45 protein-coding genes (2 of these 45 running past the window's edge) are annotated in these 57,671 nt (G+C 44.1%); 12 read left to right on the top strand and 33 right to left on the bottom strand.

What is annotated here, in order from left to right:
* Positions 1 to 103 carry the end of a hypothetical protein gene (locus PQG45_RS06630; RefSeq protein ID WP_316070527.1) on the top strand. The gene continues 260 nt to the left of window position 1, outside the view, so the window shows 103 of its 363 coding nt (coding positions 261-363); its start codon lies beyond the left edge, outside the window; its stop codon occupies positions 101 to 103.
* On the opposite strand, the gene thrC is transcribed toward PQG45_RS06630, so the two are convergent.
* Genes thrC through PQG45_RS06610 form a run of 4 tightly spaced genes read right to left on the bottom strand, consistent with a single transcriptional unit; the run spans position 98 to position 4,182 of the window.
* Entirely contained in the window at positions 98 to 1,402 is a 1,305-nt protein-coding gene (gene thrC / locus PQG45_RS06625) for a threonine synthase (RefSeq protein ID WP_316070526.1), read from the bottom strand. The two genes, PQG45_RS06630 and thrC, sit on opposite strands and share 6 nt — an antisense overlap.
* A complete protein-coding gene (locus PQG45_RS06620) occupies positions 1,399 to 2,100 on the bottom strand; it encodes a 2-phosphosulfolactate phosphatase (RefSeq protein ID WP_315574738.1) in 702 nt (233 codons plus the stop codon). Before PQG45_RS06620 ends, thrC begins: the two co-directional genes overlap by 4 nt.
* Before the next feature lies 1 nt (position 2,101).
* Positions 2,102 to 3,181 carry a glycine cleavage system aminomethyltransferase GcvT gene (gcvT, locus tag PQG45_RS06615; protein WP_315574737.1) on the bottom strand — a complete coding sequence of 360 codons (1,080 nt, stop codon included), beginning with the start codon at positions 3,179 to 3,181 and terminating at the stop codon, positions 2,102 to 2,104.
* Complete coding sequence (locus tag PQG45_RS06610; protein ID WP_316070525.1) at positions 3,181 to 4,182, bottom strand: M28 family peptidase; 1,002 nt, start codon at positions 4,180 to 4,182, stop codon at positions 3,181 to 3,183. The genes gcvT and PQG45_RS06610 overlap by 1 nt, the downstream gene beginning before the upstream one ends.
* A gap of 79 nt (positions 4,183 to 4,261) precedes the next feature.
* Between PQG45_RS06610 and rnr the strand changes: the two genes are divergently transcribed.
* Entirely contained in the window at positions 4,262 to 6,508 is a 2,247-nt protein-coding gene (rnr, locus tag PQG45_RS06605) for a ribonuclease R (RefSeq protein WP_316070524.1), read from the top strand.
* Between the two features lie 34 nt (positions 6,509 to 6,542).
* Here rnr and PQG45_RS06600 read toward each other — a convergent pair whose 3' ends face one another.
* Complete coding sequence (locus PQG45_RS06600; RefSeq protein ID WP_316070523.1) at positions 6,543 to 6,917, bottom strand: hypothetical protein; 375 nt, start codon at positions 6,915 to 6,917, stop codon at positions 6,543 to 6,545.
* A 49-nt stretch (positions 6,918 to 6,966) separates the two neighbouring features.
* Here PQG45_RS06600 and PQG45_RS06595 point away from each other — a divergent pair, with 49 nt between their 5' ends.
* A complete protein-coding gene (locus PQG45_RS06595; protein WP_315574730.1) occupies positions 6,967 to 8,061 on the top strand; it encodes a glycerate kinase in 1,095 nt (364 codons plus the stop codon).
* Here the strand turns inward: PQG45_RS06595 and PQG45_RS06590 are convergent.
* The 10 genes from PQG45_RS06590 to rpsA all read right to left on the bottom strand — a co-directional run bounded on the left by PQG45_RS06590 (position 8,056) and on the right by rpsA (position 22,802).
* Entirely contained in the window at positions 8,056 to 9,201 is a 1,146-nt protein-coding gene (locus PQG45_RS06590; protein ID WP_315574727.1) for a methionine aminotransferase, read from the bottom strand. The two genes, PQG45_RS06595 and PQG45_RS06590, sit on opposite strands and share 6 nt — an antisense overlap.
* Positions 9,202 to 9,204: 3 nt before the next feature.
* On the bottom strand, positions 9,205 to 10,278 hold the full coding sequence (gene nagA, locus PQG45_RS06585; RefSeq protein WP_315574725.1) for an N-acetylglucosamine-6-phosphate deacetylase: 1,074 nt from the start codon (positions 10,276 to 10,278) through the stop codon (positions 9,205 to 9,207).
* A 63-nt stretch (positions 10,279 to 10,341) separates the two neighbouring features.
* The gene (ggt, locus tag PQG45_RS06580; protein WP_316070522.1) at positions 10,342 to 12,030 is read right to left on the bottom strand and encodes a gamma-glutamyltransferase; all 1,689 of its coding nucleotides are present in this window, start codon (positions 12,028 to 12,030) and stop codon (positions 10,342 to 10,344) included.
* Between the two features lie 127 nt (positions 12,031 to 12,157).
* Positions 12,158 to 15,529 (bottom strand): efflux RND transporter permease subunit, encoded by a 3,372-nt coding sequence (locus PQG45_RS06575; protein WP_316070597.1) that lies wholly within the window; start codon positions 15,527 to 15,529, stop codon positions 12,158 to 12,160.
* Positions 15,530 to 15,593: 64 nt separating this feature from the next.
* Positions 15,594 to 16,706 (bottom strand): efflux RND transporter periplasmic adaptor subunit, encoded by a 1,113-nt coding sequence (locus PQG45_RS06570; RefSeq protein ID WP_316070521.1) that lies wholly within the window; start codon positions 16,704 to 16,706, stop codon positions 15,594 to 15,596.
* A gap of 7 nt (positions 16,707 to 16,713) precedes the next feature.
* The gene (locus PQG45_RS06565; RefSeq protein WP_315574720.1) at positions 16,714 to 18,057 is read right to left on the bottom strand and encodes a TolC family protein; all 1,344 of its coding nucleotides are present in this window, start codon (positions 18,055 to 18,057) and stop codon (positions 16,714 to 16,716) included.
* Positions 18,054 to 18,659, bottom strand: a complete 606-nt coding sequence (locus tag PQG45_RS06560; protein WP_315574719.1) for a TetR/AcrR family transcriptional regulator — start codon at positions 18,657 to 18,659, stop codon at positions 18,054 to 18,056. The genes PQG45_RS06565 and PQG45_RS06560 overlap by 4 nt, the downstream gene beginning before the upstream one ends.
* Before the next feature lie 92 nt (positions 18,660 to 18,751).
* Positions 18,752 to 19,276, bottom strand: coding sequence for a phosphoheptose isomerase (locus PQG45_RS06555; protein WP_315574718.1), 525 nt, complete (start codon positions 19,274 to 19,276; stop codon positions 18,752 to 18,754).
* Between the two features lie 75 nt (positions 19,277 to 19,351).
* The gene (locus PQG45_RS06550) at positions 19,352 to 20,785 is read right to left on the bottom strand and encodes a Gfo/Idh/MocA family protein (protein ID WP_315574716.1); all 1,434 of its coding nucleotides are present in this window, start codon (positions 20,783 to 20,785) and stop codon (positions 19,352 to 19,354) included.
* A 196-nt stretch (positions 20,786 to 20,981) separates the two neighbouring features.
* The gene (gene rpsA, locus PQG45_RS06545; RefSeq protein WP_315574715.1) at positions 20,982 to 22,802 is read right to left on the bottom strand and encodes a 30S ribosomal protein S1; all 1,821 of its coding nucleotides are present in this window, start codon (positions 22,800 to 22,802) and stop codon (positions 20,982 to 20,984) included.
* Positions 22,803 to 22,949: 147 nt separating this feature from the next.
* Between rpsA and PQG45_RS06540 the strand changes: the two genes are divergently transcribed.
* Complete coding sequence (locus tag PQG45_RS06540) at positions 22,950 to 24,089, top strand: aldose epimerase family protein (protein WP_315574713.1); 1,140 nt, start codon at positions 22,950 to 22,952, stop codon at positions 24,087 to 24,089.
* 39 nt (positions 24,090 to 24,128) lie between these two features.
* On the opposite strand, the gene mazG is transcribed toward PQG45_RS06540, so the two are convergent.
* Together mazG and PQG45_RS06530 are read right to left on the bottom strand one after the other, a co-directional pair.
* A complete protein-coding gene (mazG, locus tag PQG45_RS06535; RefSeq protein WP_316070520.1) occupies positions 24,129 to 24,926 on the bottom strand; it encodes a nucleoside triphosphate pyrophosphohydrolase in 798 nt (265 codons plus the stop codon).
* A gap of 2 nt (positions 24,927 to 24,928) precedes the next feature.
* Positions 24,929 to 25,780 (bottom strand): glycoside hydrolase family 16 protein, encoded by an 852-nt coding sequence (locus tag PQG45_RS06530; protein WP_316070519.1) that lies wholly within the window; start codon positions 25,778 to 25,780, stop codon positions 24,929 to 24,931.
* Positions 25,781 to 25,863: 83 nt separating this feature from the next.
* Here PQG45_RS06530 and uvrB point away from each other — a divergent pair, with 83 nt between their 5' ends.
* On the top strand, positions 25,864 to 27,882 hold the full coding sequence (gene uvrB, locus PQG45_RS06525) for an excinuclease ABC subunit UvrB (protein ID WP_315574708.1): 2,019 nt from the start codon (positions 25,864 to 25,866) through the stop codon (positions 27,880 to 27,882).
* 51 nt (positions 27,883 to 27,933) lie between these two features.
* Here uvrB and pdhA read toward each other — a convergent pair whose 3' ends face one another.
* Complete coding sequence (gene pdhA / locus PQG45_RS06520) at positions 27,934 to 28,944, bottom strand: pyruvate dehydrogenase (acetyl-transferring) E1 component subunit alpha (protein ID WP_315574706.1); 1,011 nt, start codon at positions 28,942 to 28,944, stop codon at positions 27,934 to 27,936.
* 140 nt (positions 28,945 to 29,084) lie between these two features.
* On the opposite strand from pdhA, the gene recF reads away from it, so the two are divergent.
* The gene (gene recF / locus PQG45_RS06515; RefSeq protein WP_316070518.1) at positions 29,085 to 30,185 is read left to right on the top strand and encodes a DNA replication/repair protein RecF; all 1,101 of its coding nucleotides are present in this window, start codon (positions 29,085 to 29,087) and stop codon (positions 30,183 to 30,185) included.
* Here the strand turns inward: recF and PQG45_RS06510 are convergent.
* The 9 genes from PQG45_RS06510 to PQG45_RS06470 all read right to left on the bottom strand — a co-directional run bounded on the left by PQG45_RS06510 (position 30,151) and on the right by PQG45_RS06470 (position 41,782).
* The gene (locus PQG45_RS06510; RefSeq protein ID WP_316070517.1) at positions 30,151 to 31,299 is read right to left on the bottom strand and encodes a glycosyltransferase; all 1,149 of its coding nucleotides are present in this window, start codon (positions 31,297 to 31,299) and stop codon (positions 30,151 to 30,153) included. The two genes, recF and PQG45_RS06510, sit on opposite strands and share 35 nt — an antisense overlap.
* A 75-nt stretch (positions 31,300 to 31,374) precedes the next feature.
* A complete protein-coding gene (locus PQG45_RS06505) occupies positions 31,375 to 32,667 on the bottom strand; it encodes an amidohydrolase family protein (protein WP_315574701.1) in 1,293 nt (430 codons plus the stop codon).
* Between the two features lie 4 nt (positions 32,668 to 32,671).
* Positions 32,672 to 35,689, bottom strand: a complete 3,018-nt coding sequence (locus tag PQG45_RS06500) for an amidohydrolase family protein (RefSeq protein WP_316070516.1) — start codon at positions 35,687 to 35,689, stop codon at positions 32,672 to 32,674.
* Between the two features lie 56 nt (positions 35,690 to 35,745).
* Positions 35,746 to 37,107, bottom strand: a complete 1,362-nt coding sequence (locus tag PQG45_RS06495) for a DUF6056 family protein (RefSeq protein ID WP_315574697.1) — start codon at positions 37,105 to 37,107, stop codon at positions 35,746 to 35,748.
* Positions 37,108 to 37,112: 5 nt separating this feature from the next.
* Positions 37,113 to 37,841 (bottom strand): glycosyltransferase family 2 protein, encoded by a 729-nt coding sequence (locus PQG45_RS06490; RefSeq protein ID WP_316070515.1) that lies wholly within the window; start codon positions 37,839 to 37,841, stop codon positions 37,113 to 37,115.
* A complete protein-coding gene (locus PQG45_RS06485; protein WP_316070514.1) occupies positions 37,825 to 38,727 on the bottom strand; it encodes an NAD-dependent epimerase/dehydratase family protein in 903 nt (300 codons plus the stop codon). The genes PQG45_RS06490 and PQG45_RS06485 overlap by 17 nt, the downstream gene beginning before the upstream one ends.
* A gap of 1 nt (position 38,728) precedes the next feature.
* Positions 38,729 to 39,481, bottom strand: coding sequence for an NTP transferase domain-containing protein (locus PQG45_RS06480; RefSeq protein WP_316070513.1), 753 nt, complete (start codon positions 39,479 to 39,481; stop codon positions 38,729 to 38,731).
* The gene (locus PQG45_RS06475) at positions 39,478 to 40,089 is read right to left on the bottom strand and encodes an HAD family hydrolase (protein WP_316070512.1); all 612 of its coding nucleotides are present in this window, start codon (positions 40,087 to 40,089) and stop codon (positions 39,478 to 39,480) included. Before PQG45_RS06475 ends, PQG45_RS06480 begins: the two co-directional genes overlap by 4 nt.
* Positions 40,082 to 41,782: a 2-phospho-L-lactate transferase CofD family protein gene (locus PQG45_RS06470; protein ID WP_316070511.1), complete on the bottom strand. Its 1,701-nt coding sequence runs from the start codon at positions 41,780 to 41,782 to the stop codon at positions 40,082 to 40,084. The genes PQG45_RS06475 and PQG45_RS06470 overlap by 8 nt, the downstream gene beginning before the upstream one ends.
* A gap of 144 nt (positions 41,783 to 41,926) precedes the next feature.
* Between PQG45_RS06470 and PQG45_RS06465 the strand changes: the two genes are divergently transcribed.
* Entirely contained in the window at positions 41,927 to 43,690 is a 1,764-nt protein-coding gene (locus PQG45_RS06465) for a sialate O-acetylesterase (RefSeq protein WP_316070510.1), read from the top strand.
* Here the strand turns inward: PQG45_RS06465 and PQG45_RS06460 are convergent.
* The gene (locus PQG45_RS06460; protein WP_316070509.1) at positions 43,682 to 44,092 is read right to left on the bottom strand and encodes a GNAT family N-acetyltransferase; all 411 of its coding nucleotides are present in this window, start codon (positions 44,090 to 44,092) and stop codon (positions 43,682 to 43,684) included. The genes PQG45_RS06465 and PQG45_RS06460 overlap by 9 nt on opposite strands.
* A gap of 88 nt (positions 44,093 to 44,180) precedes the next feature.
* On the opposite strand from PQG45_RS06460, the gene PQG45_RS06455 reads away from it, so the two are divergent.
* Positions 44,181 to 44,801, top strand: coding sequence for a hypothetical protein (locus tag PQG45_RS06455; RefSeq protein WP_316070508.1), 621 nt, complete (start codon positions 44,181 to 44,183; stop codon positions 44,799 to 44,801).
* Positions 44,802 to 44,807: 6 nt separating this feature from the next.
* Complete coding sequence (locus tag PQG45_RS06450) at positions 44,808 to 45,872, top strand: lactonase family protein (RefSeq protein ID WP_316070507.1); 1,065 nt, start codon at positions 44,808 to 44,810, stop codon at positions 45,870 to 45,872.
* A gap of 406 nt (positions 45,873 to 46,278) precedes the next feature.
* On the opposite strand, the gene PQG45_RS06445 is transcribed toward PQG45_RS06450, so the two are convergent.
* The 3 genes from PQG45_RS06445 to PQG45_RS06435 form a co-directional block, all read right to left on the bottom strand.
* Positions 46,279 to 47,205, bottom strand: coding sequence for a PorP/SprF family type IX secretion system membrane protein (locus PQG45_RS06445; RefSeq protein ID WP_315574679.1), 927 nt, complete (start codon positions 47,203 to 47,205; stop codon positions 46,279 to 46,281).
* Between the two features lie 32 nt (positions 47,206 to 47,237).
* Positions 47,238 to 51,260, bottom strand: coding sequence for a T9SS type B sorting domain-containing protein (locus PQG45_RS06440; protein ID WP_316070506.1), 4,023 nt, complete (start codon positions 51,258 to 51,260; stop codon positions 47,238 to 47,240).
* 265 nt (positions 51,261 to 51,525) lie between these two features.
* Complete coding sequence (locus PQG45_RS06435) at positions 51,526 to 52,335, bottom strand: sterol desaturase family protein (protein ID WP_316070505.1); 810 nt, start codon at positions 52,333 to 52,335, stop codon at positions 51,526 to 51,528.
* 229 nt (positions 52,336 to 52,564) lie between these two features.
* On the opposite strand from PQG45_RS06435, the gene PQG45_RS06430 reads away from it, so the two are divergent.
* Together PQG45_RS06430 and PQG45_RS06425 are read left to right on the top strand one after the other, a co-directional pair.
* Positions 52,565 to 54,628: a glycoside hydrolase family 97 protein gene (locus PQG45_RS06430; RefSeq protein ID WP_315574675.1), complete on the top strand. Its 2,064-nt coding sequence runs from the start codon at positions 52,565 to 52,567 to the stop codon at positions 54,626 to 54,628.
* Positions 54,629 to 54,705: 77 nt separating this feature from the next.
* Positions 54,706 to 55,191: a GNAT family N-acetyltransferase gene (locus PQG45_RS06425; RefSeq protein ID WP_316070504.1), complete on the top strand. Its 486-nt coding sequence runs from the start codon at positions 54,706 to 54,708 to the stop codon at positions 55,189 to 55,191.
* A gap of 167 nt (positions 55,192 to 55,358) precedes the next feature.
* Here PQG45_RS06425 and PQG45_RS06420 read toward each other — a convergent pair whose 3' ends face one another.
* Together PQG45_RS06420 and PQG45_RS06415 are read right to left on the bottom strand one after the other, a co-directional pair.
* A complete protein-coding gene (locus tag PQG45_RS06420) occupies positions 55,359 to 56,189 on the bottom strand; it encodes a DUF1684 domain-containing protein (protein WP_316070503.1) in 831 nt (276 codons plus the stop codon).
* Positions 56,179 to 57,504 (bottom strand): hypothetical protein, encoded by a 1,326-nt coding sequence (locus PQG45_RS06415; protein ID WP_316070502.1) that lies wholly within the window; start codon positions 57,502 to 57,504, stop codon positions 56,179 to 56,181. Before PQG45_RS06415 ends, PQG45_RS06420 begins: the two co-directional genes overlap by 11 nt.
* 86 nt (positions 57,505 to 57,590) lie before the next feature.
* On the opposite strand from PQG45_RS06415, the gene PQG45_RS06410 reads away from it, so the two are divergent.
* Positions 57,591 to 57,671, top strand: the 5' portion of a protein-coding gene (locus PQG45_RS06410; RefSeq protein WP_315574667.1) for a heme-binding domain-containing protein. Its footprint extends 417 nt past the window's final position; the window shows 81 of its 498 coding nt (coding positions 1-81); its start codon is at positions 57,591 to 57,593; its stop codon lies off the right edge, out of view.

Genomic DNA, 57,671 nt, shown 5'->3' with positions numbered 1-57,671 from the left:
CGATATTTACATTGCTGGTTCTATGGGCGTTGGAATTCCAGTTGTAGTACTCGTATTGATTCAGGCTTACCTTGATCAAGATAAATTCAAGGCGCTTTTATAACAACAAATACTTTTTGAATCCTTCAAAGTCGGTTCCCATGGGGATCGACTTTTTTTGTTTGTCTAATAGCGCTGCCAAACGCGCCGGAACCACTACTTTCGTTCCTAACGTTGACTCCACCGTAGGCAAGAATTTCGCATAATGCGCCGTCGACAACAATACACCATAATATTCCCCTGGATTATCCAAGGCATATTGAGTCAAGCCATCATAAGCTACTGCTGTATGCGGACACATCACATAGCCGGTCCGTTGGTAAACGTCCAACATAATTTCCTTGGTCTTTTCGTCGCTTGTATCGTAACCCTTGACAATTTTACGCACCTGCTCAATCGCATCGCCGGCCAGTAAACGCATCCGAATAAAATTGGATGGAGCGCCTACATCCATGGCATTGGAAATGGTTTCAACAGATGGCTTGGGATTGTAATTTCCACTTGCCAAATAATCGGGTACCGGATGATTTGCATTGCAAGCCGCAACGAAAGCCTGAATAGGTAAGCCCATTTGGTAAGCCATTAATCCTGCACTTAAATTCCCAAAGTTCCCAGACGGAACACTGAATACCACAGGCTTTGTAACACCTTGCCTGCGCAATACCGCATAGGCTGCGAAATAATAAAAGGATTGCGGGATCAGACGCGCGATATTGATGGAATTCGCAGAGGCTAAATTAAACGCTGCACGTAATTCTTCATCCAAAAAGGCTTGCTTCACTAATCGTTGGCAATCATCAAAGGTCCCATCAATCTCCAAAGCCGTCACATTACCACCTAAGGTCGTCAATTGCTTCTCCTGGATATCGGAAACCTTGCCCGTCGGGTATAAAATCGTCACTGAAATCCCAGGGGTATTGTAAAACCCTTGCGCAACCGCACCACCCGTATCGCCTGAAGTGGCAACTAAAATACGGATTTCACGTTTGGCCTTTACCAAATAATGCGACATGATGGCCGCCATAAAACGCGCACCAAAATCTTTAAATGCCATGGATGGACCATGGAACAATTCCAACACACCTACATTTTCCTCCAAGGAAACCACGGGTGCCTCAAAGGTCATCGAAGAATCAATGATGCCATCAATTTCTGAATCCGTCAAATCATCTCCCAAGAGATTTTTGCACACGGCCTTCGCAATTTCAGGCAAAGAAAGTGTGTGGATGGATTCGAAAAAAGATGCCGGCATGGATGGGATTTCATAGGGCATGTACAGACCGTTATCCGGTGGCAAACCTCTAAAAATCGCCTCCTGCAAATCTACATCGGCACTTTCGTGTTGGGTGCTATATAATTTCATAATACTAATTTATCTCCTTGCAGGTGCGGCAACACGTCATAACGATCGCGCTCTAAGCAAAAAGTAATATCTTTTTCGATCCCTAAACCCAATAAACGATTGACGTGGGATGAATGCTTCACAGCGGTAATCAAATCACTTGAAGCTAAATTGTATTGTTTCCAAGCCATCAAAGCCGCGTCATCTGCGACTGTATATTGGCCTACCAATTCATCAATAACCGCACCAGCGAATAAGGTATCTTCTAAGTTGGGCTTCCCTTTCCAACCCGCGCAAACGACGATGGCATCTCCCGACCAAGCTTTTAGTGCTCGAACAACGGAAGAAATATTTAAAAATGCCCCCACATATACCTGAGCTGCCTGAACCGACCGGCGCAAGGCAACCGTCCCATTCGTGGTGGTGACACATATTTTAGCACCTTTTACGCGATCTACCTGATAGGAAAAAGGCGAATTATCAAAATCAAAACCCGCTGGAGTCACGCCATTGCGTTCTGCTGAAATCAAATAGCCTTGTTCCCGATGACTCGCGCAAACGTCCACATCTTCCACGGGAATAATTTCGACAGCACCGTGTGCGAAAGCAGTAACCATACACGATGTGGCACGAAAAATATCCACAACCACGACCGCTTTCCCAGCTAAGTCATAGAGGTGAATTAAATCAGGCGATAAACAAACGTCTATTTTCTGCATGTTATAGAAATGGCATTTTTACGATTTCCGCTTTTACTGCCTTCTCGCGAATGGAAATAAAAATCTCAGAACCTACATGTGCTGTAGACACATAACCCATCCCAATACCTTTTGAAAGTGTCGGCGATTGGGTACCCGAAGTAACCTCTCCGATCACCTCACCCGCAGCATTTAAAATGGGATAATGTTGGCGTGGAATCCCACGATCAATCATCTCAAAGCCTACTAATTTTTTCGAAGGACCTGCAGCTTTGATTGCGGCATGGTGGTCTTTCATAATGAAATCTTTATTGAAGGATGTGATCCAACCTAAACCTGCCTCAATGGGCGAAGTCGTATCATCGATGTCATGGCCATATAAACAATACCCTTTTTCGGTACGTAATGTATCGCGCGCTCCCAAACCGATCGGCTGAATGCCTTCCGAAGCTCCCGCCGCAAAAATGGCATTCCACATGGCCAATGCATTTTCATTCTTCACGTAAATCTCAAATCCACCAGCTCCCGTATAACCTGTATTGGAAATAATTACATCGTCAAAGCCTGCCATAGAGCCTATTTTGAAGGTATAATAGGGCATCGCCGACAAATCAACTGCCGTTAATGTTTGTAAAACACCCGCTGCCTTAGGACCTTGAACGGCAAACAACGAATACGCTGAACTTGCATTCGTCATCTCAACCCCGAAGGTATTGTGTGAAGAAATCCAGTTCCAGTCTTTGTCGATGTTGGACGCATTCACAACCAATAAATATTCGTTATCGCGAATTTTGTAGACCAATAAATCATCCACAATACCGCCCGTTGCGTTTGGTAAACACGAATATTGAACTTTGCCATCCACTAATTTAGCGGCATCATTCGATGTAACATATTGAATCAAATCCAAAGCCTTCTCCCCTTTTAAGAAGAATTCACCCATGTGACTTACATCGAAAACACCCACACCGTTCCGCACACAATTGTGCTCTTCGATCAGGTTTGTGTAAAGCACAGGCATGTTATATCCCGCGAAAGGAACCATTTTCGCACCTAAAGCTACGTGCGTATCATTCAAATGTACTTGCAATAATTCTTCCATTATTCTCGGTATAAAACTTGTAAAAGGGTTTGGCCCACGGCTTTCAACGTGGATTTGTCGATGTTCGATAAATTATCTTGATGGGTGTGGTGGTAGGATCCAAAATCAAATCCGCCATTCACAGGACGCAAATCGATGATGTCGATCATCTGAATTTTAGCAATTTCATTCACAGCCGTATGGTCATCTGAAATTCCGAATGCATCCGCATCCATGAACTGAGCCCCATAACCTAAATCGGCGGCTGTTGCCCAGATGGAACGCACTAAACCTGGCGCATATTGCATCGAAGAACCTTCGTGCGGGAATACGGCACCTTTGGCACCGACCATATCCAATAAAATTCCGTAGTACGGGCGATAATTCTCTGGCATCAAATGTCCGGCCCAATATTGCGAGCCTAGAGCCCAACTTAACGGATTTCCCGCCTCCATGTCATGCGGTTCGCCGTGATCTTCTAAATCAAAAAATACAAAATCAACACCTACGGCAGGCTTGTCCTTGGTTTCCGATAATACACGGGCCAATTCGATCATGACCCCTACACCCGATGCACCGTCATTCGCAGCGTCAATCGGCTCATTTTTACGGACCGAATCTTTATCCGCTATCGAGCGAGCATCCCAGTGCGCGGCAATCAATATACGTTTTGTTGCAGCTGGGTTAAAGGATGCAATAATATTGAGGCCTTGTAGCTTTTTCCCATCGTAGCGATTGGCTTCAAATGGCTGCGTAGAAACTTGTAAACCGTAGGATTTCATCTTCGCTACGATCCAATCCCCACAGGCTTTTTGAGCGGGCGAATTTGGCACACGCGGGCCAAAAGCAACTTGTTTGGCAATAAATGCATAGGCAGAATCCGCCGCAAAGTCCGGGCTTGGAACTAAATTAGGAGCCGATGTGGTTTCTTCCGTACCTGTTTGGAAAGATTGGTATCCATAATACACTCCCGAAAGAATTAGGAGTACCAATAATAATAGCGCAATGCGGGAGCGATTCATCCCGCAAAGATACAAATAAGGTTTTAAGATTTGAAACGCTGTGAAGGTTATGTACCTTGCAGGCTAATAGAAAATAATTATGGGAAGGAACCCAAAAGAGGAGAAGTTTTTTCAAGGACTCCTACAAGAAGTAATAGATTTTTTCGAATTAAACGACTACCGTTCTTATTCGTTAAATCAAATTCATAAAGCGTTCGCCATCCGCGATCGCAAAACCAAAGAAATTTACGGCGATGTATTAAATCGTTTAGCTTCGGAAGGCCGATTAATCCGCCAAGAAGATGGTAATTTTCGCTTTGACAATGAGTCATTTGTGGTGGAAGGCCGCGTGGATCATGTCAATTCGCGTTTTGCATTTATCGTTGTAGAAGGAGAAGGCAAGGATATTTGGGTGGCGACTGCCGACTTAAATAATGCCAAAGATGGTGACCGAGTTCGCGTTCAAGCGCGTAAACCTTCTGAGAAGAAGAAGAACGACCGCCCGGAAGGAGAGGTCATTGAGGTCATCGAACGTGGTTCGAGCGATGTGGTAGGGGTGATTCAAGTGACACCACACTACGCCTTTTTGATTCCCGATTCAAAGAAAATTTACGAAGATATTTACGTTCCTCGCACAGAGGTGATGGGGGCAAATCACTTGGATAAAGTGATTGTCGAAGTAACCCGTTGGGGTAGTCCCGGTAAAAAAGCTGAAGGTCGGGTGATTAAAGTTTTAGGAAAAGCAGGCGAAAACGAGACAGAAATGCACTCGATTTTAGCGGAGTTTGGCTTACCATATGAATTCCCTGCGGAAGTGGAAAACATGGCTGCTTCGATCAATCCCACAATTCCCAAAGAAGAAATTAAGAAACGCCGCGACATGCGGAAGGTCTTGAGTTTCACGATTGACCCCATTGATGCCAAAGATTTTGATGATGCCTTAAGCTATGAAGTCTTGAAAAATGGCAACCTAGAGATTGGTGTTCATATCGCCGACGTTTCCCATTATGTGAAAACCGGCAGTTTATTGGATCAAGAGGCGTATAAGCGCGCAACATCTGTCTATTTAGTAGACCGCGTGGTGCCGATGTTGCCGGAAAAACTTTCCAATGGATTGTGTTCACTACGACCAAATGAAGATAAATTAACGTTTTCAGCCGTGTTTGAATTTGACCCGAATGGTGTCATTGTCAAAGAATGGTTTGGTAGAACGGTCATCCATTCTGATCGTCGATTTGCCTATGAACAAGCGCAAGAGTTAATCGAACATACTGGAGAGGTAACAGATTCATTGGAGCCTGTAATTAAGTCATTAAATCAACTGGCACATAAATTACGTGATGCGCGTTTTGCCCATGGTTCTGTCAATTTTGAAACGGCCGAGGTGCGTTTTGAATTAGATGAGGATGGCAAGCCGATCGCCGTTCATCCACGCGTGCGAAAAGATGCGCACAAGCTGATTGAAGAATATATGTTATTGGCCAACAAACGTGTGGCCACCTATGTGCATGAACTGAAGAAAACGGATCCGCGCAACACGATGGTTTACCGGGTGCACGAAGCACCGGATCCAGAGAAATTGCAGGTATTCTCAACATTTGCGAAGAAATTTGGCTACCAAGTAACGACAGAACCGAAGCACGTAAGTAAATCGTTCAATGCCCTGATGGAATCCATCGAAGGCAAAGGCGAGGAACATGTATTGCAGAGTTTAGCCGTGCGGACCATGTCCAAAGCACGTTACAGTACGGATGCCATTGGCCACTTTGGTTTGGCATTCCCATTCTATTCGCACTTCACGAGCCCGATTCGTCGGTACCCGGATGTAATGACACACCGTTTATTGCAACATTATTTAGATGGAGGTGTTTCTCCGGAACGCGCGCCCTTGGAAATCCAATGTAAGCATTCATCGGATCGCGAGAAATTAGCTTCGGACGCGGAACGTGCATCGATCAAGTACAAGCAAGTGGAATACATGAGTTTACATGAGCCACAAATCTTTGATGGCATCATTACCGGTGTAACGGAATTCGGCCTATTTGTGGAAATCGGCGATACCTCATGCGAAGGATTAGTTCGCATGGTGGACTTGAATGATGATTTCTACGATTTAGATAAAGACAATTACCGGATTGTGGGTAAATCCAACGGACGTGTATTTACGTTTGGAGATGCGGTGAAAGTCAAAGTGCGCGATACCAATTTGGCCAAAAGAACCATCGATTTAGAAATGGTGGGGATGCGTGGTGCAGGTGCGTATGCAAATAACCGCTCACGCAAACGCGATATGCCGCGTGGCGCAAGAAGTTCGAAAGTCATTCCGAGAGGAAAACGAAGAAGATAATGAAGAAGCCCTTGATGAAAATTGAGGGCTTTTTTTATAGGGGTATGCCGTCTTGAAAGGTGATTTCGGTGGCGATGCCCATGGCACTGAAACGAAAAGCAATGGATTTCGCTTGAGAGGCTTTTTGATTGCAATGTGGCCCTGGCTCCAGGAAATAAATGTAGTATTCTTGATTACGATCTGCCAACTGCTGGATATCGGGTTTGCCGAGTATATCCTCCATGTTATTCGAAGTTGTCCCGCGCAATTCCATCTTGTGAGCTTTGAGCCATGCGATTTGCTTAGCACGCTGCCCGTTGCAGCCACCATGATCCTGCTTAAACGCTTCCGCGTCAAAACCTGTTAAATCAGGCTGATGCGTACAAGCCGTTATTAAAAAGACGCTGAGGACAAAAAGAAGGTATTTCATGGCTGGGGGTTAGCAATACAAATTAAAGAAATGTCCCTAACTTGCACAAGTGAACATATTAATCTGCCCCGACAAATTCAAAGGATCGTTAAGTGCCCATGAAGCAGCCGAAGCGCTTGCCAAAGGTATCCTTAATAAACGAAAAAAATCAAGTATTCAATGTATTCCTTTAGCCGATGGCGGGGAGGGAACCTTGGAAGTGATCCAACAAATGCATGGGGGGCAATGGGTTTCCGTTCAGGTGAATGACCCTTTATTTCGCCCCATCGAAGCGTCATATTTATGGTTGGCCGACCAAAAAACAGCCTATATCGAAATGGCACGTGCATCGGGTTTAGGATTGCTATTGAAAAAAGAGCAGAATCCATTAAAGACAAGTACATACGGGACAGGAGAATTAATTCGTCATGCGGCAGAAGCAGGTGCGACAAGTATTGTATTGACGATAGGCGGTTCTGCAACGAATGATGCGGGAATTGGGATGGCGGCAGCTTTAGGTTATACTTTTTTAGACGCCTCGGGTGTGGCACTTGAACCCATTGGGCAGAGTCTATCACTTATCACGGAAATCAAGGGCACAAACCTCTATCCCCAAATACAGTTCATCGTATTGAGCGATGTGGTCAATCCCTTACATGGACCTCTTGGAGCTGCACAAGTTTATGCCAAACAAAAGGGAGCAAACGCTACATCAATTAAACAATTAGACAAAGGTCTAATCAATTTAAGCAAATGGCTCCCAGCTGATATGCCCGGTGCGGGTGCGGCCGGAGGTTTAGGGGCTGGTGCTGTCTATTTTTTAGGCGCGAAACTGGAACCCGGCGCCGAATGGTTATTAAATAAGATTCATATTGATCGGGCAATACGCAAAGCGGACTTTATTGTGACGGGCGAGGGGAAAATAGACCAGCAAAGTTGGTCGGGGAAATTGATTTCCAACATCATAGCTCGGACCGACAAGCAATTAAAGCAATCCATCTTAGTTTGCGGGGTGTTTGAAGACCCGGAAAAAATACCCTTGTTTCTTGACCCACGAGATGTTTATAGCATTACGGATGTCGCGATGAATTCAAAAGATGCGATGGAAAATGCGGCTCAATACCTGACTCAAATTGGGGAGGCCATCGCCTTGAAACACTTATAGTTGGGCGAGCCTGTGGGCGGCTTCCTGAAGCATATCGTCATTTTTAGCAAAGCAAAACCGTAAAATGCGATCCGTTGGAGGTGTTTCATAAAACACCGAAACCGGAATAGATGCTACTTTCAATTCCTTGGTCAATCGGACCGCCAAATCTACATCCGCCTCATCAGTGATACCGGAATAATCAAGGCATTGGAAGAAACTCCCTGCACTTGGCAAGACTTTCCAGCGGCTACCCGCGAATTGAGCGGCGAAGAGGTCGCGCTTCTTTTGGTAAAAATCAGATAAACCCAAGTAATGCGCGGGCTCTTTTAAATAATCTGCCAAGGCATATTGCAGCGGTGTCGCACTCGAAAAAGTGACCCATTGATGAAGCTTACGAAACTCGCTTGTCAAATATTCCGGGGCGAGGCAATAGCCCATTTTCCAACCGGTAATGTGATACGTTTTCCCAAAAGACCCACAGACAAAACTGCGTTTACGCAATTCCGGATGCAATAATACGGAGGCATGTTGGGCGCCGTCAAAGACGATATGTTCATACACCTCATCGGATACAATCAAAATATTTGTACCCTTAACGATTTCCGCGAAAGCATCTAAATCCTCCATCGCCCAAACAGAACCCGTCGGATTATGCGGTGTATTAACCATGATTGCACGCGTTTTGGGGCTAATCTTTCGAGCCAATTCTGCCCAATCGATTCGAAAACCTTCGCTCGCCTTTAACTGAATGTGCACCGGAACGCCACCCGCCAAACGCACGATGGGATCATAGGCGTCATAGGCAGGGTCAAACATGATGACTTCGTCACCAGGAAAAACGCAACAATGAATCGCGGCAAAAAGGGCTTCTGTAGCTCCAGAAACAACGGTTACCTCGCTATTTGCATCCAGGTCAATGCCATAAAAAGCACGTGTTTTAGCCGCAATACTATTTCTTAGGGCTGGAACACCGGCCATCGGCGCATATTGATTATGGCCTTTGGAATAAAACTTGAGCAGTTCTTGTAGTTCCTCCGAACAATCGAAACCCGGAAAACCCTGTGAAAGATTTAATGCACCTTCGTCCAAAGCGAGTTGGGACATTTTCGTAAAAATGGTCGTTTGGACATGGGCTTGTTTGGAAGGAAAATGAATCATGTACTAATTTATCAAAGCTTCCCCATCATACCAAACTTGCTTTACTTGTAAATCATCAGATAAATGCACGAAGCATGCCCGTTTACCAGTTTCTATGCTACCTAAATCGCTTAAATTCGCTACTTCCGCGGGATAAACCGTTGCCATACGAATAGCCTCTTCTTTAGAAATACCCGCACGGACAACACAATTTCGAATCGCTTCATCCATCGTTAAAGCAGACCCCGAAAGCACACCCGTTTCATTGGTAAACCTCGCGCCGTTCTTCGCAAAAACATAGGGTCCAGATTCATCGTGGGTCACGGCATCTGTGATTAAAAAGAGCTTCTCCCCTTTTAGCTGTTTGGCTAAACGCAAAGATTCAAAATCGCAATGCAATCCATCCGCAATGATGCTCGTCCAGGCATCAGAACGAAAACTTGCTCCTACCAAACCTAAAGCCCGACTTTGCCATTGCGACATGGCATTAAATAAATGCGTGATGCGTGAAATGCCGGCCTGTTGGGCTTGCTCATACGTCGCATCCGAATGCCCCATCGAGCACATGATATGACTGTTTTTTAAAATATTTAAAACCGCGGGGGCAAACATCTCAGGCGCAATGGTCATGTAGGTTGGAAGGCCATTTGTCCGTTCAATGATTTCTTGCACAAAATCAATTGTGGGTTGCTGAACAAACGCCTCATGATGAGCGCCACGTTTTACCGGATTAAAAAAGGGGCCTTCGAGATGCAAGCCAACTAAACCTTTACCCGCGTAAGATTTGCAGGCATCGATGGCAGCCCACATGCTGGTTTGGGGAGAGCAATTCAAAGTAATTTGAAAAGCGGTAGTACCCGTTTTGGCATGTTCATCAAAGGTCGCTTGAATCGCAGCCTCCGTCTGATGATTCGAAAAAAGAATTCCTCCACCCCCATAGACTTGTAGGTCGATGAAGCCCGGTACCAAGAAACCATCCGCTATTCCGTCGGTCGCTTGTTCGAGGGATTTGATCCGCCCATCTTCGATGGAAATGGCTTGATTCTCCAACCAAGCATGCCCCGTAAATACCTTTTTGAATATCAGTTTACTTGTCATTTTTGTCGTTTTTCTCCTGTACCTTTGGCAAACCTTCGAGGATTGCCAAAGGTAAGGGGGAGGTTAGTATCCAGCGGCCTGTCCGTCTTTGCGTGATTCGGTCGCGCCGAAGTACACCTTGCGAACCGGATCCCACTTGATACACTGATACCCGCCATAAATACCATTCAAATAACCCACTTGGTGGCCCTTTTGCAATAACTCACGAATCACTTCATATGGATAACCATATTCCAATGTGATCATTCCACCCGTTGGCTCCATCTTCTCGCCCGTTGGCTCTGAGGATCCTTCATGGTTAATCCGAGGGAAATCACCGGCTTCCTGCACATTCATACCAAAATCGACCACGTTCATTACAATTTGTGCATGCCCCATCGGTTGGAAAGCACCACCCATCACACCAAAGCTCATAATCGGCTGGCCATCTTTCGTCATAAACGCTGGAATAATCGTATGAAACGGACGTTTTCCTGGCGCATAGGTATTGTTCTCCCCTTCCGTCAGACTGTACATCTCCCCGCGATCTTGGAACATAAAACCCAATCCATCTGGCATCATCCCCGAACCAAATCCGCGGTAATTACTTTGAATCAATGAAACCATGTTACCGTCTTTGTCGGCAACCGTCAAATAAATCGTATCCCCATCCTTCAACGCAGGGTTCCCGGCATCAAAATGCTTGGATGCGCGATTCGGGTTGATTAATTTCCGACGTTCCGCTGCATACTCCTCAGAAATAAGACTTGCTACGGGAATTTTGGCAAATTCAGGATCCGCATAATATTTCGCACGATCTTCGAAAACCAGTTTTTTGGCCTCTGTAAATAAATGGACATGCTCCGCGGAACCAACCTTGATTTTTGAAAAATCATAGCCTTCTAAGATGTTCAACATCTGTAAGGCTGCAATACCTTGGCCATTCGGTGGTAATTCCCATACGTCGTAGCCGCGGTAATTCACAGAAACCGGATCAATCCACGTAGACGTATGCGTGGCTAAGTCATCATAGCTTAAAAAACCGCCATTTTTCTTCATAAATGCATCCATCGTCCGCGCCATATCGCCTTTGTAAAAGGCATCGCGGCCTTCCCGACCAATCTTCTCGAGTGTATTCGCAAGGTTCGGATTCTTGAAAACATCTCCCTCTGCAGGTACTTTCCCGCTAGGATAATAGTGTTGGGCTACGTTCGGGAATTTACCGTAATTCGCTTCGACGCGTCCTAAGGCAGCGGCAAATTCACCGTGAACTGGGAAACCATTTCGAGCATAGTAAACCGCCGTATTTAATATCTTGTTCATCGGCATGGAACCGAATTTTTTATGTAATTCAAACCAAGCATCTACTGCGCCGGGTACTGAAACCGGAAGCGGCCCTGTAGACGGAATATGCGTCAATCCCCGCTTTTTAAATTCGGCCAATGTCAGTGATTTAGGCGAACGACCCGAACCATTTAAGCCGTATAGTTTTTTTGTTTTCGCATCCCAAACGATTGCAAACAAATCACCCCCGATTCCATTCACGTGAGGTTCAACGACGCCTTCCATCGCATTCGCCGCGATCGCTGCATCAATGGCGTTACCGCCTGCTTTCAAGACATCTAAGGCAGCTTGCGTCGACAATGGGTGTGAGGTTGCCGCCATGCCATTTTGGGCGATAACTTGCGAGCGGGTTGCCCATAACTTGCCGTAGGTGCGGTCTTGTGCTTGCGCTAAAAAGGGCAAAACGAGTAGGAGTAATAATTTTTTCATAGTTGATAAATATTCGTGTAAGATAAGTTGATTTTTTCCTTTTGGCAAAATTGACTGTCCCGATTACCCAAACAAAAAACCCCCGAACATTGTTCGAGGGTTTTTACATTTTGAACCACCAAATTACTTAAACGCGATTTGGAAAAAACTTCTGTTTGATTCGCTCCGAGATGTAATACATACACGGCACAATCACCAAGGTCAAGACCGTTGAGAACGTCAATCCGAAAATGATCGTCCATGCCAAAATACCCCAGAAATCTGCCGACTCCGAACCAAAGAAAATATGCGGATTTAACTCCGTAAACATCGCTACGAAATCAATGCTCAAACCTACTGCCAATGGAATCAATCCCAATACCGCAGCAGAAGCTGTCAACAATACCGGCGTCAAACGAATTCCACCCCCTTCAATAATGGCTTCTTTTAACTCATAACCACGTTTGAAACGTAGTTCCTCGATGAATTCGATCAACAAAATACCGTTTTTCACCACGATACCCGCCAAGGCAATGATACCCACACCGGACATAATCACCGAGAAGGTCATGCCAAAAGCCATAAAGCCTAAGAACACCCCGATTAGTGATAACAAAATCGTTGCGAAAATGATGAATGGCTTCACCGCTGAATTAAACTGCGTCGCCAAGATCAAGTAGATCAAAACCAATGCTGCTAAGAAAGCGACTCCTAAGAACTCACCTGATTCCTTTTGCTGCTCCTGCTCACCACCCATACGGATTTTGTAGCCCTGTGGCATATCAATGGTCTCAAACAATTGCTCCAATTCCCCCACAATCTCATTCGCATTGTAGCCCTGAACCACATCGGATCCCAAGGTAACTACACGCTCCTGATTCTTGCGGTTAATTTGACTGAATGAAGTCGCATAACGAATATCTGCAATCGCATTCAATGGTACTTGACGCAAGGCTCCTCCCAAGTTCATGTCACGGTACGTAATATTCATCGACAATAATTTCTCGATTTGATTACGAGAATCTCCTTTCAATCGCAATTGGATTGGGTATTCGTCCTTGATATCACGGAACTTCGAAATCTCTGCGCCGAATAATCCCGTACGAACGGCCATCGCAACTTGTGCGGATGAAATACCTTCCCGACTCGCCTTCTCACGATTTACATCGATGATGATTTCAGGTTTATTCGTCACCAAATCAGATTTCAATTCTTGAATTCCTTCAATGCCCGACTTCTGAATAATCTTACGTACTTTTTGCTCCAAGGATTGAAGTGTGGCAAAATCATCCCCAGCAATCTCAATCGAAATCGGCTTACCTGTTGGCGGCCCTTTCGCCTCACGCTCAATCGCCATTTCCACACTTGGAATAGGTTTTTCAAAGAACTCTTTTTGAATCTTTTCCAACATCTCGCCTGAAGAGATTTCTCCACGCTCCTGTTTAGGCGCAAATGCAATCGTCACCTTACTCTTATGAGGTGTCGCACCGCGATCAGGTTGCATCGGATCTCCCGCATTTTTACCCACGTTTGAAATCACCGAGTTCACAGCCTTGCCCGCATTTTCCTTTTTGATAAAGGCAAATACACGTTGCTCAACAACCTTCGTTACTGAATCTGTTACTTTCGAATCTGTCCCAATCGGTAGTTTCGAATAGATGTAAATGTAATCCGGATCCGAAGCTGGGAAGAAAATAACTTTTGGCTTCACGATACCCATTAATACAATGGTTGCGACCAATAAAGCGAAGGCTCCTAGCGTTGCATAGATAGAACGTTTACCCTCCAATACCCACGAAATAACTCGGCGGTACGCATTTTTAAATGCAGGTAATGTCTCTTCTTGGAAAGGGACAACCCATTTCGGAGTCACAATAAAGTGGTTGAAAACATACAATACCAAAGCCAATAGACCAAAGTTTCCAAAACCAAAATGTCCTAAACCAAAGCCGATCACATATCCGAAGATGGTTAAGCTTAAAAGAATAAACACCGTCCGACGAATATCCGCGAACTTCGGCTCTTTCACATCGTTCACCTCTTCATCATGGCGCTTCATAAATGAAACCGCAAAAACAGGGTTCATCACATAAGCAACAAACAAGGAAGCAAACAAGGTAATGATTAAGGTAATCGGTAAGAACTTCATGAACTCACCCACAATACCTGGCCAGAATAACAAAGGCAAGAAAGGTGAAATCGTCGTTAATGTACCCGTTAATACTGGCACAAATACCTCAGATGCTGCTAATTTAACCGCTTCCGTGATTGATAATTTTTTGAAATTATTGAACAAACGGTGGGCATTCTCAATCACCACAATCGCATCATCCACCACAATTCCCAAGCCCAATAAGAAGGCGAACAATACGATGGTATTCAACGTAAAGTCTAAGCCTGGCATAAAAAGGAATGTCAACAATGCAGACAAAGGCACCGAAAGACCCACAAAGGCCGCATCACGCACACCCATGAAGAACATCAATACCACAACCACAAAGATAAATCCTAAGATTACCGTGTTGATCAAATCGGCAAGGTCGCCACGCGTACGCTCCGACTGATCCGCCGTCACAGAGACAACCAAACCTGCAGGGAAACGACTCTCACGATATTCTTCAATCGTCTTTTCAATGCGGTCAGCCGCGTTAATTAGATTCGCGCCACTACGCTTAATCACATTCAAGGTGATAACTGATTTATTATCCAAACGCGCAAAATCTTGCTTCTCTTCAAATCCATCACGCACATCCGCAACATCTTTCAAGCGAACGCGTGCACCCGTCGAAGAACCGACCATCAAGTTGGCCAATTGATCCACCGACTTAAATTCTCCTACTACACGTAACGAACGGCGAACGCCATTCACGTCTAAATCACCACCCGAAATGTTCACGTTTTCCCCTTGAACAGCTTGTTGGATGTCATAAAAAGTCAATCCATAACTCTGCATCTTGTACAGATCCAAGTTCACTTGAATTTCACGTTTCAAAGCTCCAACAATATCTACACGCGTGATTTCGGGCATACCCTCAATCTCATCCTGTAAATCTTCTGCGTATTTCTTCAACTTATCCAAGGGATAATCACCGGCTATGTTGATGTTCATAATCGGGAACTCTGAGAAGTTCACCTCAGCCACGGCTGGGTCACGCGTTAAATCTTTTGGTAAGTCATTGCTGGCTTTATCCACCGCATCTTGAACACGTTGTTTGGCAACGGGAACAGAAACATCCGTGTTGAATTCAACAATGATAACCGAGATATCCTGCAATGCATTCGATTTGACACTTTTAATGCCGGTAATCGACTTCAATTGCTTTTCAATCGGCTTATTGATCGTATTCTCAATATCCGCTGGAGTTGTTCCTGCATAAACCGTTTGAATAACCATTTGCGGCACAACGATATCTGGGAACTGCTCTTTCGGTAGGCGAGAGTAAATACCCAATCCCGCTACGAAAATGATAAACGTAAAAATGTAAACTGTGGTACGGTTTTGGCCTAACCAGCCGACCATGTTATAAATCAAGCCTTTCCCCTCGGGCAGTTGCTCGTTCTTTAAATTCTTTTCCATGCTTGATTTAGAATGAAATTGCTTGTCCGTCTACTAAATCTTGGTAGCCTTGTGTAATGATTAAATCACCTGCTTGTAAACCTGTCGCGATTTCCGCCTGTCCATTATAAGTCAATCCGATGGTGATGATACGCGCCTTCGCTACTTTCTTGCCATTTTCTTCGACCGCAACATAAACCAAATTGCCTTTTTCTGTTTTTTGAATGATGTTTTCATCCACAACCAAGGCATTCGCTTTTGATAAATCGTTGATGTTGATCACAGCCAATTGGTTTGGTTTCAAATCGCCACCTGCATTTGGAATGCGTGCCTCGATATCAAACGTACGCGTTAATGGATTCACCATTTTCGAAACCAATGAAATACGTGCTGTAATTTCTTTGTTGATATCTGGAAATTTGATGTTGATTGGATCACCTTGCTTCACAGAACCTACATAGGCATCTGCAATTTTTGCCGAGATCTTCAAGTTACCCAAGTTCACAATTTGAACGATTGGCATCCCTGGAGCACCCATTTCGCCGGCTTTTTGACGAACGATTTCAACGGTTCCTGAGATAGGTGCCACAACACGTGACAAACCTAATTGTGCACGCAAAGTAACCAAACGCTTCTCCAAAGATTCTTTATTCGATTTCGCGCTTAAGTACTGAACTTCCGTACCGATTTGTTGGTCCCAAAGTGTCTTTTGCTTTTCAAACAAAGTCTTCGAAAGTTCCAATTGGTGTTTCACCTCTTCCATGGATTCCTTTAAGATGCTGTTATCCAAGGTTGCAATCAATTGACCTTTAGAAACTTGTTGGCCCGCGACCACCGGCAACGAAACAATCATTCCACCTGTTTGTGGGCTAACTAATACGGTATTTTCCGCCACTACATTCCCTTGCGCTTCTACAAAATGCTTGAAAGCAACAGGAGCAATCGGTGTAACCGTTACTGCGATGACCTTCGTTGAGCTTGACTCTTTACCAGCGCCAAGTTCTTTTTCTAAAGCAGCAATTTTCGCATTGATTTCTTTGGCATCTGCTTTTAGCGTAGCCAATTCCGTTTTCTTATCTACCGACTTATTGCATGCCGCAAATAAGATAATGGAGCTTAGGAGGATCGTTATTTTTTTCATGTTCGTATTATTCTGAGTATAGAGTTCCGTTTGATTTTGCAAGCTCTACTTTCGCGATTAGGGCGTTGTAAAGTGCAGTAAAGTAATTTCCTTGCGATTCCTTGATGGAAGTTTCTGCGTTTAGCACTTCCAGATTCGAACCAACACCTTGCGTATATTTCACACGCGTGACACGTGAAATTTCATTGGCCAAGTCAAGATTCGCTTGTTGTTCTTTCAAAGATTCCAAGGCATTTTTCAAGGAGATGATCGATTGGCCACGTTGTAAATCGATAGACGATTTCAACAAATCATAGCTTTGGCGAACTTTTTGAAGGTTATTTGCCGACTGCATTGCTTTGTATTTCTTCGAAAAGCCATCGAAAATTGGGATTTGAAGCGAGAAGCCGATGGTTGCATTGTCAAACCAAGACTTCGAAAATAAATCACCAAAACTATTAGCACCCGCATTGTATCCGTAATTCGCAGAGGCAACAAGACGAGGCAAATAGCCTGCTTTGATGCTTTTCAAATCTAATTCCGCTAAGTTTTCTTGCGTTTTCAAGATCGAATATTCGATGCGGTTACCATAATTGAAAGGTAAATCTTGGTCTTCCAATAAACGGTGGCTCAACTCGATTTGCTCAAGCGTTTCCGCTAAGCGAATCGGTGTTTCCATCGGATATCCCATTTGAAACTTCAACAAGGAATAGCTTAATTCTTGTAAGCGGTATACGTTTTCTAATTCGGTACGCAAGTTGTTCGCTTGAACTTCTAAGCGTTGAACATCGATTTTCTCAACGAATCCCTGAGCGTTAAGTGCCTTCGTTTCTTTCAATAAAGTATCCAAACGACCTACATTGGCTTGCAAAATCGACAAGCGCTTCTCGTTAACTAAGATCCCGTAATAGGCCTTCGTTACGTTTTCTGCAACTTGCTGCTTCGACTGGGTTAGCGTCTTCATCGACAAATCCTTGTAAACTTCCGAAGCTTTTAAGCCAAGAAGGTACGTTCCGTCAAAAAGCAATTGGCTTACACCCACATTCGTGTTTCCTGAATTCGTTACACCAAATTTGGCCGCGATTAACTCACCCGGTTTAGCTGCAGGATTGAAAATATTGGCAGGGATAAACACACGTTGAAGAATCAAACTGTTTCCATAAGATATACCCGCATTGACTTGCGGCAATCCAATGGCCCGAATTTCATTAATTTTTGCGCTTGCGTTCTGCAAGTCGATCTGGCTATTTTTCACCTGCACATGGTGTACAATGGCATAATCCACAGCATCTTTTAAGCTGAAAGATTGTGCATTGACTGCCACCGAGCAAAGTAAAAATAGACCGGCGTAGATTTTTCTTAGGCGGATCATGATTTTAAATTGTTTTGATAAGAGTTATAAAGCGTTAGACCTTTTTCGGTCAAAATGCCTCGCATGAAAATGTCCATCAAGGTGAGCTGGGTTTCATACAAGGATAATTTATTATTGGGGTAAAAGTCGGGGTTAAATACTAAATCAACCTCTGCCATACGCAGACGAGCTAATAATTCGAAATCAACGTCATTTCTAAAATATCCGAATTGAGCACCCTTCTTGAAGTCGGCAATCAAATTCTTGTGTATGTAGTTTTCCCCATGATTTTTGAACAATTTAAATGCCGTTGGGAAATACTTTTGAATTTCAAAAAGCAAACGAGGGTTCATGGTGATCAGCATGTCTTTGACCATTTCAAAGGACTTAAACATCTTCTCAATTACATTTGAATATCGCTTATCGAGTTCCTCCCACTTTACTGCATCCTGCTCTGTGAACGATTTTACCACTTCACAAACCATGGATTCTTTATCCGGAAAATGTTGATAAATCGTTTTTTTAGAAATCCCTAATTCGGCCGCAATCGCATCCATCGTCACCGACTTGACGCCGTAACGAAAGAATAATTGAGTTCCTTTTTCTAGAATGCGTGATTTCATTTGCTAAACCCGTTGATTTATCGGGAAGCAAAACTATGGAAACTTTTATGGACTACAAAGTTTTCTTGCATTATTTTTAGATGAACGGAATATTAAATCGACGAACGGCCGAAGTCATCCTGTAAACGAACGATGTCAGATTCATCGGACGGGTTTAATAGATCTGTATGCTGCCAAATCTCCGCAACGACTCCCCATTGCGCTAAGCCAACCAGGCGATGACGCGTTCCGATGGGCAAGGTGATGATATCGTCAACCTGATATGTATCGGGAACAGTTTGTTCATCGGTCGCCGAAATGGCAACACCCACGGGACCGGAAGTCACCGACCATAATTCAGCACGGCGGAAATGATATTGCCAAGACAAACGCTTATTGGGAGCTACAACTAAGAATTTCGGACTAAGCTTTTGGGTAATTTGGATGGAATCGAAAGCAACCGATGGGAAAAACTGTTTGGCGAATTTAGCCGCATCACTTTCTTGCAAGACGAAAAACCCTCCCCAAGGACGTTCGAAATCATGTGCGACTATTTCGTATCCTTCCTGCTCGATAAAAGATGCTACTTGCGCGAATACCTCGGCTGGCTGAATGGTTGACTGAAAAGTTGGAAGCATGATTTATATTTTCACAAAAATAAAAAAAAGACGGGAGAGAACCCCCGTCTTTTCTAATTATCAGGTTTTAACAGATTACATCGTCCAACCCGCGCGGTATTCACGCTTCACGAATTGATTCGCTGCTTCGAAATTGGTGATGCGCATATTCGCTGCATCCCACTCGAGCTGTTGGCGACCAATGTACTTCGCATTCCGGCCTTCGCCTTCACGTAACATGTACGAACGAATCGCTAAGTTACCCATCAATACCGACTCCGTAAATGGACCTGCATAATCGAAAGGTGAACTTACTTCCATATTGCCATATCCAGCTTTACAAGCCTCAACCCATTGCGTGTTGTGTCCTGAATCTCCACCAATGACACGTGGCAACGATGCTTTTGGCAATTCAGATTCATCTACACGCTTTCCGTTTTTATATACTTTAGGATTGATACCATAGGTACCGCAAGTCATAATTCCTTTTGATCCAATTAAGATAACGCCATTCGAGCCATCCGCATCGCCGATAACCTCCGTCGCTGGAATACCCGCTGGATGAGGTGCACGAAGACCGCCATCAAACCAAGTCAACTTGACATTGGATTTGTTTTTCGCTGATGGGCCATAATTTAAGGTCACCATCGATGATGGAGGACATCCTTCTGGAATCCACTCAGGAACCCAATCCGTAAGGAATACAGAGCCAACCGAACATTCGACGTTCAAGGCATCACGAATACCTAATACTTTAAATGGAGGATCTAATAAGTGACATCCCATGTCGCCTAAGGCTCCTGTACCATAATCCCACCATCCACGCCATTTGAATGGCACAAATGCTGGATTAAATTCACGATATTTTGATGGCCCTAACCACAAATCCCAATCCAATTCCGCTGGCACCGGATGCCCTGCAGCAGGATAAGAGATACCTTGTGGCCAAACTGGACGATTCGTCCAAACCAATACTTCAGATACTTTTCCAATCACACCCCCATCAAACCACTCCATCATTTTACGCACGCCGTCACCGGAAGAACCTTGGTTACCCATTTGTGTAACCACTTTCATTTCGCGGGCTTTTTCAGTCATCATACGCGCTTCATATATGTCGTGCGTCAATGGCTTTTGTACATAAACGTGTTTTTTACGACGCATGGCTTCCATGGCAATCGTTGTATGCGTATGATCTGGGGTTGACACGATAACCGCATCAACATTATCTCCTTCGGCTTCTAATGCCTTACGGAAATCGCGGTAATAATTCGCTTTGGGGAAATCCTTACGCGACTGAACCGCACGGCGATCATCTACATCAACCAAAGCAACAATGTTCTCCTTGCCTTTGTTGAATGAACTCATGATATCACTCTGGCCTTTTCCGCCAGCTCCGATACCCATAATGTTTAACTTGTCGGAAGGAGCCGTAAAGCCCTTGCCTAATACGTGCCGCGGAACAATGTAAAAGCTTCCTGCAGCTAAGCCAGCTTTTTTAAGAAAGTCTCTCCGTGAATTATTTCCCATAGTTTAATTGATTTAGATTGCTAAGACGCGAATGAGCATTCCGCCCGTTCTCAGTCAAGCCCCTAAGTTGTCAAAATACCTCGAAATAAGCAATCATTTTCTTGATATTTTGCAAATCTGTAGGCCTGCATCAGGATAGCACAAAAAAAGGGGATTCGTTTCCGAATCCCCTTTTGATCAAAACTTAAAACAACTATTATTCTGCTTTCTTAGATTTCTTCTCTAATTTTTTGATCGCTTGCTCACGCTCAGCACCTTCCATTTGCTCTTTCAAAGCAGATAAAGCTCCGATATCACCCATTGTCGACTTCTCAGCTGTAACTGTTGCAGTCTTCTCTGTAGTTTTTGTTGCTTTTTTCTTCTCTACTTTAACTTCTTCAACTGGCGCACCTGAGAATGTACGTGTGTGTGAAAGAATAATCTTGCGATCTTCTTTGTGGAATTCCGTTACAACGAAATCCAATGCCTCACCCGCTTCAGCTACTGACTCATCTGCTTTCGTCAATTGTTTCAAAGCAGCTAAACCTTCAATACCGTAAGGTAATTCCAACGTAGCCATTTTGTCATTTTTCGAAATAACAGTTGCTTTATGTACTGAACCTACTGTGAATACACTTTCAAATGTATCCCAAGGATTCTCTTCTAATTGCTTGTGACCTAATGCCAAACGACGGTTATCCGCGTCTAACTCAATCACGATAACATCTAATGAATCGCCAACTTTAACGAATTCAGATGGATGCTTGATTTTCTTTGTCCAAGACAAGTCAGAAACGTGTACCAAACCATCGATACCTTCTTCTAACTCAAGGAATAAACCAAAGTTAGTCAAGTTACGAACAGTTCCTTTGTGCTTCGTTCCTACTGCATATTTAGACAACAAATCTGTTTTGTTCCAAGGATCTTCAGTCAATTGCTTGATACCTAAAGACATCTTGCGCTCAGAACGATCTAATGTCAACACAACTGCTTCCATTTCATCGCCTACTTTCAAGAAATCTTGTGGGTTACGCAAGTGCTGAGACCATGACATCTCAGAAACGTGGATCAAACCTTCAACGCCTGGCAATACTTCTAAGAAAGCACCGTAATCCGCAACGTTAACGATTTTACCTTTTACTTTAGATCCAACCTCAACCTCAGTAGCTAATGCTTCCCAAGGATGTGCTTGCAATTGCTTCATACCTAATGAGATACGTTTCTTGTTCTCATCAAAGTCTAATACAACTACTTGGATTTTTTGATCTAATTTCAACACCTCTTGTGGGTGGTTGATACGTCCCCACGAGATATCTGTAATGTGCAATAAACCATCCACACCACCTAAGTCGATGAACACACCGAAATTAGTCATGTTTTTGATCACACCTTCTAATACTTGACCCTTATCTAAGTTGTTCAAGATTAATTGACGTTGCGCCTCAAGATCTTTCTCGATCAATACTTTGTGAGATACAACGACGTTGTCATTTGTATGGTTGATCTTAACCACCTTAACTTCCATATTTTTGCCAACAAAAATATCGAAATCACGGATTGGCTTCACATCAATTTGAGATCCTGGCAAGAACGCCTCGATTCCAAAAATATCCACGATCAAACCACCTTTTGTACGACGTTTTACGAAACCATTGATGATTGTATCTTCTTCCAAAGCTTTCTCAATGTTCGTCCAAGCGCCCATTACCTTCGCTAACTTGCGAGATAAAATCAATTGGCCGTTTGCATCTTCTTGATTCTCAATGTAAACTTCTACTTCATCTCCAGCTTTCAAATCCGGCATATCGCGGAATTCAGATGCAGATACTAAACCATCAGATTTGAATCCAATGTTTACGATTACTTCACGGTCTGTTTTGCTTACAACAACCCCCTTCACAACTTCCTTTTCAGTTACCGAGTTTAGAGTAGCCTCGATAGCTGCCTCCATTTGTGCTTTTTGATCCTCAGTATAGTTACCGCCGAATCCTTTTCCTTCAACTAAATCCCAGTCGAAATCTTTTTTAACTTTTGACATATTTGATCGCCCTAGATACATCAACACGCTGGGCTAACGTGCTGAATTTAAGTGTAAAACAATTTTTAAATTGGGGTGCAAAGATAGGAAGAATAATTTTATTTTCAAGCAAATTCTCTAAATTGGATGTTCAATAACCTATTTGCCATGAAAAAAACCGTTTTCCGACTCGCGACAGCCTTTTTTGCTTGTTCCTTTTTTATGGGCATGGCGCAAACTAAATCCCTCAAAACCAACATGTTAATTTCAGAAAAGCCTTTTGGCCAAACGACTTCCAACGAACCTGTTATCCTCTATACCTTGAAAAATACCCAAGGCATGGAGGTCCAAATCATGAATTACGGTGCCATCATTACCAAAATCATCGTGCCAGATAAAAATGAGGTCATGGAGGATGTGGTCTTAGGTTTCGATCAAGTAGCCGACTACATCAACGACTCCCCCTACTTCGGTGCAGTCGTAGGCCGCTATGGCAACCGCATCGCCGCGGGTAAATTCAGCCTGGATGGGAAAAGCTACACCTTAGCCGCACAAAACAATGGCCAGCACTTACATGGTGGACTGAAGGGCTTCGACAAGCAAGTATGGAGAACCGTTTCCAAAAATGGCGCAAGCCTAACACTTGCCTACCTCTCCAAAGATGGCGAAGAAGGTTTTCCCGGTAACCTCGAAGTTCAAGTAACGTATACCTTAGGCGATGACAATGCCTTGTCGATGGATTATGTGGCAAAAACGGACCAAGCAACGGTTCTGAATATCTGCAATCACTCCTATTTCAACCTTTCGGGCAATGTGAAGCGCGATGTGCTTGACCATAAAATCCAGTTGAACGCTCCTTTCTTCATCCCGGTCGATAAGGTGTTAATCCCAACGGGCGAGGTTAAATCCGTGAAAGGTGGGCCTTTCGATTTTACTTCCGCTAAAAAAATCGGCTTAGATATTAACGCCCAAGATGAGCAAATTACCTTAGGTGGCGGATACGACCACTGTTATGCTTTTGATAAAGCCCCTGGTGCTTATGGAAAAATAGCGCGCGTCGAAGACCCTACATCGGGACGAGTAATGGAAGTTTTCACGACTGAACCCGGTGTTCAATTCTATACGGGAAATAATTTAGATGGGCACTTGATTGGGAAATATGGTGCCGTGTACAACAAACGTACAGGCTTTTGCTTGGAAACGCAGCATTACCCAGATTCACCTAATAAACCGAATTTCCCTTCGACCGTATTGCGTCCAGGAGAAACCTATACTTCGAAAACAGTTTATCAGTTTTCTGTGCAATAATCCACTTTTATTTGCGTTCGGCGGTAGACGCTGCCAGGGTCATGACCCTGGCAGCGTCACCTTCGCTTCGTTCCAAAGTATATCCATCTCCGTCAGTGTCATATCCTGCAAATTCTTGCCCATTTCGGCCGCACGACGCTCTAAATGCTGAAAACGATAAATAAATTTCCGATTTGTCCGTTCAACTGCCTGATCCGGATTAATGTCTATAAAGCGCGCAAAATTCACCAAGCTGAAAATCAAATCACCCAGTTCCCCTTCCGCCTCCTCTTTTTGCGTAGCCGACAAGTCTTTCCCCACAAAAGTCTCTTTGAATTCCCCTAGCTCCTCTTCTACCTTCTCCCAAACTTGCTCCTTCTCCTCCCAATCAAACCCCGCACCTCGCGCCTTTTCCTGAATCCGCATCGCCTTCACCAGCGAGGGTAAAGAACCTGGCACACCGGACAACACAGACTTATTCCCTTCTTTTAATTTCAAAGCTTCCCAGTTGGCCTTCACCTCTTCCTCCGTCTCCGCCACCACGTCACCATAAATATGCGGATGCCGTGAAATCAACTTCTCGCAAATACCATGCAACATCGATGTCGCATCGAAATCACCCGTTTCTAAACCAATCTTACTGTAAAAAACCAAATGCAACATCACATCACCGACCTCTTTACGAATTTCAGCCATGTCTTTGGACAAAATCGCATCCGATAATTCATAGGTCTCCTCAATCGTCAAGTGACGCAAGGTATCCAAGGTTTGCTTTTTGTCCCACGGGCATTTCTCCCGCAAATCATCCATGATGCACAATAATCGATCAAAGGCCTCCGCCGCTGCTGGGTATCTCATTTCTATGGGTTTAATCCGTACACTCGAACATAATCAATCAAAAACTTATTTGGGAATATCGTGTCGTCTACTCCTTTTTGGCCACCCCAGTTTCCACCGATCGCCAGATTCAATAAGATGTGTTGTTTCTTATCAAAGGGCCACTCTTCCCATCCCCGACCGGAATTCTCAAAAGTAAAATATAACTTTCCATCGATATAAGACTTGATACTTTGAGGCGTCCACTCCATCGTATAGACATGGAACTCCTTATCAAAATCATCCAACCGCGTTGTTGCTGTTTTTTGCGTTCCAATGGAATGATAGAAGGATTTGGTATGAACCGAAAAATGCATCACGCCCGGATCATAACCCACATGTTCCAAAATGTCGATTTCACCGTTATCCGGCCAATACACAGAACCGTAATCCGATTGACTTGCCAACATCCAGATGGCAGGCCAATTTCCACGTCCCGCTGGAATCTTCGCGCGCACCTCAACCTTTCCATATAAGAAATCTTGTTTTCCCTTTGTGACAATACGTGCTGAGGAATAATTATTCGCACCTGTTTTTTCCTTTATAGCCTCAATCGTCAAAATGCCATTTTCAATGTGCGCGTTGTCTAAATCCGCCTTCGTATAATATTGTAACTCATTATTGCCCCAACCCGAGCCCCCGACATCGTAAGACCAAAATTTATCATTGGGTAATCCTGGCGTTTCAAACTCGTCCACCCAAATCGGATCCTTGGTGAAGGTGTATACCTTAGGGACAACAGGTGTCATCGGTTCTGTCGGTAAAAATGGTTTTGGAGCTTCTTTGGATGCACATCCTAAAAAGGCTATTCCTAAAAGTGCAATGTTCTTGATCATCTGTTGAATTTTTACCCTCAAAAATAACCCGATTCTACGCACATTTCCTATTCTCTGCAAGCGAATATTATGTACTTTTGAACATGGAATTTAAAATCGCGTCATCTTACCAACCCACAGGGGATCAACCCAATGCCATCAAGGAATTGGTGGAAGGCCTCCATAAGGAAGAAAGATCTCAAACGCTCCTAGGTGTTACAGGTTCCGGAAAAACCTTCACCATCGCGAATGTCATCAAAGAGGTCAATCGGCCAACCTTGATTTTATCCCATAACAAAACACTTGCTGCACAATTATACGGCGAATTCAAATCCTTCTTTCCTGAAAACGCCGTCGAATATTTTATATCCTATTACGATTACTACCAACCGGAAGCTTTCATCGCCTCGACAGGTACTTACATCGAAAAGGACCTTTCCATCAACCAAGAGATTGAGAAATTAAGGCTCGCCACCACGGCAGCACTAATGTCGGGTAGGCGAGATATCATCGTTATCGCTTCCGTTTCTTGTATTTATGGTATGGGAAACCCCGAAGAATACAAGAACTCCATCATGCGTATCGGCGTAGGAGAAACGATTTCTCGAAATCAATTCCTCTTCCGACTCGTCGAGATTCTCTATTCAAGAACGGAAGGCGAATTCTTACGCGGGACATTTCGCGTCAAAGGCGACACGGTGGATATCTTTTTGGCTTATGCTGATTTCGGATATCGGGTCATTTTCTTTGGTGACGAAATTGAGGAAATTCACCGCATCGACCCTTGGACAGGAAAGAAAATTTCCAAAGAAACGATGGTTGCCATTTTCCCAGCGAATTTATTTGTGACAGGACGCGAAACCTTGAACAATGCGATATCGGATATTCAAGCGGATCTCGTGAATCAAATCTCCTATTTCGGAAAGGACGGCCGACTGCAAGAAGCGGAACGCATCAAGCAACGCACGGAATTTGATTTGGAAATGATGCGCGAACTGGGCTATTGCTCAGGCATCGAGAACTACTCTCGTTATTTTGACCAACGGAAACCAGGTCAGCGCCCCTTCTGCTTATTAGACTTTTTTCCTGATGATTTTCTGATGGTCGTGGACGAAAGCCACGTGACGATGCCACAGATACGTGCGATGTACGGCGGGGACCGTTCCCGGAAAGAATCGTTGGTGGAATATGGTTTCCGTTTGCCATCCGCGATGGATAACCGACCGCTAACTTTTCAGGAATTTGAAGACATTGTAGGCCAAACGATTTACGTGTCAGCGACACCTTCCGACTATGAATTAAAACAATCCGAAGGGGTTGTCGTGGAGCAAATTATTCGCCCTACGGGACTTTTGGATCCATTAATCGAAGTTCGACCTACGAAGAACCAGATTGACGATTTACTCGACGAGGTCTATGACCGCATCAAGAAAAAAGAGCGTGTATTAATCACGACCTTGACCAAACGGATGGCCGAGGAAATGTCGAAATACCTAGACCGCGTGGGCGTTAAATGCCGTTATATCCACTCGGAAATCAAAACCTTGGAACGCGTTGAGATATTAAGAGAATTACGTTTAGGTGTTATTGATGTATTGGTGGGTGTGAATTTGCTGCGAGAGGGACTGGACTTACCTGAAGTTTCTTTGGTAGCCATTATGGATGCGGATAAAGAAGGCTTCTTGCGCGATATTCGTTCGTTGATTCAAACAATCGGTCGGGCAGCGCGAAACGAAAACGGCCGCGTGATTATGTACGGGGACAAAATGACCGGCTCCATGGAGCGGGCTATTTCGGAAACGAATCGTCGGCGCGAAAGACAAACGGCCTATAACACGGAACATGGCATCACACCAAAAACCATTTGGCGAAGTCATGATGAAATTATGGAGCAGACGTCCATTGCGGATCGCATGGCGAAACCGATGAAATCGTACGGAATCACGCCGAAAGAATCCTTGCAGGCGGCTGATCCATTATTGGCCTACATGAGCAAACCTGAACTGAAGAAGCAGAAAGAAGCTGTTCAAAAAGAGATGGAGCGTGCAGCCCGTGATTTGGACTTCCCATTGGCAGCGAAATTCCGGGATGAGATTTTGGCCATCGATAAATTACTCGTGTAATAAAAAAGGCGCGGAATGAATTCCGCGCCTCTCACTTATTTGCTTAACAGATTACTCCGTGATGAACGGATAATCTTCTTGCACATATACATCTTTGTAAGCCTCATCCGCCGTAGGGAATGGAGACACCTCAGCGAAATCCACGGATTCTTGTACTTGAACCTTGATTTTTGCATCGATTGCATCTAAATCCGCTTGTGTCGCGATACCATATTCGAAAATACGTTGCTTCACTTGCTCAATTGGATCACGCTCTTTGTAGGCCTCAACCTCTTCTTTAGAACGGTATTTTTGCGGATCTGACATGGAGTGCCCACGGTAACGATACGTTCTGAATTCCAAAAACGTAGGACCTTCACCCGCACGAGCACGCGCCGCAGCACGTGAAACTGCTTCGTGAACAGCCTCTACATCCATCGCGTCAACCGCTTCAGATGGCATATCATACGCCTCACCTAATTGGTATAATTCCGTTACGTTCGATGTGCGAGCCACCGAAGTACCCATCGCATACCCATTATTTTCTACTACGAAGATCGCAGGTAATTTCCATGTCATCGCCATGTTGAACGCTTCGTGTAAAGCTCCTTGACGAGACGCGCCATCACCGAAATAAGTGATCGATACGTTACCTGTTTTCTTATATTTTTCAGCAAATGCCAAACCTGCTCCCAATGGGATTTGTGCGCCTACGATTCCGTGTCCTCCTACAAAGCCCACTTCTTTATCGAAGATGTGCATCGAGCCCCCTTTTCCTTTGGAAGCACCGGTAATTTTACCGTATAATTCCGCCATAATCGCATTAGGAGATGTTCCTAAAGCTAAAGGGATACCATGGTCACGGTAAGCGGTAATGTATTTATCGCCTTCGCGTAAGGCTGATTTAGAACCCGAAGAGCAAGCCTCCTGGCCAATGTATAAGTGACAAAAACCTTTGATTTTTTGCATTCCGTACAATTGACCGCACTTCTCTTCGAATTTGCGTTGTAATTGCATGGATTCGTACCAGTACATGTATGTCTCTTTGGAATACTTAGGTGCTTGTGTTTCTTTCTTTGCCATCTGTCGATCGGAAATTTTTTGTTGCCAGGGGAAAATGCCCCAGTCAAAACCAAGGCGAAATTAAAACAAAACACGCAAGCAGCCAAAAAATCGCGTATTATTCTTTATTTTTACGGCGTTGTGCCCATACGCTCGTCCCTATGTACCTAAAATCCTTACAGGTCAAACAGTTTAAATCCTACGAGGAGGCGCAATTTGAATTTATTCCCAACATCAATTGCATCGTGGGCGAAAACGGAATCGGTAAAACGAATCTCCTGGATGCCATTCATTTTCTTTCTTTGACCAAAAGCGCGCGCGGTGTCGCGGATCCTTTGTGCATCCGACACGGCGACAACTTTTTTATGGTGCAAGGCAGCTTTATCTTTCAAAAGGATGAGCATGTTCCCGAAACCGAAACGCAAATTACCTGCGCCGTTCAGAAAGGGCAGAAAAAAGCGTTGTTACGCGACCAAAAACCCTACACGCGTTTGGCGGATCACATTGGCAATTTCCCCATAGTGCTCATGGATCCGCATGATACGGACCTGGTACGCGACAGCAGCGATACACGGAGAAGATTCTTCGATGGGGTGATGGCCCAACTGGATCGTAGTTTTTTAGAGAATTTAATGCGCTATAACCGCATCGTCCAACAGCGGAACAGCTTGCTGAAAATGTTTGCGGAAAGCGGGACGCATGACTCCTTGATGCTGGCTAGCTACCATGAGCCCCTGGTTATATTGGGCGAATCCATCAATAATGCGCGGATTGAATTCTTGAAGGACTTTTTGCCGCGTTTTCAAACGCATTATGCGGCATTATCGGATGATCGTGAACAAGTTATGATTCGTATGGAATCTACCTTTGAAGCGGGGAAATTGGATGAAGCATTAAAGCAAGCGGAGCGGCAAGATTTTGCAGCCCAGCGAACAACCGTGGGTATTCACCGGGATGATTTCGAATTTGAAATCAATGAATATCCCTTGAAAAAATACGGCTCGCAAGGCCAGACTAAAAGCTTTGTGGTTGCGCTTAAACTCGCACAATTCGATGCATTAACGGCTGTTAAACCTCGGAAACCGCTATTATTACTGGATGATATTTTTGATAAATTGGACGACCGACGCATCCAACGCTTAATTGAAATGATGGCCGAGGACCATTTTGGGCAGGTATTTATTACGGATGCCCGCCCCGAAAGAACGAAGAATTTACTGAAGGATCTTAGCTCAAAGATTCAATACCTTGCGCTATCGTAAGTGTAAACGCCTCCACAGAATTTTGACGAACGAATTCGCTTTGTAAAGCAGCATTTGTTTTCAGCTTGCCCGTTAAGGCCTGCGCGAATTCAAAAGCATTCGAAGGATCAATCGAAAGACCTAATTGATACGCATCGATCGTCGCGCCTATCGTTCCCATCGAAGTTCCAATCACGGGTTTGCCTGCCAAGGCCGCACGAATCAACACCGAACTCATGCCCATATGCCCTTGGTACGTCACCAATACGACATCCGCAACTTCGAAACATAATTCAATCGTCGGGTAATGCAGGTGATCAAAAAGTTTAATGACCTCTAAATCTGGCAACTCCCCTAAGAGCGATTCAATATGCGCTTGATAAGCGGGTTCAATAGGGCCTGCTAAAAGCAAGCAAATTTGATTTAATTCCGCTGGGCTTTTTTGCTTACAGGCCAACAAAAATCCCTCGATTCCCTTGCGCTGATCAAGCTGCCCGAAATTTAAATAGACTTTTTTATCGTTCGGAATCGCATGTTTTAAACGAAAATCGGCGATTTGTGATGCACTCAGGGGCAATTGAATCACGGGATCTGCCAAAGGCAATGCCCGGCGCTCTCCAGCTAATGCATTTAACACGGGTACCGCGGAATGTACCAAGGAAAAAACGCGGGTTATTTGGCCGGAGGCCAACATCGACTGCCACATTTTATGCTTCACGAAATCAAAGGGTCCTTGAATTTCTCGAGGAGGACGGAAGCTAATGCCAGCCACCGGAACTGCTGCCTTATTTCCCATAATAGCTCCCAAAGGGAAATAATCCATGTACATGAGCACAGCCTGATTTGCCTGGGTCTCTTTGGCAATGGCCAACATCAAGTTCCATTCACGCAGTGAACGTAGTAAGATATTCCCCTTGACAATCAAGTGCTCAGGAATCGAATAAAATTGGATATTATCGCCCCAGACCAATTGCTCTGCTTTTTGGCGTTTGGTAAATTCTTCTTGAAAAGACGCACCTGTTGCGACAATGACATCCACTTCTGGCCGACTGCTGTAATAGCCGATCAGGTGAATGAGGTATTCCGGATGATGACCATCAAGAATCGTGTCAAAAAGAAGCAAACGCTGTTTCACAAAACAAAAATAGGCTAAATAAATGAAAAGGTCGGCAAATGACTTTGCCGACCCTCTCAAGAATACGCACAATGTCTACAAGTTATATTTGTACTTGTAGCGGTTATACAATTGCGTGTGCTTGTTGTCCAAGTTAATCGCACGGCCTTGAATAAAGGCATGCGTTACGACACTCGATTTCATGTCTAACAAATCCCCTTGACAAATAACAATATTCGCATCCTTCCCATTTTCCAAACTTCCTGTACGATCTGCGATGCCTAAGATTTTGGCTGGGTTCAAGGTAATTGCCGACAAGGCTTCTTCGCGCGTTAAGCCATAAGCCGCCATCGTTCCCGCCAAGAAAGGCAAGTTACGAATCTGCGTATAGCCATCGCCTGAATCTTGGCAAATGCTAAACAACACACCTGCTTTTTGCAATTGGGCACCCGTTTTATACGGTTGGTCTACCGCATCATCTTCTGCAGCAGGAAGCGCATGTGGTTCGTGCAAAATAACAGCCACTTGGTTTGCGGCTAAAATATCTGCAATCATCCAACTATCTGTACCGCCCGCAATGACTAATTTGAAGTTAAACTCTTTGGCAAAATCAATCGCCGTAAGCATTTCCTTCACTAAATCACAATGTACATACAAGGATTTAGACCGATCAAAAAGACCTTTGGTTGCTTCAAATTTTAAATTAATCGCAGCATGGGACTTCTCGTTCAAATAAGCTTTTGCCTCACGGAAAAATACACGCGCGGATTCGATACGCTCTAATCCAGCTTTCACGGCATCCGATTCGCCTCCGCGACGACCACCACCATTTGGACGATTGATCAATGCAGGGAAAGTCATATGTACGCTATTATCCAAGGCATAAGCTGCATCTTCCCAGTTCCAAGCATCCAGCTGAACGATGGTAGATGAACCCGAAATCAAGCCCCCTTGTGGAACGATTTGAGCCAATAAAACACCATTTGTGCGCAGGGTATTGATCACCTTACTATCCGTATTGTAAGCAACAATCGAACGAATATTCGGGTTCATTTCACCTAACTCGTCGAAGTCAACCGTTGATTTGGTTGAGCTAACTTCCACCAAACCTAAGTTGGTATTCGGTGCAATCACACCCGGATAAATATGTTTCCCCGAAGCATCGATGTGCTCGACATCGGCAGATAAAGCAGGAGCCGATGTTAGAATCGTCAACTTGCCTTTATCGATGGCAACGGTTCCATTGGAAATGACTTGGCCATTGCCAATGTGCAATGTCGCACCTGTAATCACGATTTTCTTCGTTTGTGCAGGGGACGGATGCATGGTTTCTTGAGCCATCAATGATAGGCCCAAAAAGCAAAAAATAGGTATTAATAGCTTTTTCATGTTCTTATTCATTAATATGGTCTTCATCTATAAAACGACTTGCGATACGCTCCCAAAGGCTCTTATCATGGTTGTGATCTTCTTCACACATGTTTTGCTTTTTCACAGATGGAGCAGATGGACGCGTAGAAGCCCCCCCTTTTTTCGACGCAATCATCTTTTGAATCAAGCGTTGCTTTTCCGTTTGTAAGGCCACTTGTAGTTTCGCATCTTCCGCGCGATCAAACACAACGGTACCGTCTACGATGGTCTTCTCCGACTTCGCATAAATACTTAACGGATGATCTGACCAAATAACTAAATCGGCATCTTTTCCTGGTGCAATGCTACCCACGCGATCTGCGACGTGCAACATTTTGGCAGGATTCAAAGTCACCATTTTCAAAGCATCTTCTTCCGACATGCCTGCATATTTGATTGACTTAGCTGCTTCTTGGTTCAAACGACGCGCCATTTCCGCATCATCAGAGTTGATCGCTACATTCACGCCTACCGCCTGCATGATTGCCGCGTTTTGTGGGATAGCATCCAACACTTCCATTTTGTAATTCCACCAATCCGCGAACGTAGAAGCATTCGCTCCGTGCGCTTTCATTTTATCCGCTACTTTATAGCCTTCCAAAATGTGTGTCAAGGTATTCACCGTGAAGCCGAATTTATCAGCCACTTTTAAGATCGAATTAATCTCACTTTGCACATACGAGTGGCACGTAATGAAACGCTTCTTGTTCAAGATTTCCAATAAGGTTTCTAATTCCAAATCAATACGTTTTCCTGGACCTTGCTTTTCGTAATCACGTGCACGTGTAAACGCATCCGTTAATACTTGCTCAACACCCATACGTGTATCTGGGAAACGAGGATTCGATGTGTTCCATGAACGCTTCACGTTTTCTCCTAAAGCGAACTTGATGAATGGATCCCAGTTGGCAAATTTCAATGCCTCCGCATTTTGTCCCCAACGGAACTTCAACAATTGGGTTTGACCACCGATCACGTTACAACTTCCGTGAAGAATATGACTTGCCGTTACACCCCCACTTAATTGACGGTAGATATCCACATCATCTGGATCGATAACATCTGCGATACGCGCTTCCGCCGTAACCGATTGTGTACATTCGTTGATGCCACCCGTAGCACCTACGTGCGAGTGTTCATCGATGATACCCGCTGTTACGTGTTTGCCCGTTCCGTCTACTATGCGAGCAGAAGGATCTTTTAATCCTTTGCCCACTTGGACAATTTTACCTGCTTTAACGAGTACGTCGGCATCTTTCAACACCCCTTGTTTTTCATTTGTCCAAACCGTTGCGTGCTGAATTAATAAATTCTCTTGCTTAGCAATCGTCTTTTGACCAAAACCATTGAAAGGGAAAACAACATCCCCTACTGCTTCTGGCTTTGTAACTTTAGCCATCGAAGAATCTGATTTCGCAGCTTCGGAGCGAATGGCTTTCCAAGAAATCCAACTGCCCGAGGCTAATTGGCCTGTGCCTGAAATACTAGAACCATCATAAGATCCCGTCAAGCGAACGCGTTGTGATTTATCCGCTTTGCTTGTGTAACCTAGATTCACTAATTGGTCTTTTTGGGTCACATCCACTTGCGTTGTATCGCTAGCCATTAGAGATGCTTTATAAGAACCTGGTTCTCCTTGAATAACTAATTTAGCCGCATTGGCTCCTAACGTTACCTGATATGTACCCGCTAAATTCGTCCACAAATCCGTCTGAACGGCATAGCCACTTCCTTGTACCCAGTTTTCAATGATCGCTGATTTCTCAGCAAAAACCGGACCATTGGAGATAAAGAAATTGGCTACTTTACCTTGATCTAAACTACCTACTAAATCCGCAACACCTAATAATTGTGCGGGGGTAGTAGTTAGCGCTTCTAACGCTTTTTGCTCTGATAAACCATATTGAATGGCTTTACGAAGGTTTGGGAAAAACGTCGTAACGTCTTTCAATCCATTCGCGGTTAAGGCAAAAGAAATGTTTGCCTTTTCAAAAGCTGCTGGATTCGTAGGGGCTAATTCCCAATGTTTCAATTCCGCAACATTCACAAAACGCATATCCGTCGGGTCTTCGACATCAATCGTCTGCGGGAAGGCAAGCGGTAAAATGAAGGCCGCTTTGGTCGCTTTCATTTCATCGATGCGCTGGTATTCATCACCTGAACCTTTGATGATGTATTGAACGCCAAATTCGTCTCCGATTTTGTCGGCGCGCAACACGTTCCACTTTTCAGTAACAGCAAAAATCTGAGGTAAGCCTGCATTTTGATTGAAACGATCTAAGCTCAAGTTCAAACCCTCTTGTGCGGGTTTCGACTTATACCATTGGGCATCTAAGAAGTTCTGACGAAGCAATGCCACGCTACCCATTAGAGAGCCTGGGTAATCCTGTGTCGAAGATCCTTTTTCGAACGAGAAATGTGCCGCCGTTTTTTCTTTCAAAACGACCATGTTTTCGCGGTCTTTCGCTAAAGAAACCAAGGCACTTGTTCCGCGGGAAATTCCATCCGGTTGTGAGGTAGAAACCGCACCGAAACCTAGTTTACGAAGATCTTTCGCTTTGGATTCATTGACAGCGAAATGTTTCACATGCTCAACTTCCGATTTCAATGCTTGGTTCCATGAGAATGGGCCCTTGGTATTACTAATCATTTGGGAAGGAGCGCGGTAGCTATAATTGCTCGCGGTAACCGCTTCCATACCATAATCGCTAAAGGCATCTACGAAACTTGGATAGATAAATTTGCCTTTGCATTCGATAACAACGGCGTCTTTGGGAATGGCTACGGATGTTCCAACAGCCTCAATGCGTCCTTGTTTGATAAGAAGCGTCGCATTTTGTAGGGTTGTTTTCGCATCTTTGACAACGGTCGCATGGACGAAGGCATAATAGCCCGCGCGTGGGTTTGCGACATCATTGATGGGGAAAGTTACTTGGGCTTGAAGTCCCTGAGCGAGGAAAAAAAGAATTACCCCGAGACTCCGGTAGGAGAATATTTTCATAGGTATGCTTTATTGATGAACAAACAAGTTACCAAAAAAAATCTTTCTGCCTATCCCTACTTTCGATTTACTGCTTTTTTACCGTAATAATTTGCGACGCATTTACACCATAGGTGTTTAGGGTCCGTCGAGAGGTCCTCCGTAAAGAAAAGCGCTGAGTGATTTTTCAACGGAGCTACTTCCACGCTATCCGTTTTGGATAAGCGGATTTGCTCAAATCGAGCCCGATACTCTTGGCTATATGCCTGGGCATTTCCTGAGCTAATCTCGTGACTAAGTAGGTCGAAGTTTTTGCTTTTATAGATTCCCAAACCGATAAATACCAACACCAAAACGGAAATCCTATTGAGGTGAAGGCCTCCCCAAACCGACTTGAGTTGTAAGACAATAAAACAGACAAACATCAGCATGTATAATAAAAACAAGCTAATGATTCGCTCGGGTATATGCACCTCCCCTAACGCAAAAGACAGGGGAATAAAGCTAACAATAATCGAAATAAAGAATAAGGCGGTCAAGGCAAGCATGTCCAGGATCGACATGCGCACATAGCTTTTGGGAAGTTCTAACACAAACAGCACCCATAGGAAGCTTGCCCACATAAATGGCGAAGAAAAGAACTGACGAATTAATTCTTTGATATTGGATAACAAAATATGAATTCCATCCGCGAGCGGTACATTTGTGACTGCCCGCACCTGATTTCCGGGGGATAACATCACAAGCAAAAAGCCAACAAGCCAAATACCTAATAACAAATAAAGTTCCGCGTTTATAGGTCCTTTAAATCGCCATTTCCACAATTGGTACCCCCAAAATACCCCCGTTAATAGCAACATGCTGATTTCACTACTCCCCATGATACAAAACAGTAATCCGGCGAGTATTCCGGTGCGAAGCCGCGAGGGCTTTTCGAAAAAATAAACCACGAAAAACAAGATCACCAGTTGCAGGGAAGCATAGTAGTAGATGCCTGAAAACCAGTAAAACCACTGATACATGCCCGATATGGAATAGAGCGCAGCTGCCTGAATCAAAAAGACGCTCGCCCAAAGTCGGGTAGATCGAAAAGGCAAGTCCGTCATGCGACGAACGAGGTAGAGGTTGGTTACAAAACCCAATACTAACAATAGGTATGTATTTATCCCTGAAAACGTAAAACTTGTGCTAAAAAACAAGGGCGTCAAATGCATCAAAATGTTGCCAAAATAGCGACCACTCCAACCCATGTAATAATAATAGGCGCCCGCTAATACTCCATATTCTTTGGAGACCCAGGCAAAACAGAAATCATCAACGAGGTTAGGTGTATTGAATTGGGCAAGGTAGAGCATCATGAATACCATAGTAGCCCAGCAGCCAAAACAAGCAAGGAACATTACGCGACCAATAATTCGACTAATCGTAGGGTTTTTCATCTTATTTAAAATATCACGCGTTTTTTGCGTAGGTAAACGCTGAAAAATAAATAAGTGATGTAAAAGAAACGGTTTCGAGCCCGCAAATATTCAGCTTTTAAAGGTCTCTTTCGTGCGGGAGCCGGTGTACACGTCACCTCAAATTCTTGGTATTCAAGCCCCGTTTCAAGCAATTTGCCAGAATGGTCAAGCGAGTAATTCATGTAGCGCGCATCAAATTGCAAAGCCTGTAAAAGCGCGGTATCGACTAATTTAAAAGCACATGAAAAGTCGTTCAAGCGAGAGCCATAAATGGAGTTGCACAAGCGGTTTGAAGCTTTTTGGCCAAAACGATTAACCCAGTTATCAAACTTTCGTGTACGGTAAGTAAAGGCAATTCGGGATGCTGTGGACCACAGTCCCGGCAGCATGGCATCCAAATTTTCAATGGGGAATTGCCCATCGGAATCGGTAATTAATGTCCAAGAATGTTTGGCTTGCGAGATAGCCCGAGCAAAAGAAAATCCGGGACCTTCATTCTGCTCGTTCCGTAAAATCGTGACTTGAGGATTGCCAACAAAAGCATCTCTTAATTGCTCGTATTGTTCGATGGCACTAAAGTCATCACAGACGATCACTTCGATAGCCTCGATGGACGGATGATTTTCCCCATAGGCAAGCCATTTCTTGACCAAGGAAATAATCCCCGGGCATTCATTAAATGCCGCCGTTACGATACTAATTGAGTTCTTCATCAATTGCTTGAATCATCGATTTAATTCCGTCCTCCAAGGTAATTTGCGGAGCCCAGCTTAACATTTCTGTAATCTTTTTCACATCCGCGAGGGTTGTATTTGCATCCCCTGCACGCGAAGCGGTGTGATTTTTTTCTAATGGGAAAAAGTCGGCCAACTCATTTACTGAGTAATTAATACCTGATCCCACATTGAATATTTCCCCTACATGCGACGTTACCATGGCTTTGATGTTGGCCTGCACCACATCCAAAACATGGATAAAATCACGGCGTTGCTCGCCGCTGCCATGTATTTCGAGGCTTTGTTTGTTGCGGTATTTGTCTAGGAAAATACCCACGACTAGCGCATAAGCTCCGGTCGTCGGTTGGCCAGGACCATACACATTAAAATAGCGCAAGATGTTTGCCTCTAAACCAAAATTTCGAACATATTGCTGAACGTATAATTCACCAATATGCTTTGTTAACCCATAAAAATTAAGGAAATCGCCTTTGTCTTGTTCGTTTTGAACGCCCGGGTGATTCCCGTAAAAAGTGGATGAACCTGAATAAACCACGCGTTTCACCCCCTGTTTTCTTGCCGCAGCTAATAGGTTTAACGTACCGAGCACATTGCTATCGTGGCATTCGAATGGCATGTCAAAAGAAGGGCCGCTGCGCGAAAAGGCAGCCATGTGGAAAATTCCATCAACTCCTTCGACTGCTATTTCACAGGTAGAAAGATCTTGAATGGAACCTTTGATAAGTTGTACTTGGGGATGCAACTTTTCGGCATCTCCGAATGACATATCATCCAATACACGCACTTGATGTCCTGCATCAATCAGGGTATTCGACAAATGTGTTCCAATAAATCCAGCACCTCCGGTTACTAAATAAAGCATACTATTTTGTTAGTTGTTCGCGTTGTTCTACATACAATTTTGCCTCCGCTAATTCGGCTGGGGTATTGATCCCGAGCGACTTATAAAAAGGCTGATCAAGACGCCAAAACACCTTAAATTGCGGGTGCAAGGTACCAATATATTTAACAAAGTTCTTTTCCCCCGTCACATTTCCTGGCTGGGCTTGCTCCGCATAAGCCGCCCAGGTTTGCTCCAAGATGCTTTTGCTTAAACCAAAAATTCCCATGTCTTTAAATCCATGTGTGTCCACGGCTTCCTCCTCTCGGCGTTCAGCCACCTGAAGGCCTTGCTCAGAAAAGCGATATTGAACATAGGGGTTTTCGACCCAAACCAAGGGAACCGTCGCATCATGGTTTGCCAAATCCTTCCACATCGCATCGTGAAGTGCTTGGTCGCAAAATGGCTGATCGCCCCATTGAAGAATCAAACGGAAGTCTTCCGACAGCGATAGCACATGGGACACGAGCTGGTTAACCGCATCAAACATGCCCGTCGCTTCGCTTTGAATTAACACCTGAACCTGCGCGGGCGCTTGAGCAGCCACATGCGTATCAAAATAGACTTTGCCTTCGGGACTTAATAACAGGAGCACGAGATCAATCTCAGGATTTAGGGATTCCAGGATAAAATCAAACACGGTTTTTGTCCCTGAAACGGTCGTAAAAAGCTTAGGAACGTTGCTATGTAGGCGACTTCCTTTCCCCGCTGCTGGTATCGCTAATATCTGTTTCATTGCGCTTGAATTAGTTCCGTTAAATAGGTGTTAATCGAGGGATAAAAAACATCTGAAAGACTTTCAATGGCTGGGTTATGCACCCCAACGGCCCGAATATGCGCGGCTTTTAAACTCTGTATCCCTTGAATCGAATCTTCGATTCCTTGTACCTCACCCTGGATGTCAAAATTTCGTATACAATGTAAAAAGGGTTCTGGATCGGGTTTAGATGCGCCATAATCTTCTGCTGTCACAACACCATTAAACAAATGATGTGCTTGATGTAAATCGAGTAGCGCATCAATGGACTTTCGGCTTCCTCCCGTGACGATGTACAATGAAAAACCCCTATCCGATAATTGTTGCAAAAGGGTCAAATCCACTAAGGTTTTTACCTCAGCTAAATTTGCCTGATAGGTCTGTGATTTGTATTGGGCGAGCGTTGGCGTATCCGAAAAAACACCTTGATAGCGGGCAAAAACATCGATGGTTTTAATGCCTTTGAGTGTTTCGTAGGAAGGACATTCGCCCAAATTAAATGCATTAAATGTTTTCAAATAGGCTGCTTCATGCCCCGCATCAGTTTCAAATAACGTACCATCAAAATCAAACAATAGGCTACACATAAAGACCTACTAAATTCTTTAAAACGGTTCCAACTTTTGCAAACAGATTAAACTCTTTAAAGGTGCGGTAGCCAATCGGTAACGAGGCCAATTTAACCATCGGAATGCGGTTAACTTCCTTTAAAAAATGGGAGATATTCCGATATGAAATCGCATATTTTCCTTTGACCAAATATATCCCACTCAATGGGTCTGGCTTTATGCGTCCAAAACGCAAGAAGTAAACAAAGCTGACAAAATACGAAGTTGCCAAGGCAACGGCAAAGTTGCGATTGGATTCAACAAAATTATGTTTAAGCGATCGAATCAGCTGCCTTCTCGATTCAAAACGTGAACCAATCACGCCATCTAGCTGCGTCATTTGAACAATATCAATCCAGGAGTCTATCTCAAACAAGGCAATTTTCCCGGAGGCATCAATATGCAATTGATACGCCGCGTTCGCTGTTTCTTTTCCAAGAACAAAACGAATTTTACGGGATGTATCTGCATTTAAACGTTCGATTTCCGGCAGATAATGCTTATCCACTAAGCCCAACGAATTCCCATAGAAATGTACACCGATGTTGACAACGCCATCCTGCATATCGATGGCCCGACAAATCCAATTCCATAGTTTTTGGCCGTCATGCTTCAGATTTGCGTCAGCGATGCGCTGAACAATGATCGATGGTGTGATGGTCTTCGGCTTAATCAAGCTTTCTCGGTCTACGAGAATTGCGTCAAAGAAATCAGTCTGTGCGGGGTCAATTTCCCGCAAGATTTGATCCATGAATTGCTCAAAACTGATGTTGCGAATATCGCTATCGTATTGATTATTCACGATGGCTACCTTCTTCCCCGGTGCCGCCAAAATAGCTTTTTGGCAAATTCGATAAGAAGGAAGCAATGATGAAAATTGCGTACCAGATCCAAAAATGATGACATCCGCTTCTTCCAAGGCAAGCTTGGCTTCTTTGGAAATAGAAGGCACTTTTGCTAGTGCTTCAATCTCAGCAATTGTATAGGATTTCGAATCATCGAGGCCAACTAAAGCCGCTAATGGAAGCAAATAAAAGGCCTTTAAGGGCTTTTCACCTTGATAGTTTACGATGTCCGCTTCATTTTTTAGCAGATTTTCGTCTGCATCAAAAGCGACTAATTTAGAATCATCTTCCGTGGATACGTTGATAAGCTGAGCCGTCAACTGAAACTGATTCGTCAAGTTTCGCAAGGCCAAATTAAAGTCTTTGGTCTCCACGAATAAGCCCCCCATGACGATATTGCCCACGCTAAATCCACGTAATTCAGCAAATTGCTTCGTAAAATCGAGCAATTGTTTGGCACCTAGAACAAAATATTGCTTGATGAAGGCATCTGCTCGTTCATCTAATAAGAATTGATTTCCTACTAATTTAGCAATAAGTTCGGCAGGAGAATTGAGTAAATCATGCGTCTCATTCTCTGATAAGCGATGTTCAAACAAGCGCTTGACATTGCGATTGGATTCCGTGAAATCGTCAATGATGTAGGTGAAGTTTTTTCGGAAATCAGATGGTCCTAGCATGCCTTGATTGGCACTGCGGATAATCCCGGTGGACAATCCATCATCGTAGCCATTGATCAAAAGACTTAAATTTACGTAGGGAATATCTTTTAAATGCTTAATGATATTCGCATTTCCATTCCCGCCCGTAAAGATTACTACATTCATACGTTGACTTAATGATATTAAAGCCAAAGTTAATGCTTTAAACGGATTTGCAGATTTGTAACCTTAAAAAAATCACTTAATTGGTCAAGAGGCCTTTATTAAAGTCCTGAATTATTGTAAATTGGTGCTTCAATTGATAAAGCATTGAAAAAAACGCAATACCGATTATTTTCATTCGTCTTGTTACTGGGTTTCTTCAGTACACAGGTGCTTCTAGGCCAAAAGTTTAATGCTTTTACGTTTAGCCAGCTACCGCAAGATTATCAGCTTTATCCTCGTGAAAGCGACAATCTCGGTACAATTGCAATCGAAGGAAGCTTAACATCCAATGAATTTCAATCTTATTCCGTTCGTTTGCTTCGGAATGGCATACTTAAAACCTATAAAAAATCAACGCTACAATTTGCCAATGGCATAGCCAAGTTGGCGGAATCCTTAAAGATTCCAGCCGAACTAGCGGAGTATGGCTTGGAAATATACGGAATCAAAAATGCCGATTCGACCTTAATTGTTCGTCGTAATAATTTGGTTGCGGGGGATGTATTTTATGTAACCGGACAATCCAATGCTTGGATTGGTTCAATCGATGACTTAGTCTACCAGGGCGAATGGTGTCGTTCCTTTGGCCTTGTTCAAGGATCCGAAAACTATGGCCCTTACAACCCTTCCGATACACTTTGGTCCTTAGCGACTGGGCGTGCGCGGATAGGCCCTTTTGCCGCTGAACTAGCTCGCTTGATTTACCAGTCGGAGCAGATACCCATTGCCATCATCAACTCGGCTGCAGGCGGAAGTGGGATTGATTGGCATTTACAACTTGATGGAAATTTGACAGCGCTCGATGGCGGAAACATCATGTATTACAAAGCCGTTAAGTCGAAGACCCTCTCGAAGGTGAAAGCCATTATCTACCGACAAGGTGAAGCAGAGGCGGCAGACTCGAACGTTCCGTATACGTGGGGCAGCAAATTCAATAGCTTGTTGCAAAAGTATAAACGCTTTTTCCCAAGTGCGCAATTTGTCTACAATCCACAGTTGACAATCTACGAATACCCGAACAAGAACGCATCGCAATTGCGGGAAGACCAACGAGCCATTAGTCGAAACGGTTATGTCAAATCCTTCGCGACCGTTGGGAATGCAGGTGTATTATCGGATCGCCTACACTACACAAATGCGGGTTATCGCCAAACAGCCCATGAACTATTCCGTTTAATTTCGAACCAAATTTACAAACGCCCGTACCCGGTTGAGATTCAAAGCCCCAATATCCAAAAGGCATATTTTATGTCGGAGGCAGAACGAAATAAAATCCACTTAGTCTTTGAGGAAGGCCAAAACATGCGCGTGACCTTAGATACCACCGTCGTAGATGGAAAAGGAAATACAATCAAAGCCAAATTAGCGAAATACTTCTATTGGGATAAAACGAATATTGGGTCATTTGAGCCCTATATCAGTTCGATAGAGGCGGTTAACAACGAAGTTATCATCACGTTTAACCAAGCATATTCGGGGAACACCATCGGTTATTTGCCTGACTATCACCGCGATTTTCTGACGGGATCAAGAGAATATAATTTTCCGGGTCCTTACATAAAAAACAGTATGGGCATGCGCGCGTTTGCCTTTTCTAATTTCCCTGTGATTGTATTGGACAAGGCGAACTTTGATTTTACTTGCTCGCCAAATCCCGGCGAAGATTTCATCCGCATTGATTGGGATAATCAAGCAACCGGTACGCTGGAGGTTTATGACATGTTGGGCAAAATTATTTACCGGGAACGCATAGAGAAACGCTACCAAACAAGTTTCGATGCCACTCAATGGAGAAGTGCGAATTACTTCGTACAATTTAAATCGGACACAGGCACAAGCTATAGTAAACGCTTAGCGATATTACACTAAGTTTTCAGCAGGTGCCAGCGTGAAACAATGTCCATGATGTTGCATGCCAATTTTGGGGTAATACCCCTCGGCGGCGGGAGCCGCTAACAAGATAATCTTGGCTTTTGGAATTGCTTTTTGAACCTCTCGAATCAATTGCTTTCCGATTCCTTGCTGTTGGTATTTTTCATCCACAGCTAAATCAGACAAATAACTCGTGAAAACAAAGTCGGTCATCACGCGCGCGATACCCACTAATTGATCTCCATCGTAGGCACCTATATAGACATTTCCATGCCGGAACATTTGCTCCATAGCATCAGCATCGTGCAAGGGTCGGCGCTCACCCAAGGTAGACCGACGCAGGATGTCGACAAAATCGGATGCAGCCAGCGGAGGGTTTACTTGATAACTTATGGGCATGGCGTCAGGAATTAATTAGGTCAAAATTAATTTATTTTCTCATTTCCCTGCATAGAACTTATCTTTGCGCATATTAAAATCCGCCCCCATGACACAATTATTAAAACCTTTAATTGAGCAAATTACCAAAGACCCCATTGTCCATGCCAAATGGCTCAACACCCTTTCCTTTATGGAAAATACGGGGGCTAAAAAAATATCCCGATTTGAGTCCAAAACAGATGTGAGTTTACTCATTCTAAAGCACGCAGCCGAGGAACATCGCCACGCTTATTATTTAAAGAAACAGATTTCGAAATTAGCGCCTACAGGATTTGAAAATTACGATGATGCGTGGTTAATCAGCCCAAAAACATCCAAATACTATTTAGACATGTTGGACGTATGGGTGAGTAAATACATTAAAAAGACCTTAGGATTAAGCGGATACGAGTTAAAATGGGCATCTTACTTATTGGTAACGTATGCAATTGAGGTTCGGGCAGATGAATTATATCCCATTTACCAAGATATTTTGACTTCCATCCAATCCAAAATACAAGTGAAGTCCATCATCGTTGAGGAGGTAGGTCACTTAAATGAGATGAAGGCGCAGTTGGCAGAATTTTCGGCCGATTGGGAAACGCATGCCGCAGTGGCCTGTGACTTAGAAAATAAGCTTTTTCAAGCCTGGATTCAGAGCTTGTCGCAATTATACCCACTAAATTAATCACGCATGTTGATGCTCATCCATTCCTTGATTTCCCTTTTCGTATCACCCGCTGATACGCTATTAGTCGGTTCCTATACCCACCAAGGGAATCCGGGAATTGAACTCATTGATACGAAAACGAAAAGGGTTCTTGAGCGCATGGAAGTGCCACAAGCATCTTATCAACTGATTACACCGGACCAGCAATACTTATATTCGGTCTCAGAGCTGGTGAGTCATGCAGGTGCTGTGCATGGATTTAAGAAAAGCGAAAGTGGAAAATGGGAGAAGACGGGCCAACAATTAACTGAAGGCGATGCGCCATGTCACATTACGTATCGAAAGAAAAGTCAGACAATCTATACGGCGAATTACATGGGAGGAAGTGTCTCGGTTTTCCAAACGACACAAGGAAAAATTGCACCCTTAGCGCAGAAAATTACATTTTCGGGTCGGGGGAAATTTCCCCAACAATCCTCACCGCACGCACACATGGTCGTTTTATCGCAAGATGAAGAAGCGGTTCATATTTCCGACTTAGGTGCCGACCGAATTTACCATTATCGTCTTCGACCTGATGGCCTCATGGAGGGAAAACTGAATTATACCCAATTACCTGACGGCACAGGGCCGCGGCATTTTGTCTTCTCGGCAGACGAAAAATTTGTGTACATCGTGGGCGAATTGAGCGGAACGGTCGATGTGTATGCCACGCAAGATGGGAATTGGACGCCTGTTAAACGCGAAACAATCGATTTCTCCAAAGGAGATGGTCCCAAAGCCAGTGCCGACATCCACATTTCCCCCGATGGGAAATGGCTACTCGCATCAAACAGAATAACGCAAAACTCCTTAGTTGTTTTTAAGATTGAGTCTTCAGGAAAGCTGACATTTAGCCGAGAAGTTGGGGTAGGAAAAGTACCCCGTAATTTCCAGTTTGATGCATCGGGCAAAAAGCTTTTCGTGGCATGCAAAGACGAAAACCGGATTCAACAATTTTCATTTAATCCAGCAACGGGTGAGCTGTCAGATTTGAAGGATGATATTCAGATTGATAGTCCGGTAGCTTTATTAGACGTTAGACATTAGACGTTGGACATTGGACGCTGGACGTTGGACATTGGACGTTGGACATTGGACATTGGACGTTAGACGCTGGACATTGGACGTTTTGTAGAGATGCGATACTTCGCGGCTAAATGACGTTGGACGTTGGACATTGGACGTTTTGTAGAGACGCGATACTTCGCGGCTAAATGACGCTGGACGTTGGACATTGGACGTTTTGTAGAGACGCGATACTTCGCGGCTAAATGACGCTGGACGTTGGACGCTGGACATTGGACGTTGGGCGCTGCTGGGGAAATTCGACACTGTAGAGACGCGATACTTCGCGGCTAGTACACGTAATTGGGGTTAAGCATGAAGAAGGGGCGTAAATGGAGTAGAATACTGCTCCATTTACGCCCCTTAACTGTTCGTTCTTAATTCTTACCTATTTTACTAATGAATAGCGCAAAGCAATCTCGTGTGACTGCAAGCTCATCTTGCTCATCGCCGAGGTAGGCATCTCATAGACATAACCTACGTAAATCTTCTTGGTGGCTTGAACGCCTAAGCGTGCGCCCCAACTGTCTTGATGGCGGTAGTTGAAACCCACATCGAAGCGATTGTGGAATTGTGCATATACGTTCGCATCCCAGCTCAACGGAACATCCTTCGCGCTGCGGAATAAGGCAGATGGGTATAGGTTAATTTGGTCATTCAACTTCAATTTCGTTCCCACCATCGTGTAGAAGTAGGCCACGTCCTTGTACGATCCACTGCCTAAATCATACTTGAATAAACGCGGTTGCGATAAGCTCAAAAAGAAGCCATCACCTTTGTTGATCTTCAAGCCCCAACCCGTGTTGAACAACAAGCCTGTAGAACGGCTGCCGCTAAACAAGGCATCTCCGTCATGTACCAAGGCCAAACCCGCGAAGTCCAAACTCAAGTTCGAGAATCCTGCACGAATACCGCCTGAAAGACGCCATTGCTCATTCAACTTAATGTGATACGCATAATCTCCACTGATTGCAGTTACCTTCACGGGACCTGCTTGGTCATACATCGCATTAAATCCAATGCCATTTTGTTGCTTGAACTTAAAGTCGCCTGAAATGGCATAGGTAACCGGTGCACCTTCTACTCCTACCCATTGCTGGCGGTTGATGACCGTAATGTCACTCACCGAATCACTGCCTACATGTGTAGGAGATAAAATCTGTGGGTTTAGGCGGTAAGAGGAATACATCGACTCCACTTGGGCCATACTTGTTTGAGCAGATAAGGTCAACAAGACAAGGGAAACAAGAGTCAAAAGACTCTTGGTCCACTTAAATTGATCTACTCTCTGATTAAAATCTATACTTGCTTTCATGCTATTGCTTGTTCTATTGTTTGAGCCGATCATTATTTATCCAATCGGTTTACGTAGATGAATGACTTCACGTTTGATTTGTTGCCTTTGTAATCCACTACATAGTAATAGGTTCCATCAGGTAGCAAGCCATCGCTTGCAAGTAAATCAAAGGCGCGATCTGTTTGGCCATGCCAATCGTTTTGGTAATTGTCTTTCTCATAAACAATGTTACCCCAACGGTTGAAAATCGTCACCGTATTCGGTTGTGCATTCAAGATGCCTGGAATGATGAATGTATCATTCTTGCCATCGCCGTTTGGTGAGATTCCTTGTGGCATGAAGCTAGGACACTTGTCTGGATCTAGGCGATTGGGAATACCATCCTTGTCGCAATCCGCTAAGCCAGCAATGTTGACATTGTCCTCATCCTTATCCAGGATACCATCGTTATCCGAATCGATATCTCTAAAGTCATAGGTCAAATCCTTATCCGTATCCAAAGGATTCTTCGCATCTGGGCCAGCCTCGATCTTATCCGTAATACCATCGTTATCCGAATCTAAATCTCTATAGTCGGCATTGCCATCCTTATCCGTATCCACAGGTGTTGCCGTAGGTCCTTTCTCGATGTTATCCGAAAGCGTATCGCTATCAGAATCCAAATCTCTAAAGTCTGGTAAGCCATCGCCATCTGTATCGATTGGATTAGCGGTAGGGCCTTTTTCAATATTATCCGAGATACCATCATTATCTGAATCTAAATCTCTAAAGTCGGCAATTCCATCGCCATCCGTGTCAACCGGTGTAGCTGTAGGTCCTTTCTCGATGTTATCCGAGATACCATCGTTATCCGAATCTAAGTCGCGGAAGTCGGCTATTCCATCGCCATCCGTATCAACCGGTGTAGCTGTTGGTCCTTTCTCGATGTTGTCCGAGATGCCATCGTTGTCTGAGTCTAAGTCTCGGAAGTCAGGTGTTCCATCGCCATCCGTGTCAACCGGTGTAGCTGTTGGTCCTTTCTCGATGTTATCCAAGATGCCATCGTTATCAGAATCGATATCGCGGTAGTCAGGCGTGCCGTCTTTGTCCGTGTCAACCGGTGTAGCTGTAGGGCCTTTCTCGATGTTATCTGAGATGCCATCGTTATCTGAATCTAATTCTCTAAAGTCATAGATACCATCGCCGTCCGTATCCAAAGGTTTGGTTGGGTCAGCCCCAGCTTCGATTGCATCCGTGATACCATCGTTATCGGAATCTAAATCTCTAAAGTCTGGCGTGCCATCTTGGTCAGTGTCCACAGGAACAGATGGATCTGCACCCGCTTCGATCGCATCGGGAATGCCGTCGTTATCACTGTCAATATCTCTAAAGTCTGGTGTACCATCTTGATCGGTATCCACAGGATTCTTAGGATCGTTACCTGCTTCAAAAGCATCAGGAATACCATCGTTATCTGAATCCAAATCCAAGAAGTCATATGCGCCATCCTTGTCGGTATCCACCGCAGGATATTTCGAATCTTGTTGGGCGCGGTCATCGTATCCATCATCATTGTTATCAACGCGACCACAATCAAAGCATAAGTTCAAGCCTTCGTATTGGTCTGACAAACCGTCTCCATCGGAATCTAAATCCAAGAAGTTTGGTTTTCCGTCGGTATCCATGTCACCGAATTTCTCCACCGAATCCGAGACGCCATCTCCGTCGCTATCGCCATCGCGGTAGTTCGGGTGCTGGTCGCCATCCATATCGCCATTTAATTCGATGCTATCTAAAATACCATCGCCATCAGCGTCTAAATCCAAGAAATCAGGTGTGCCATCTTTGTCTGTATCAGGTACTTCTAACATGCGACCGCCGTAAGCAGGTTCTAATTGGTCAGGGATACCATTGTAATTCCCGTCGCTCGTTACACCGCCACGATCACAAACACCGTCGCCGTTGCTATCTTCGAAGGCACGGTAATCAGCGGTGGCTTCTACTGTATCCAAAATGCCATCCCCATCAGAATCTAAATCCAAGTAGTTAGGCGTGCCGTCTCCATCACGATCTTGTGTTGTTTCGCGGCTATCCAAAATACCATCGTTATCAGAATCCAAGTCAATGTAGTTCGCGCTACCATCGCCATCCGTATCAATATTTCCTTCTGTGATATCTCCGATTCCATCGTTGTCTGAATCTGTATCCAAGTAGTTTGGAATACCATCATTGTCAAAGTCGGGGCAATTAACACCTAAGCTACACTCCAAGCCGTTTAGGATGCCATCATTATCACAATCTTGGTAACGGAATACATCATAGGCAGCTGTACCGTTTGCAGGAACGATACCCGTACCACCTACACAGAAATTCAAAGGCTCAGGATCCGTGCCGTTGGCCGTACCGTCACCATCGCAATCCGCATTGCGCCACGTTGATGATGTGTTAGCAAAAACTTGGCTAGCTACTAAATAATCGCAACCATCGTTGGGATTCGTGCCGTCCAAAGCTTCTTGCGTGTCGGATACACCGTCACCGTCAGAATCAGTGACCGCTTGATTAACCGTTGCAACAACGGCTGTTCTAGAAGAGGAAATACAGCCTGTTGTTGTATTTCGAGCTTCTGCATAATAAGTTGTTGTTGAGCTTATGCTTGGAGTAGTAAAAGATGAACCAGAACCCAAAAAGTTTCCACCGCTTGCTGCATCATACCAATCCAACGTAGCGCCAGATGATGCAGTTCCTGACAAGTTAACAGTTCCTGTACCCGTGCGAGAATTCCCTGTTGAACCTGTAACAGTAGGTAAAGGATTGACAACTGCCGATCCCGTTGCAATGTTTTCCGTGTTTGCACCCGTCGATGTTACCGTAATATTTCCTGAAACGCCATTCGATGCAGAGCTACTCAGCCTTACATAAATGGTGGTCGAAGCCACAGTACCTGAAACTTGAGTCAATGTCAAAGATGTTTGATAACCAGAACCAGAAGACAATGAGATTTCATAGCCCGAAGGCGCGGTTACAACGATATCGTTTGTCAACAAACTTCCTGAAACGCTAAAGGTCTGCGCCGTTGATGGGGAGCCTAAACAAGTCGAAAATGTAGATAATCCACTAGCAGTAGTAACTGTAGGCGTTATAGGAGCATCGTTGTCTGTAATTGTTCCAACCCCTGTATTATCCGAAATCGCAGCATTCACCGAATTCGATAGAATAACATTGAATGACTCTGAGGCCTCATAGGTACCATCGTCCAAAATTGGGACCGTAATGGTTTGAGAAGTTGTTGTATTCGCTGGAAAAGTTAATGTATTAGTTGTCGTTGTATAATCACTACCACTTGTCGCTGATCCATTTGACGTTGTATAGTCTAAAGTAATAGCAGACGGATAACTAAGGGATAAACTTACCGTAAAAGTCGCGGTGCCAGCACCCTCATTAACCGTAACGTTGTTAATACTTAACTTTGGCGAAGCGGCTAAATAGGCATTTAAAGCGTCCAATAAACCGTTTGTCGCTGCATTACCATTGACTACACCTCCTGAAATTGGTACCGATTCGCCATTGAATGTCAAACCTATATATTTGGTCGAATTTATTGTATAAGTTCCACCACCTAAAATCGCTAATGTTGCAGAGACTGATACATCAGGAGAAAAAACTAATGTATTTGGACTGTTACCACTCGGAGAACGCCATTTTACGAAACCAGGGATTGTGTGAATTGTCCCTAAGGCATCTTTTAAGACTACATTTCCAATAATATCATTCCCTTGTGCTGTAAATATGGAGGCACTTGAGTTTTGCGTAAATTGGGCTAGTGACCACCCTTTTGTAGTTAATGTTGTTGCTGTAGTAGAGCTATTGTTTGCCGTATTATCACCGACAAATCCATCGGAAAAAGAAACAGATAGATTGTATTGTCCGTAGGAGTTAAATGATGCCAAAAGCGTCAAAGTGGAAAATAGAATTACGAACTTACTCGCTAAGGTAATTCGTAAGAATTGTTTGATACGAGAAGATGCCTGAGGAATCGCAGAAAAAAGGCGAACAGACACCAACTCAGGTAGGGCCTGAGTAGACTGATGAATCATTTGGTTATAATTTAGAAGACGGAGCAAATAAATGCTCTCGTTGGTTTTACTTGAATGTAAAAGTAAAAAATAACCTAAAAAGAAAAGACCCTAATAAACATGACATGGGGTCATCTCTTGGGTGCGAAATGGGAAATGCTTACTAGGTTAACGCACGAAAGGATTTCGCCGATTTTCAATATGTCCTACTTTCGAAAAGTCGGACATATTCAAAATATGGCTACGTAGAAACAAATGATTAAACGGCTCTCACTAAATGAAAAATTTACTCGTCGGTTTTGATCGTTCGATTAAACGGAATGCCTAATTGAAATCGCATATCCCCCGTTGTTTCGTCCGGAAGAACATCCAAACCAAAACGAATTTGTTCGATGGGTGTATAATTAAATGTCCCAAATAAGCGGTCCCAAATCGAGAAGATATTCCCATAATTCGAGTCGGTCTGAGGACGCTCAATATGGTGGTGAATCTTGTGCATATCGGGCGAAACGATGAAAAAAGAGATGGCTTTATCTAGGCCTTTTGGCAAACGGATATTGGCATGATTAAACTGCGATAAAAGGGCACTCATGCTTTGGTAAATCATGACCAACCACATAGGAGCGCCACAAATTAAGACCCCCATCAAGGTAAAAATGGCACGAAAAACACTCTCCCCTGGGTGATGGCGATTAGCCGTCGTCGTATCCACCATCGTATCCGCATGATGCACCATGTGAAACCTCCACAATACTTTGATTTTATGTTCAATCCAATGGATGAAATAGGCTCCCACCAAATCCAAAAGCAATAATCCCAAGATGAGCTGGGCCCAGCCCATAAGACCCGTTAAAGGCAATAAGCCAAATTGCTGCTGAACAGCCCAATCGCTCCCCATGACAATGATCGTTGCAAAGGCAAAATTGATAATAATAGTTGTAAGGGTGAAAAACAGGTTGATCCCTGCATGCTTCCATTTATTATACCCAAAACGAACCAAAGGTATTCCACCTTCTACCAACCAAAAAAAGGCGATTCCGCCAGCTAAAATCAAGGCACGGTGTGCGCTGGGGATTGTGTCAAAATAATGAATCAAGTTTTCAAGCATAGGTCTGGGGGGGGGGGTTGACGCTGCCGGGGTCTTTGACCCCGGCAGCGTCTAAGTTAGTAGCTTTTTATAAAAGTTTCTTGATATTGTAACATAATCTGCGAAAAAACAGCTCAGAGCCACTCAATTATACGTAAACTGATAAACTGACTGAACTAAATCAAAATTGGGCTTACAGAAAGATTTGGTTAATTTTGTAAACCCTAAATTAAACACAATGTTAAAGCAATTGTTTTGCCTACTGCTGGTATTCATCACATTTTCTAGTTCCGCCCAGCAAGTCGCAACGTTTTATTCCCCCAACAAGACCATCCAACTCAGCACCTCTAAAATTCCAGATGGTTCTTTGGCCTATCAAGTATATCTCAAAGGGAAAGAAGTTATTTCGTCCTCAACAGTTGGTTTTGTGCTGAAAAAACCAGCTTTGGAATTGAAGAAATTCACCGTAACTGGAATCGATTCGTCCACCGTTGCCACAACGTGGAAACCTATTTGGGGAGAAGTCAAAGAAATTTCCAATCAATACAATGAATTAGTCTTGCATACGTCCAGCAATGGCGTGTTGATTGATTTAATTTTTCGCGTATTTGATGATGGCGTAGGAGTAAGATACCATTTTCCGGTGCAGGCCAACTTCCAGCATTTCGTCGTAGACCAGGAGTTGACGCAATTCAACATGTCGGGCGACCATACCGCATTTTGGATTCCGGGTGATTATGAGACCAATGAATATACGTACAGTAAGTCAAAGTTAAGCGAAATCGATGCCACGGCAGCAGCGGCGAAGGAAAAGGACATCGCGGTGACGGCACTGATGGGTAAAAATATCGTTCAAACACCCTTGATGATGAAATCTGCCAATGGATTTTACCTGAATATTCATGAAGCAGCTTTAGTCAATTATCCGGCCATGCATTTGCGTTTGGATCAAGCGACGCAGACATTCCAGTCGGCGCTTGTCCCAGATGCGGTAGGCAACAAAGCCTATTTACAAACCCCATTTTCGACGCCTTGGCGGACGATGGTGATGAGTGAAAAGGCGGAGAAGATTTTGGAATCCAAATTGATTTTGAATTTAAATGAGCCTGCCAAATTCGGGGATTCGACCTGGATTAAGCCACAGAAATTCATGGGCATGTGGTGGGAAATGCACATTGGAAAGGCGAACTGGCCATTGGCAGGCGGAAAACACGGGGCGAATACGGCGAATGTGAAGCGCTACATTGATTTTGCGGCTCTACATGGTTTTGATGGCGTTTTGGTGGAAGGCTGGAATCAGGGCTGGGAAGATTGGTTTGGAAATTGGAAAGAGGAAGTATTCGATTTTGTGAGCCCCTATCCAGATTATGCGATTGATTCGTTGACGCAGTATGCCCAAGCCAAAGGCTTACGTTTAATTATGCACCACGAGACATCAGGATCAGTGACGAACTATGAACGTCGGATGGATACTGCCTATCAATACATGGTTTCCAAAGGAATCAATACCGTAAAAACGGGCTATGTGGGTAAAATCATTCCGCGTGGCGAGCATCATGATAGCCAGTGGATGGTGAATCATTATAATCGTGTGGCTGAAAAGGCTGCCCAATATAAACTCATGGTCGATTCACATGAATCCGTACATCCGACAGGCTTGCATCGAACCTATCCGAACTGGATGGCGGCGGAAGCGGCGCGTGGATCCGAATTTAACAATGCCCCAACCCTCGGAATTGTTCCGGAACATACGACGATTTTGCCATTTACGCGCTTGATGGGTGGCCCAATGGACTACACGCCAGGCCTGTTCCACATGTCTTTAAATCAATTTGATTCGACGCGGACGCAGAAGGTGCGGTCAACCTTGGCGAAGCAGCTCGCACTTTATATCACAATTTACAGCCCCTTGCAGATGGCGGCAGATTTACCGGAGAATTACGAAGGGCATTTGGATGCCTTTCAGTTTATCAAAGATGTTGCCGTCGACTGGGATGACACCAAAGTTTTATCCGCTGAGCCCGGGGAATATGTGACGATTGCCCGCAAGGCAAAAAACAAGGACACTTGGTTTATTGGGTCAATTACGGATGAAAACGCACGGAATGTTTCGCTTTCGCTGGATTTCTTGGATCCAGGAACGGCCTATGAGGCCATGCTTTACCGCGATGCGGATGATGCTGATTTTGAAAAAAATCCAGAGGCGTACGTGATTGAGAAAAAATTAGTCTCCAAGAGCTCAAATTTAACCTATCGACTACAACGCGGAGGTGGATGTGCTGTGGTGTTAAGAAAATTGTAGGGTGGGGTTGACGCTGCCGGGGTCAGCGACCCCGGCAGCGTCTAAATTACGGACTACCCATAAAAGTTTCCTTATAAATGCAAATTATCCAAACAAATCGGCTCCTGCTGCGCCCAATCAGCCTTGATGATGCCGATTTTATCATGAACTTGATAAACTGCCAGGGCTTTATTCGCTACATTGGCGACAGAAAAGTCCGTACAAGAGACCAAGCCATTGATTACCTTCAAAACATGCTAGGCAATCCCGACATCACCTATTGGGCCATTGAAACAAAACTTGGTCAAGTGCCGGTAGGCGTGGTAACCTGGGTTCAACGAGATTTTCTTCCAAGCCCTGATTTAGGCTATGCATTATTACCCGAGTACGAAGGAAACGGTTATGCGTTCGAAGCAAGTGAAGCGTGGCTGGCATACCAACTAAAAACGCATAAATCCGCGCTTGCTATTTGCCGGGCCGACAATTTGGCTTCGATCAAATTACTGCTGAAGTTAAACTTCGTTAGGGAAGAAATTTTTGAAAAAGAAGGGCATGAGATGCATCGCTACAGCCTTCATTCCTGATTGCGATGAAGGTGGGGGTTGACGCTGCCGGGGTCTACGACCCCGGCAGCGTCTAAATTACAGCCTACCCATAAAAGTTTCCTGATAATCCTTCATTATCCCCCTGCAATTCCCCTAAACACATCATTTTATAAGACAACTGATAAACTGCCTATACCGAAATTCGATCAATGCCCGTGAAATTGCTCTCCGGCCTTAATTTCCACGGCTAATTTATTGGCCGCAGTAGGTAGAGGACAAGTAGCAAACGGTGTAAACGCGCAAGGTGGATTGTAGGCCTTATTAAAATCAATGAGGACTTTCCCCTGGGCATCCGGCAAAGCCGTATCGATAAATCGACCCGCCCCGTAGGTCTGTTGCTTATTGGTCAAATCGCCAAAAACAATAAACAAGCTATCCCCTTCTTGACTCGTTTCCAATTCATAAAACGACTTCCCTAATTTAAAACGCAACAAGCCAGGCGATTCCAAGGCATACGCCCTCCCCGTCACATCAATAATCGTGACCATTTTGCCTTTGGTGGGAATGAAATCCGCCACGACCCGATAGGCGGAGTCGGTAGGGAACGTATCAATTCCTTTAAATGCTTTTACATATTCCCCTTCTAAATCCCGTAGGCGAACGGCATATTTTTCGCCTCTTTTAATGATAAACCAGCGCAATGATCGATACGAAATGACGGGTACTTTTACTCCATCTTGATAAACTAACATGGTGTCACTTACCGTTTGATAATAGACCTTCCCGTCTTTCAACAAAAGCTCCCCCAAGAACGGATCCGAATGGTCTGATGGAAAGACAAAATCGTTCTTTTCATCTCCTCCGAACGTATTTTTTCCCTCCTTTAACCAAAAAAGTCCGGCTAAATTTAACCAACCTGTCTCTGATTTAAGGCTATTAATTCGCGCAGCGCGAAATGCCTTCACCTCCTCCACATGATTTTGGGCTTGCATCCCAAAGCTCAATAGCAACAAAAAAATAACTCCTTTAGTCCGCATTATACATTCCTTTGGTTTCAAAATACTTCAATACGTTAGCGACTCCAAACCTCGATTGTTGTTCTGTCGTAAAACCTAAACCCACTCCCCCATTTCGAACGGAGGCATAATCGCGCAGCAGCATCTGCTTGCGCTCTTTGACATCGGCCCAACTATTCCCGATACTAAATATCCAAAACGTAATACTAAAAATCAAAACGATACCCATGCGCGCCGGAAAAATCTTTCCCGACAAAAGCACCAGCAAATAGACAAAAACCAAAGCCAACGTCGGGTAAATCTTATAATTCCCAATCAAAAAAACATACGCCCCAAAAGAAGACCTCAAGATACTTATCGCTACCGCATTCATCAAGCAAAAAACAAGCATAGAAAACACGAAGAGCATAGGTGCTTGGGTAAGTGTTTGGGTACGCCAACGGGCTAAAATCTCCCTGAAACCTTGTTGGGCAATGAATTGAACCAAAATCCACACAACAATCCCCACCAAAACAACCCCAACGAATGCGGTTTCAACGTGGCGAAACGTCGATTGCTCTCGGTACCAAAAATCAAATCCGCCACCCATGAAAACAAAAAAGCCCTGAACGCTCTCCAAAGGGTGTAATTTAAAATAAGCCATCCCCGTCTCGTGATAGGACATACTCGGATACTTCCAAAAAAACACAAAAATCACGGATATCAACAAGCCCAACCAGATCACTAATTCCTTAAATCGGTACTGTAAAAATAGCACCAAAGCGCCTATCGCAATAAAAAACAGCCCGTCTGAATTGGATAGGCAGGCCAACAAGGTAAAAACCAGGGCGAAGGCAAATCGACGGGAATTTAATTTCCCCAATAAATACATCGAAATCGCCCCAAAACCAATAACTAAATTGTGCTGCACCGCCGCAATCATCCAGAACGACGAAAGGAAATATTGGAAATTCAAATACAGAAACGGGATGGGGATAAAATACAAAAGCCGATTTTCTTTGGGAATAATTCGCCAAATCAACCCAAACAAAGGGATAAGGTACAAATGCGATTGCCAAATCATCCATTTGATGTTCATTTGGCCAAATACATAATAATTAACCAACGCTAACAACTTCAATGTTACGACCCGGTGTTCATTATTCGGTGCCCATAACAAGGCCATTTTTCGCTGAAAGTCGGCTTCATGCAACCAATTGAAAAGCATAAAGGGCACTACTTCAAAATCGTCTAACCAAGGAACATTCACAGCATAGCTGATCAGGCACCCTACAAAAACTAGCACGGGTACTCCAATCAAAACATACCGAAAAAGTAAACGCTCAAATAAACGCATTCTCACTTAATTAAATGCTGAGGTCAAAATTAGACATTTAATTCCAAGATATTTGATAACTTTCCAATCGTTAACTAAAAGACCCTATGAAAAAACTTATCCTTGGCGTGGTAGCCCTATTAGCCATCATCCAATTCATTCACCCGGAAAAAAACGAAAGCAACGAC

The organism is Aquirufa regiilacus (assembly GCF_032470275.1).
Lineage (GTDB): Bacteria > Bacteroidota > Bacteroidia > Cytophagales > Spirosomataceae > Aquirufa > Aquirufa regiilacus.
The sequence above is the reverse complement of the archived record's forward strand: the minus strand, read 5'-3'. Positions and strand labels throughout refer to the sequence as shown.

What these genes read in the sequence shown, in the direction of transcription:
- thrC (WP_316070526.1), bottom strand. Translation starts at nt 1,402, where the DNA reads ATGAAATTATATAGCACCCAACACGAAAGTGCCGATGTAGATTTGCAG.
- PQG45_RS06620 (WP_315574738.1), bottom strand. Translation starts at nt 2,100, where the DNA reads ATGCAGAAAATAGACGTTTGTTTATCGCCTGATTTAATTCACCTCTAT.
- gcvT (WP_315574737.1), bottom strand. Translation starts at nt 3,181, where the DNA reads ATGGAAGAATTATTGCAAGTACATTTGAATGATACGCACGTAGCTTTA.
- PQG45_RS06610 (WP_316070525.1), bottom strand. Translation starts at nt 4,182, where the DNA reads ATGAATCGCTCCCGCATTGCGCTATTATTATTGGTACTCCTAATTCTT.
- rnr (WP_316070524.1), top strand. Translation starts at nt 4,262, where the DNA reads ATGGGAAGGAACCCAAAAGAGGAGAAGTTTTTTCAAGGACTCCTACAA.
- PQG45_RS06600 (WP_316070523.1), bottom strand. Translation starts at nt 6,917, where the DNA reads ATGAAATACCTTCTTTTTGTCCTCAGCGTCTTTTTAATAACGGCTTGT.
- PQG45_RS06590 (WP_315574727.1), bottom strand. Translation starts at nt 9,201, where the DNA reads ATGATTCATTTTCCTTCCAAACAAGCCCATGTCCAAACGACCATTTTT.
- nagA (WP_315574725.1), bottom strand. Translation starts at nt 10,278, where the DNA reads ATGACAAGTAAACTGATATTCAAAAAGGTATTTACGGGGCATGCTTGG.
- ggt (WP_316070522.1), bottom strand. Translation starts at nt 12,030, where the DNA reads ATGAAAAAATTATTACTCCTACTCGTTTTGCCCTTTTTAGCGCAAGCA.
- PQG45_RS06575 (WP_316070597.1), bottom strand. Translation starts at nt 15,529, where the DNA reads ATGGTCGGCTGGTTAGGCCAAAACCGTACCACAGTTTACATTTTTACG.
- PQG45_RS06570 (WP_316070521.1), bottom strand. Translation starts at nt 16,706, where the DNA reads ATGAAAAAAATAACGATCCTCCTAAGCTCCATTATCTTATTTGCGGCA.
- PQG45_RS06565 (WP_315574720.1), bottom strand. Translation starts at nt 18,057, where the DNA reads ATGATCCGCCTAAGAAAAATCTACGCCGGTCTATTTTTACTTTGCTCG.
- PQG45_RS06560 (WP_315574719.1), bottom strand. Translation starts at nt 18,659, where the DNA reads ATGAAATCACGCATTCTAGAAAAAGGAACTCAATTATTCTTTCGTTAC.
- PQG45_RS06555 (WP_315574718.1), bottom strand. Translation starts at nt 19,276, where the DNA reads ATGCTTCCAACTTTTCAGTCAACCATTCAGCCAGCCGAGGTATTCGCG.
- PQG45_RS06550 (WP_315574716.1), bottom strand. Translation starts at nt 20,785, where the DNA reads ATGGGAAATAATTCACGGAGAGACTTTCTTAAAAAAGCTGGCTTAGCT.
- rpsA (WP_315574715.1), bottom strand. Translation starts at nt 22,802, where the DNA reads ATGTCAAAAGTTAAAAAAGATTTCGACTGGGATTTAGTTGAAGGAAAA.
- PQG45_RS06540 (WP_315574713.1), top strand. Translation starts at nt 22,950, where the DNA reads ATGAAAAAAACCGTTTTCCGACTCGCGACAGCCTTTTTTGCTTGTTCC.
- mazG (WP_316070520.1), bottom strand. Translation starts at nt 24,926, where the DNA reads ATGAGATACCCAGCAGCGGCGGAGGCCTTTGATCGATTATTGTGCATC.
- PQG45_RS06530 (WP_316070519.1), bottom strand. Translation starts at nt 25,780, where the DNA reads ATGATCAAGAACATTGCACTTTTAGGAATAGCCTTTTTAGGATGTGCA.
- uvrB (WP_315574708.1), top strand. Translation starts at nt 25,864, where the DNA reads ATGGAATTTAAAATCGCGTCATCTTACCAACCCACAGGGGATCAACCC.
- pdhA (WP_315574706.1), bottom strand. Translation starts at nt 28,944, where the DNA reads ATGGCAAAGAAAGAAACACAAGCACCTAAGTATTCCAAAGAGACATAC.
- recF (WP_316070518.1), top strand. Translation starts at nt 29,085, where the DNA reads ATGTACCTAAAATCCTTACAGGTCAAACAGTTTAAATCCTACGAGGAG.
- PQG45_RS06505 (WP_315574701.1), bottom strand. Translation starts at nt 32,667, where the DNA reads ATGAAAAAGCTATTAATACCTATTTTTTGCTTTTTGGGCCTATCATTG.
- PQG45_RS06500 (WP_316070516.1), bottom strand. Translation starts at nt 35,689, where the DNA reads ATGAAAATATTCTCCTACCGGAGTCTCGGGGTAATTCTTTTTTTCCTC.
- PQG45_RS06495 (WP_315574697.1), bottom strand. Translation starts at nt 37,107, where the DNA reads ATGAAAAACCCTACGATTAGTCGAATTATTGGTCGCGTAATGTTCCTT.
- PQG45_RS06490 (WP_316070515.1), bottom strand. Translation starts at nt 37,841, where the DNA reads ATGAAGAACTCAATTAGTATCGTAACGGCGGCATTTAATGAATGCCCG.
- PQG45_RS06485 (WP_316070514.1), bottom strand. Translation starts at nt 38,727, where the DNA reads ATGCTTTATTTAGTAACCGGAGGTGCTGGATTTATTGGAACACATTTG.
- PQG45_RS06480 (WP_316070513.1), bottom strand. Translation starts at nt 39,481, where the DNA reads ATGAAACAGATATTAGCGATACCAGCAGCGGGGAAAGGAAGTCGCCTA.
- PQG45_RS06475 (WP_316070512.1), bottom strand. Translation starts at nt 40,089, where the DNA reads ATGTGTAGCCTATTGTTTGATTTTGATGGTACGTTATTTGAAACTGAT.
- PQG45_RS06470 (WP_316070511.1), bottom strand. Translation starts at nt 41,782, where the DNA reads ATGAATGTAGTAATCTTTACGGGCGGGAATGGAAATGCGAATATCATT.
- PQG45_RS06460 (WP_316070509.1), bottom strand. Translation starts at nt 44,092, where the DNA reads ATGCCCATAAGTTATCAAGTAAACCCTCCGCTGGCTGCATCCGATTTT.
- PQG45_RS06455 (WP_316070508.1), top strand. Translation starts at nt 44,181, where the DNA reads ATGACACAATTATTAAAACCTTTAATTGAGCAAATTACCAAAGACCCC.
- PQG45_RS06450 (WP_316070507.1), top strand. Translation starts at nt 44,808, where the DNA reads ATGTTGATGCTCATCCATTCCTTGATTTCCCTTTTCGTATCACCCGCT.
- PQG45_RS06445 (WP_315574679.1), bottom strand. Translation starts at nt 47,205, where the DNA reads ATGAAAGCAAGTATAGATTTTAATCAGAGAGTAGATCAATTTAAGTGG.
- PQG45_RS06440 (WP_316070506.1), bottom strand. Translation starts at nt 51,260, where the DNA reads ATGATTCATCAGTCTACTCAGGCCCTACCTGAGTTGGTGTCTGTTCGC.
- PQG45_RS06430 (WP_315574675.1), top strand. Translation starts at nt 52,565, where the DNA reads ATGTTAAAGCAATTGTTTTGCCTACTGCTGGTATTCATCACATTTTCT.
- PQG45_RS06425 (WP_316070504.1), top strand. Translation starts at nt 54,706, where the DNA reads ATGCAAATTATCCAAACAAATCGGCTCCTGCTGCGCCCAATCAGCCTT.
- PQG45_RS06420 (WP_316070503.1), bottom strand. Translation starts at nt 56,189, where the DNA reads ATGCGGACTAAAGGAGTTATTTTTTTGTTGCTATTGAGCTTTGGGATG.
- PQG45_RS06415 (WP_316070502.1), bottom strand. Translation starts at nt 57,504, where the DNA reads ATGCGTTTATTTGAGCGTTTACTTTTTCGGTATGTTTTGATTGGAGTA.